Annotated in this window: 47 protein-coding genes and 1 pseudogene; 32 read left to right on the forward strand and 16 right to left on the reverse strand. The window is 68.5% G+C overall.

Going from position 1 to position 56140, the window contains the following annotated elements; translation table 11 throughout:
• Nucleotides 1–229 precede the first annotated feature (229 nt).
• Nucleotides 230–460, forward strand: a complete 231-nt coding sequence (locus AC0Z36_RS20840) for a WCX domain-containing protein (protein ID WP_485464492.1) — start codon at nucleotides 230–232, stop codon at nucleotides 458–460.
• 20 nt (nucleotides 461–480) lie between these two features.
• On the opposite strand, the gene AC0Z36_RS20845 is transcribed toward AC0Z36_RS20840, so the two are convergent.
• From AC0Z36_RS20845 to AC0Z36_RS20870, 6 genes are all read right to left on the reverse strand, one after another.
• Nucleotides 481–1422 carry a Uma2 family endonuclease gene (locus AC0Z36_RS20845; protein ID WP_485464493.1) on the reverse strand — a complete coding sequence of 314 codons (942 nt, stop codon included), beginning with the start codon at nucleotides 1420–1422 and terminating at the stop codon, nucleotides 481–483.
• A gap of 154 nt (nucleotides 1423–1576) precedes the next feature.
• Nucleotides 1577–2008 carry a VOC family protein gene (locus tag AC0Z36_RS20850; RefSeq protein WP_485464494.1) on the reverse strand — a complete coding sequence of 144 codons (432 nt, stop codon included), beginning with the start codon at nucleotides 2006–2008 and terminating at the stop codon, nucleotides 1577–1579.
• A gap of 243 nt (nucleotides 2009–2251) precedes the next feature.
• Nucleotides 2252–2800: a DUF2231 domain-containing protein gene (locus AC0Z36_RS20855; protein ID WP_485464495.1), complete on the reverse strand. Its 549-nt coding sequence runs from the start codon at nucleotides 2798–2800 to the stop codon at nucleotides 2252–2254.
• Between the two features lie 66 nt (nucleotides 2801–2866).
• On the reverse strand, nucleotides 2867–3157 hold the full coding sequence (locus AC0Z36_RS20860) for a tetratricopeptide repeat protein (RefSeq protein ID WP_485464496.1): 291 nt from the start codon (nucleotides 3155–3157) through the stop codon (nucleotides 2867–2869).
• Nucleotides 3158–3312: 155 nt separating this feature from the next.
• The gene (locus tag AC0Z36_RS20865) at nucleotides 3313–3759 is read right to left on the reverse strand and encodes a nitroreductase family deazaflavin-dependent oxidoreductase (protein WP_485464497.1); all 447 of its coding nucleotides are present in this window, start codon (nucleotides 3757–3759) and stop codon (nucleotides 3313–3315) included.
• Nucleotides 3760–4037: 278 nt separating this feature from the next.
• Nucleotides 4038–4340 (reverse strand): DUF6247 family protein, encoded by a 303-nt coding sequence (locus AC0Z36_RS20870; protein ID WP_485464498.1) that lies wholly within the window; start codon nucleotides 4338–4340, stop codon nucleotides 4038–4040.
• 213 nt (nucleotides 4341–4553) lie between these two features.
• Here AC0Z36_RS20870 and AC0Z36_RS20875 point away from each other — a divergent pair, with 213 nt between their 5' ends.
• Genes AC0Z36_RS20875 through AC0Z36_RS20890 form a run of 4 tightly spaced genes read left to right on the forward strand, consistent with a single transcriptional unit; the run spans nucleotide 4554 to nucleotide 7271 of the window.
• Nucleotides 4554–5357 (forward strand): alpha/beta fold hydrolase, encoded by an 804-nt coding sequence (locus AC0Z36_RS20875; protein ID WP_485464499.1) that lies wholly within the window; start codon nucleotides 4554–4556, stop codon nucleotides 5355–5357.
• Nucleotides 5357–6571, forward strand: a complete 1215-nt coding sequence (locus tag AC0Z36_RS20880; RefSeq protein WP_485464500.1) for a PP2C family protein-serine/threonine phosphatase — start codon at nucleotides 5357–5359, stop codon at nucleotides 6569–6571. The genes AC0Z36_RS20875 and AC0Z36_RS20880 overlap by 1 nt, the downstream gene beginning before the upstream one ends.
• Nucleotides 6571–6900: an STAS domain-containing protein gene (locus tag AC0Z36_RS20885; protein WP_485464501.1), complete on the forward strand. Its 330-nt coding sequence runs from the start codon at nucleotides 6571–6573 to the stop codon at nucleotides 6898–6900. The genes AC0Z36_RS20880 and AC0Z36_RS20885 overlap by 1 nt, the downstream gene beginning before the upstream one ends.
• 50 nt (nucleotides 6901–6950) lie before the next feature.
• Entirely contained in the window at nucleotides 6951–7271 is a 321-nt protein-coding gene (locus tag AC0Z36_RS20890) for a hypothetical protein (protein ID WP_485464502.1), read from the forward strand.
• 327 nt (nucleotides 7272–7598) lie between these two features.
• Here AC0Z36_RS20890 and AC0Z36_RS20895 read toward each other — a convergent pair whose 3' ends face one another.
• Together AC0Z36_RS20895 and AC0Z36_RS20900 are read right to left on the reverse strand one after the other, a co-directional pair.
• On the reverse strand, nucleotides 7599–8561 hold the full coding sequence (locus AC0Z36_RS20895) for a hypothetical protein (RefSeq protein ID WP_485464503.1): 963 nt from the start codon (nucleotides 8559–8561) through the stop codon (nucleotides 7599–7601).
• Nucleotides 8558–9157 (reverse strand): PadR family transcriptional regulator, encoded by a 600-nt coding sequence (locus AC0Z36_RS20900; protein ID WP_485464504.1) that lies wholly within the window; start codon nucleotides 9155–9157, stop codon nucleotides 8558–8560. The genes AC0Z36_RS20895 and AC0Z36_RS20900 overlap by 4 nt, the downstream gene beginning before the upstream one ends.
• 67 nt (nucleotides 9158–9224) lie before the next feature.
• On the opposite strand from AC0Z36_RS20900, the gene AC0Z36_RS20905 reads away from it, so the two are divergent.
• The gene (locus tag AC0Z36_RS20905) at nucleotides 9225–9482 is read left to right on the forward strand and encodes a LysR substrate-binding domain-containing protein (protein WP_485464505.1); all 258 of its coding nucleotides are present in this window, start codon (nucleotides 9225–9227) and stop codon (nucleotides 9480–9482) included.
• 457 nt (nucleotides 9483–9939) lie between these two features.
• A complete protein-coding gene (locus tag AC0Z36_RS20910) occupies nucleotides 9940–12651 on the forward strand; it encodes a hypothetical protein (protein ID WP_485464506.1) in 2712 nt (903 codons plus the stop codon).
• Between the two features lie 169 nt (nucleotides 12652–12820).
• Here the strand turns inward: AC0Z36_RS20910 and AC0Z36_RS20915 are convergent, their stop codons facing one another.
• Nucleotides 12821–13447 (reverse strand): hypothetical protein, encoded by a 627-nt coding sequence (locus tag AC0Z36_RS20915; RefSeq protein ID WP_485464507.1) that lies wholly within the window; start codon nucleotides 13445–13447, stop codon nucleotides 12821–12823.
• A gap of 276 nt (nucleotides 13448–13723) precedes the next feature.
• Between AC0Z36_RS20915 and AC0Z36_RS20920 the strand changes: the two genes are divergently transcribed.
• A complete protein-coding gene (locus tag AC0Z36_RS20920; protein WP_485464508.1) occupies nucleotides 13724–13909 on the forward strand; it encodes a YegP family protein in 186 nt (61 codons plus the stop codon).
• A 133-nt stretch (nucleotides 13910–14042) separates the two neighbouring features.
• On the opposite strand, the gene AC0Z36_RS20925 is transcribed toward AC0Z36_RS20920, so the two are convergent.
• Nucleotides 14043–16310 (reverse strand): MMPL family transporter, encoded by a 2268-nt coding sequence (locus AC0Z36_RS20925; RefSeq protein ID WP_485464509.1) that lies wholly within the window; start codon nucleotides 16308–16310, stop codon nucleotides 14043–14045.
• Between the two features lie 478 nt (nucleotides 16311–16788).
• Between AC0Z36_RS20925 and AC0Z36_RS20930 the strand changes: the two genes are divergently transcribed.
• Together AC0Z36_RS20930 and AC0Z36_RS20935 are read left to right on the forward strand one after the other, a co-directional pair.
• Nucleotides 16789–17760, forward strand: a complete 972-nt coding sequence (locus AC0Z36_RS20930) for an ATP-binding cassette domain-containing protein (RefSeq protein WP_485464510.1) — start codon at nucleotides 16789–16791, stop codon at nucleotides 17758–17760.
• Nucleotides 17757–18590 (forward strand): ABC transporter permease, encoded by an 834-nt coding sequence (locus AC0Z36_RS20935; RefSeq protein ID WP_485464511.1) that lies wholly within the window; start codon nucleotides 17757–17759, stop codon nucleotides 18588–18590. The genes AC0Z36_RS20930 and AC0Z36_RS20935 overlap by 4 nt, the downstream gene beginning before the upstream one ends.
• Before the next feature lie 103 nt (nucleotides 18591–18693).
• On the opposite strand, the gene AC0Z36_RS20940 is transcribed toward AC0Z36_RS20935, so the two are convergent.
• On the reverse strand, nucleotides 18694–19665 hold the full coding sequence (locus AC0Z36_RS20940; RefSeq protein ID WP_485464512.1) for a LuxR C-terminal-related transcriptional regulator: 972 nt from the start codon (nucleotides 19663–19665) through the stop codon (nucleotides 18694–18696).
• A gap of 298 nt (nucleotides 19666–19963) precedes the next feature.
• Here AC0Z36_RS20940 and AC0Z36_RS20945 point away from each other — a divergent pair, with 298 nt between their 5' ends.
• The 19 genes and pseudogenes from AC0Z36_RS20945 (at nucleotide 19964) to AC0Z36_RS21035 (ending at nucleotide 50935) form a co-directional block, all read left to right on the forward strand.
• The gene (locus AC0Z36_RS20945; RefSeq protein WP_485464513.1) at nucleotides 19964–20326 is read left to right on the forward strand and encodes a hypothetical protein; all 363 of its coding nucleotides are present in this window, start codon (nucleotides 19964–19966) and stop codon (nucleotides 20324–20326) included.
• Between the two features lie 215 nt (nucleotides 20327–20541).
• Nucleotides 20542–20736, forward strand: a complete 195-nt coding sequence (locus AC0Z36_RS20950) for a hypothetical protein (RefSeq protein ID WP_485464514.1) — start codon at nucleotides 20542–20544, stop codon at nucleotides 20734–20736.
• Nucleotides 20737–20772: 36 nt separating this feature from the next.
• On the forward strand, nucleotides 20773–21837 hold the full coding sequence (gene sbnB, locus AC0Z36_RS20955; protein WP_485464515.1) for a 2,3-diaminopropionate biosynthesis protein SbnB: 1065 nt from the start codon (nucleotides 20773–20775) through the stop codon (nucleotides 21835–21837).
• Nucleotides 21838–21877: 40 nt separating this feature from the next.
• Nucleotides 21878–23050, forward strand: a complete 1173-nt coding sequence (gene sbnA / locus AC0Z36_RS20960; RefSeq protein WP_485464516.1) for a 2,3-diaminopropionate biosynthesis protein SbnA — start codon at nucleotides 21878–21880, stop codon at nucleotides 23048–23050.
• A 94-nt stretch (nucleotides 23051–23144) separates the two neighbouring features.
• Nucleotides 23145–38537 (forward strand): non-ribosomal peptide synthetase, encoded by a 15393-nt coding sequence (locus tag AC0Z36_RS20965; protein ID WP_485464517.1) that lies wholly within the window; start codon nucleotides 23145–23147, stop codon nucleotides 38535–38537.
• A 35-nt stretch (nucleotides 38538–38572) separates the two neighbouring features.
• Complete coding sequence (locus AC0Z36_RS20970; RefSeq protein ID WP_485464518.1) at nucleotides 38573–38767, forward strand: MbtH family protein; 195 nt, start codon at nucleotides 38573–38575, stop codon at nucleotides 38765–38767.
• A 303-nt stretch (nucleotides 38768–39070) separates the two neighbouring features.
• Entirely contained in the window at nucleotides 39071–39328 is a 258-nt protein-coding gene (locus tag AC0Z36_RS20975) for an acyl carrier protein (protein ID WP_485464519.1), read from the forward strand.
• A 148-nt stretch (nucleotides 39329–39476) separates the two neighbouring features.
• Nucleotides 39477–40802: a beta-ketoacyl-[acyl-carrier-protein] synthase family protein gene (locus AC0Z36_RS20980; RefSeq protein ID WP_485464520.1), complete on the forward strand. Its 1326-nt coding sequence runs from the start codon at nucleotides 39477–39479 to the stop codon at nucleotides 40800–40802.
• 76 nt (nucleotides 40803–40878) lie between these two features.
• Complete coding sequence (locus tag AC0Z36_RS20985; RefSeq protein WP_485464521.1) at nucleotides 40879–41988, forward strand: beta-ketoacyl synthase N-terminal-like domain-containing protein; 1110 nt, start codon at nucleotides 40879–40881, stop codon at nucleotides 41986–41988.
• A complete protein-coding gene (fabG, locus tag AC0Z36_RS20990) occupies nucleotides 41978–42745 on the forward strand; it encodes a 3-oxoacyl-[acyl-carrier-protein] reductase (protein ID WP_485464522.1) in 768 nt (255 codons plus the stop codon). The genes AC0Z36_RS20985 and fabG overlap by 11 nt, the downstream gene beginning before the upstream one ends.
• A 147-nt stretch (nucleotides 42746–42892) precedes the next feature.
• Entirely contained in the window at nucleotides 42893–44098 is a 1206-nt protein-coding gene (locus AC0Z36_RS20995; protein ID WP_485464523.1) for a methyltransferase, read from the forward strand.
• Nucleotides 44099–44326: 228 nt separating this feature from the next.
• Complete coding sequence (locus AC0Z36_RS21000) at nucleotides 44327–45145, forward strand: 4'-phosphopantetheinyl transferase family protein (protein WP_485464524.1); 819 nt, start codon at nucleotides 44327–44329, stop codon at nucleotides 45143–45145.
• 119 nt (nucleotides 45146–45264) lie between these two features.
• Complete coding sequence (locus AC0Z36_RS21005; RefSeq protein WP_485464535.1) at nucleotides 45265–46797, forward strand: acyl-CoA carboxylase subunit beta; 1533 nt, start codon at nucleotides 45265–45267, stop codon at nucleotides 46795–46797.
• Nucleotides 46794–46982 (forward strand): acyl-CoA carboxylase epsilon subunit, encoded by a 189-nt coding sequence (locus AC0Z36_RS21010; protein WP_485464525.1) that lies wholly within the window; start codon nucleotides 46794–46796, stop codon nucleotides 46980–46982. Before AC0Z36_RS21005 ends, AC0Z36_RS21010 begins: the two co-directional genes overlap by 4 nt.
• A gap of 93 nt (nucleotides 46983–47075) precedes the next feature.
• Nucleotides 47076–48023, forward strand: a pseudogene (locus AC0Z36_RS21015) (hydroxyacid dehydrogenase); the annotation flags it as partial.
• Nucleotides 48024–48166: 143 nt separating this feature from the next.
• The gene (locus AC0Z36_RS21020; RefSeq protein WP_485464526.1) at nucleotides 48167–48364 is read left to right on the forward strand and encodes a hypothetical protein; all 198 of its coding nucleotides are present in this window, start codon (nucleotides 48167–48169) and stop codon (nucleotides 48362–48364) included.
• Nucleotides 48365–48481: 117 nt separating this feature from the next.
• Nucleotides 48482–48658: a hypothetical protein gene (locus AC0Z36_RS21025; RefSeq protein ID WP_485464527.1), complete on the forward strand. Its 177-nt coding sequence runs from the start codon at nucleotides 48482–48484 to the stop codon at nucleotides 48656–48658.
• A 23-nt stretch (nucleotides 48659–48681) separates the two neighbouring features.
• Complete coding sequence (locus tag AC0Z36_RS21030) at nucleotides 48682–49917, forward strand: NADH:flavin oxidoreductase (protein ID WP_485464536.1); 1236 nt, start codon at nucleotides 48682–48684, stop codon at nucleotides 49915–49917.
• A 136-nt stretch (nucleotides 49918–50053) separates the two neighbouring features.
• Nucleotides 50054–50935 (forward strand): YwqG family protein, encoded by an 882-nt coding sequence (locus tag AC0Z36_RS21035; RefSeq protein WP_485464528.1) that lies wholly within the window; start codon nucleotides 50054–50056, stop codon nucleotides 50933–50935.
• Nucleotides 50936–51190: 255 nt separating this feature from the next.
• Here the strand turns inward: AC0Z36_RS21035 and AC0Z36_RS21040 are convergent, their stop codons facing one another.
• Nucleotides 51191–51769: a YceI family protein gene (locus AC0Z36_RS21040; protein WP_485464529.1), complete on the reverse strand. Its 579-nt coding sequence runs from the start codon at nucleotides 51767–51769 to the stop codon at nucleotides 51191–51193.
• 101 nt (nucleotides 51770–51870) lie between these two features.
• On the opposite strand from AC0Z36_RS21040, the gene AC0Z36_RS21045 reads away from it, so the two are divergent.
• Nucleotides 51871–52362: a MarR family winged helix-turn-helix transcriptional regulator gene (locus AC0Z36_RS21045; RefSeq protein ID WP_485464530.1), complete on the forward strand. Its 492-nt coding sequence runs from the start codon at nucleotides 51871–51873 to the stop codon at nucleotides 52360–52362.
• Between the two features lie 187 nt (nucleotides 52363–52549).
• Here the strand turns inward: AC0Z36_RS21045 and AC0Z36_RS21050 are convergent, their stop codons facing one another.
• Complete coding sequence (locus AC0Z36_RS21050; protein WP_485464531.1) at nucleotides 52550–52900, reverse strand: PRC-barrel domain containing protein; 351 nt, start codon at nucleotides 52898–52900, stop codon at nucleotides 52550–52552.
• A gap of 458 nt (nucleotides 52901–53358) precedes the next feature.
• Between AC0Z36_RS21050 and AC0Z36_RS21055 the strand changes: the two genes are divergently transcribed.
• Nucleotides 53359–53670 (forward strand): transposase, encoded by a 312-nt coding sequence (locus tag AC0Z36_RS21055; protein WP_485464537.1) that lies wholly within the window; start codon nucleotides 53359–53361, stop codon nucleotides 53668–53670.
• 5 nt (nucleotides 53671–53675) lie between these two features.
• Nucleotides 53676–53831, forward strand: coding sequence for a helix-turn-helix domain-containing protein (locus AC0Z36_RS21060; protein ID WP_485464538.1), 156 nt, complete (start codon nucleotides 53676–53678; stop codon nucleotides 53829–53831).
• Nucleotides 53832–54419: 588 nt separating this feature from the next.
• On the opposite strand, the gene AC0Z36_RS21065 is transcribed toward AC0Z36_RS21060, so the two are convergent.
• The 3 genes from AC0Z36_RS21065 to AC0Z36_RS21075 form a co-directional block, all read right to left on the reverse strand.
• A complete protein-coding gene (locus tag AC0Z36_RS21065; RefSeq protein WP_485464532.1) occupies nucleotides 54420–54701 on the reverse strand; it encodes a hypothetical protein in 282 nt (93 codons plus the stop codon).
• A gap of 284 nt (nucleotides 54702–54985) precedes the next feature.
• The gene (locus AC0Z36_RS21070) at nucleotides 54986–55324 is read right to left on the reverse strand and encodes a hypothetical protein (protein ID WP_485464533.1); all 339 of its coding nucleotides are present in this window, start codon (nucleotides 55322–55324) and stop codon (nucleotides 54986–54988) included.
• Between the two features lie 388 nt (nucleotides 55325–55712).
• Nucleotides 55713–55877, reverse strand: coding sequence for a hypothetical protein (locus tag AC0Z36_RS21075; protein WP_485464534.1), 165 nt, complete (start codon nucleotides 55875–55877; stop codon nucleotides 55713–55715).
• Nucleotides 55878–56140: the final 263 nt, after the last annotated feature.

Here is a 56140-nt window from a genome sequence, read left to right on the forward strand (position 1 = left end):
TCGCCAAGCGCATAACGGACGAAACAACACCAACCTGGCGAGGGACTTACTAGTGCATAAAGGTAAATTTGCCTACATTAAACGCCCTCTGAGAGTGCCACCGCTCAGGGCGTGCGGGCCCTTGGAGAATATTGGCACCAAATCCGGCGTTAGCGGCTGATCGCTGAGGTCAGGGGCTCTTTGCCGCGTCGAGACGGTCGATGAAGTCGGCGACGCCGTCGACCTGGCGGTGACGCTCCCCATCGAGTCGGTCGACCGTGCCCACGGGGTGTTCCTCGCCCTGGGCACGGACATCGAGGTCCTCGGACCACCGGAGTTGCGGGCCCGTATCGCCGAGACGTCCCGTGTGCTGGCGGCACGCTACACCTCCGGCAGGCGAACCCCAGCCCCCCACAGGGTCCGGCCCGCCGTCCGCTCCTTGGAGTCCCAGTCCGGCACTGTCAGCCAACCCGACCAGTAGTCGGGGGTGGCCGCCGGATGTCAGTGCGGACGCGTACCGTTTCTGATCATGGGATTCAGTGGATGCTTTGTGGTGGCCCGATGTGACGGTCCTTTAGAGGAACTCCCTGCGGTGCGGCAGGCCGGCCGGGAGCCGGACCGGGAAGCGGTCTCGGCAGCCCTCGTGGCCGAAAGCGACCCGTTCGCGGAATGGCTGGTGACGGATTTCCTGAAAGCACTGGGATTCCGTTTTGCCGCCGTTGCCAACGAGACGGGGTGACGCCCGTCAGACGTCGCGCGGCCAGGTCGCAGCGCGGTTCCGACGCGACGGCCGTACGGTGATCGAATGCAGGCAGGTGTGCGGGCCCGGACGTTGTCCGCCGTGTCGAGGCTGAACGCGAACGGCGGCGGCATCGCGATCACCTTGCCCAACGGCACCCGCGTGTCGGCGCGGTAGTCGCCCGCGCGTGGCTCGGAGAACGGGGTGACGGTCTGCTCGCCGCGGTCGACCAGCAGGTAGAGCGGGACCTCGGCTGCGGCGTAGGCGTGCCGCTTGGCTTCCCGGTCCCGGGCGGCGGCACTGGAGGTCACCTCTGCCACCAGTTCGATACCGACGGATGGCATCCAGGATTCCTGTCCGAAAAACAGTCCGACGGGCACCACGACGAGGTCAGGAATCACATGTCCGAATGGAGTGACGATGCCCTTGTTGCCACTGACGTGGTAATCCACTGCGGCTTTCCGGGCGATCTTCAGCGCGATGTCGGCCACGATGTGCTCATGGTGGCCGTTCGGCGGCGGACTCACAACGATCTCCCCCTCGATGAGCTCTCCCCGGTAGCCCTCGGGCAGATCCAAGTCCAGAAACGCCGTGAGTACGTCGTCGGGCACGACATCCGACGCAGGTCGCACCAGGGCAGTTGCCATCTCCTGCTCTCCGTCCTCCAGGTCGTTTCGATCCCGCTGACCGTATTCGCCTGCCATGGCCTGCTCCGCTCGTTCGCGCCGCGCTGACACTGTGCCTGGTTCCGGGGCCCGACATGATGGTCATCGTGACCAGGGGAAGGCGCGGTAGTCCTCCGTCGGGTGGGATCCCCGCAGTGACTTGCGAGAGACCCCACACCCACTCCGCGGAGCCCTACCGCTCACTGAGCGGCGAAGGTGCTTCCTGCACGGCCCAGCCGTTGCCGTCCGGGTCCTGGAAGAACATGAACGCGTTCCAGGTTCCGCCGCGTCCTTCGGCCCAGCCGTCAGCTCCGACATGCTGCACCGCACTGACGTCGACGCCCCGCTCCACGAGCTCCGCGTGGGCCGCGACGATGTCCACCACACACAACTGGAGCCCCTTCAGGGAGCCCGGAGCCGCCGCGGTCTGGCCGGGAGCGGCCGGCATTCCACTGCCGAGGGCGATCGAGCAGCGCGAACCGGGCGGAGTCAGCTGGACGACCCGCGCCTCTTCGCCGATGGCCGTGTCGACGTCGACTTTGAAACCGCACTTCTGCTCATAGAAGTCCTTCGACCGGTCCACGTCCGTGACGGGGATGTTGACGATCTCAAGGGTCCATTCCACGGTGTCTCTCCTACGCTCAGCGAATGTCCGGCGGACCGGTTGACGTTCCACTGCGAGCTGGGGACCGTGCTCCGGTCCCGATTCATTCTGGGCGGCAGACACCGCGGACACACCCCGATCACACCAGAGTGGACTACGGACTGGACGTTCGCCTCAACTGATCCCGGGCCCGCCGCTGTCCAGGAACCCGTTCACCAGCGCCCGGAACCGCTCCGGTGCTTCGGCGTGGGCCCCCACCAGTGCTCAAGTCATCGTCCCGTCCTCAACCGAGGCGACACCCGCGGTCTGCTGGGCGTCCTGCGCCCCGTCAGTTCCGGCCATCCGCTGGTAGGCGAGATGGCCGCCGAGGAACCCGCCGACTCCGACTGCGACCAGTCCGGCGAGTGCGTAGCCGCGCCCGCGCAATGGTTTTCCCCGCAGCCGCGAGAACAGCGACGCGCTGTACAACACGATCGCGATGTCGTTGCAGGCCACGTGTGCAACGCCAACCCGCTGCTGGGCCGGGGACATCGTCGCCAGGTCCACCGCGCCAGTCGCCGCGGCGGGGAGCGCGATGCCCAGGCCCAGTCCGATCAGGACACTGGCAGCCGGGCCGGTCCCGGGCACGAAGTCGAGCACGCTGGCCGATGTCCACGCCCCGATCGGTATGTGGACCAGTCCTGGGTGTACCGGGTGTCCCACCGGTTCGCCGCGCAGAGCGTCCCGTACGCCGCCCTGCGGCACTTGGTCCGACAGTGCGCGCAGCCAGGACGCGGGCCGGTCGAGCACGCGGGCGTCTTCCAGGCGCTTCATGGTTGTCAGAATCGTCATGCGGGGCGGCTGCCCGGGGCCGCGTGGGCTATGCGTGGGGTACACCCCCTATGCGAACTCGCCCGCCAGGTCCTTCCCGTAGTTCGTCATCGACCGGTTGTACCTCGGCAGGTACCTGGCCAGCGCGGTGACCGCCAGCCCGGCCGCCTCGCGCTCATGACCCGTGTCAGCGAGCGCCAGGGCCAGGGTCGCGATGACCGCATCGTCCAACTCGTCGGATCCAGCGGTCCGTTCGGCGGTCAGCGCGTCGATCTTCGCGCGGAAGTCGGCGGGGTCGAGGTCGTCCAGTGCGCCCCACAGCTCGGCGTTGCACCGGTCCCAACCTGCGTCAGTAGTCATGACGGGAGTCTGCCAGTCGACCGTACACATCATCATCTGGAATTCCGCTCGCTGCTCCCGACGGTGCAGAACGCACTCGACGCCGGGGCGTTCTGGGCCGTCGCACGGGTGGCCCCGCCATGAGGCGGGGCCACCGGGCTCACTGGACGGCCTGCTCAGTGCCCGCCGGGCACCGGCTCCAGGATGAAGAGCGGGATCACCCGGTCGGTCTTCAGCTTGTAGTCGGCGTAGCCCGGGAACGCCGCGACCGCGCGCTCCCACCACAGTTCGCGTTCGTCCCCGGTGATCTCACGGGCCGTCATATCCGTACGCACCGGACGGTCCTGGAGCTCGACGCGCGGGTCGGCGACGACGTTGTGGTACCAGACCGGGTGCTTTGGGGCACCGCCCAGCGACGCGACAACGACGTATGTCCCGTCGTGTTCCACCCGCATCAGCGGGCTCTTGCGAAGATTGCCGCTCTTCGCGCCGCGGGTGGTGAGGATAACGACCGACATGCCGCGCATCGTCGTTCCTTCGGTGCCTCCCGAGCTCTCGTACAGCGCGACTTGATCACGCGCCCACGATGTCGGGCTGGGCTCGTACTCACCGTTGAGCGGCATGTCATCCCTTTTCTTCAGCGCGACCACACGTCGTCCGCGAGTGCGATTCTCCGAACGACCTCAACTCGACCTAACCACTAATGCTCCGGGCGGACACGCCCCACGCCGCCGTGCCCGAACACTTGCGTAGGACGCCGACTCATGGAGTGCGCTTCAGTCGACCACCGCGACCCCGGTGAAACACAGGGGTGGACGGGGCCGCACCAGCGGACGTCGACAGCAGTCCTCTACCGCGAGCCTCTACCGCGGACGTCGACAGCAGCCCTCAACCGCGAACCTCAACAGCCGGCCGTCAAATCGTCGAGGCTCACACTGGCACCCGGTTCTCCAGCGCGCAGTCGCCGCACGGCGCTGTCGACCGCCGACCGCTCCGGCACGCACAACGCCCGCGCCAGCACCCGGAACCCGCTGACGACCTTGTCCAGTTCGTCGTACAGGCCGGCGAACCTGGCAGGAGTGCCGTCGTGGTGCTTCGCCAGGACTACACGCAGTGCCTCGTCGAACGCATTCCGGTGCAACTCCGGCAGGGCGGAGCGCACTTCGACCGCGCTGCCCGGGAGCGGCAGTGCCTCGGTGCTCACTGGATGACCCCTTCCGACTGAAGGACCGGTGTACCGGTGACAGCGTACGCAGAGACATCCGCGTCAGGGCAACTGCCGGACGGACGCGCTTTTTTGTCAGCCGTGGGGATTCTGCGATTCCTGCGCAACGAACAGGCAAATTCGCTCCGGGAATCCGTAGAATTCCCGCACCCAACACAACTTCCCGCTGGTCACAGTGAAATGATGGCCCCTATGGACGTACGCGCGAGGAACAACATATCGATGACAGGCCGCCAGAACGGCCCCGTCATGCTGCTCGCGCACGGCTTCGGCTGCGATCAGAACATGTGGCGACTGGTCGTCCCAGCACTGGCGGAACACTTCCGCGTGATCCTGTTCGACTATGTGGGAATGGGTGGTTCCGATCTGTCCGCGTGGCATCCCGAGCGCTACACGACGCTGGACGGCTACGCGGCGGACGTACTGGAGATCTGCCGGGACCTGGACCTGACCGAAGTCATCTTCGTCGGGCACTCGGTCAGCTCCATGATCGGAGTTCTGGCCGCGAACGCTGAGCCGGAGCGGTTCGCCAAGCTGGTCCTCGTCACCCCCTCGGCCCGCTACATCGACGACACGGACTACGTGGGCGGGTTCAGCCGCGACGACATAGACGAGCTGCTCGATTCCCTCAACAGCAACTACCTCGGCTGGTCGGCGACCATGGCCCCGGTCATCATGGGCAACCCGACGCGCCCGGAGCTCGGGGCTGACCTGACGAACAGCTTCTGCCGTACGGACCCGGCCATCGCCAGTGCCTTCGCACGCACGACATTCCTGTCGGACAACCGCGCCGACCTGCCGGAAGTCACCGTGCCGACACTTGTCATCGAGTGCACCAGCGATGTGATCGCTCCGCGCGGAGTCGGCGCGTACGTGAACACACACGTCCCCGACAGCCGACTGGTCACACTGACCGCCACCGGCCACTGCCCGCAGCTCAGCGCCCCGGAAGCGACAGCCGACGCGATACTCGCCTTCACGGCCGGGCTCCGATGATGTGCCCCACCACGCAGGGCCCGAGCGATTCCGATGACAGGATCGCGTTCGCCGCACTGTGGGAGGACAGCGCTGAGGACCTGTACGAGAACGCACCGTGCGGCTACCTCTCCACGCTCCTCGACGGGGAGATCGTCAAGGTCAACACAACCTTGCTCACCTGGCTGGGCTACACCCGCGCGGAGCTCGTGGGGCGGCGCTTCACCGATCTGCTCACGGTCGGCGGAAAGCTGTACCACGAGACGCACTTCGCGCCGCTGCTGCGCCTCCAGGGTGAGATCGGCGGAATCGCCCTGGAGCTGAAGGCCACCGACGGCACCCGGCTGCCGGTGCTGGTGACGTCCACGGTCAAATCCGGCTCCGGCGGCGAACCGCTGGTCATCCGTACGACCGTCTTCGATGCCCGGGACCGGCTGGCGTATGAACGTGAGCTGCTGCAGGCCCGGCAGGAAGCCGAACAGGAGCGCGAACGCCTCCAGCGGCTGGTGGGCACGCTGCAGCGCAGCCTGCTTCCGCCGTCACTGCCGCGCGTGCGTGGTCTTGAGTCCGCCGCCTACTATCACACGGCCTCCGCCGACCAGCTCGGCGGCGACTTCTACGATCTGTTCTCGCTCAGCGAGGGCACGTGGGGATTCTTCCTCGGCGACGTGTGCGGCAAGGGCGCGAGCGCGGCGGCGGTCACTTCACTGACGCGCTACACGTTGCGCGCCGCGGCGGCGTACGAGCCCGATCCGATCGCCGTCCTGGGCAATCTCAATACGGTGCTGCACCACGAGTACCAGCGCGATGATCCACGCTACTGCACCGTCATCTTCGGGCTGCTGATCCCGTACGACGACGGTTTCACCGTGACCCTCGCAAGCGGTGGCCACCCCAACGCACTCCTGATGCACGCCGACGGCACGGCCGAATACCTGCCGACGCCCGGCGGTCAGCTGGTCGGTGTCCTGCCCGACGCCAAGTTCGCCGGCACCACCGTGCGTCTGGGTCCCGGAGACACCCTGATGCTGTACACCGATGGGCTTACCGAGGCCCGTACGGCCCAAGGCCGCTACAGCCAGGAAGCCCTGCTCGCCTTCGCCGACGGACTCGCCCCGACCACCGCCGCGGCAGCCGTCGACGCGGTCACCGCCCTCCTGGCGACGTTCGGTGACGGCCTGGACGACGACACCGCGGTGCTGGCGCTCGGCGTCCCGACTGTAGGGGAGGCGTGATGCCTGGGCTAACTGTCACGGCCCGCGAGACCGGCCTCACGTTCTGCGACTCCAGCGGCATCACGGCGCTGGTCCGGGCCCGCAACCAGGTGCTGACGGCGAAGGGCCACATCGCGCTGGCCGCGCTCCCCGCCGAGCTCGCCCGGGTGTTCGAGGTGGTGGGGCTCGACCAGGTGTTCCCGACGCATCCGACGGTTGCTGCGGCGATGGACGACGGCGGGCATACACACATCGACTACTACGAGGGCCACCCCTACCTGCTGGAGGGGTCACTGGCGCTGGTCGTCAGCAGCCCGCACGGCGGTATGCCGCACCGTGGGCTCGCCTGACAGAGATCGCACAACAGGCGTTTCCGCCCCACTAATGGTGGGCTTGCCCTATGACACTGACGCAGGAGTACGCCGAGTACCTGGACGAGTTCCGTCGGCTCGCGGCAGAGGGCACGGAGGAAGGCCTGCACCGCCGGGGTTACGGCTCACTGGCCAATCTCGTCCTCGTGGAAGACGACACCGGGGTCCTGGCCGAGGTGACGGTGATGCTCACCGGGCGGGCGGAGCCGTGGGTGCAGCGCGGCGGGGTCCTGGGGGTCGGCGGTCCGGACCAGGACGCGTGGTTTGCGGCGATCACCTTCTCGACGGCGCTGATGGAGAAGTTGGAGGGGAATCCGGAGCTGCGCGGCGATGGGTATGAGGACTACTGAGCCTGCGGCAGCGGTGGCGGTGACTACGGTTATGTCGTACATGTGGAGCTGTGCTCGCACTCTGCGCCGTGCCGGGCTGGGAGCCGGTGCCTGGTGTGGTGGTCCTGGAGATCCCGGAAATCCCGCAGAAGATCAGCAGGCCGGAATCTCCCGGTCAACACCCTGTCGCGCCGACTCGCGCGAGCGTAGTCCGCAGGACAAACCAACCGATCACCTGGGCGTACGGATCACTCCTGCGCGGTCGCCTGCCCAGGCTGCGGCTTCAGCCCTTGGCCAGGCCCCCGGCTCAGCCAGTCCCTACGCTGGAACTAACCCGCCGGGCATCGACTACCGGCCGAGTTGGTCGATCAGTTTCCGGTAGGCGTCGAACGCGGGTTTCGGCGTGTAGTCGTCGTACGTCAGCCCGAACTGGTGGAACGGGCCGGCGTTGCCGCTGTCCGCGTCGCGGAGGGTGAAGTGGATGTACGCGCCGATGTTGAGCGGTGCCCGGCACTCCTCGACGGCGGTGACGACGGTCTCCAGGACCTGGGCCTGCTGGGCGGCGCCGCGCTGCGGGCCGGTGGGCCAGCCGTTCTCCGTGATGTGGAGGGGCGTGCTCGGCCCGATGCCGGTGGGCGTCAGGCAGTCGTTTCGGTGGTAGGTCAGCAATCCGCTTACCGCGTCGTGGAGTTCGTCTACGGGAATAGGCCGGAAGACGTCCGGGAAGAAGTCGAGGCCGACGTAGTCGAGGGCATCGAGGAAGGGCTGTCCACCACGGTGGACGAGGTCTGCGATGAAGTCCACGGCCGGGCCGAACAGTGGGGTGGTGTTGAAGCCGACCCGGAGATAGGGCAGGTTCAGCCGTACGGCCTCGTCTTTTGCGGCGAGGACTCCGTCAACCAGCGCTTCCTGGACTCCGGGGTAGTAACCGTCGAGGGTCGGGTTTCCTTCGACGTTGGGCTCCTCGGTCACCTGGAGGGTGGTGATGAGCGGGCCGTACCGGCGGACTGCCTGCCGGACGAAGTCCGTGTATCCGGCGACGTCTCCGCTTCGGGACTGGTACTGGAGGACGAGGTCGAGGGTGCGCCCCTCGGCGGCGTACTGGGCGACGCGGTCCGGGGTGGACGTGCGTGTGTCGCCCGGGTCGGTGAAGGCCAGGTAGCCCCGGACCAGGAACGGGCGGCGGCCCGCCTGGAGGGTGCGCAGGCAGGCGGTGATCGAGGCGGGGTCGTCGGCCGGGCCGACGGCCAGGCCGCCGGTGTCGTCGCCGGTCGCCCCGCCGGGGTAGACGCCGAAAAGCAGGGCGTTCATCGCTGGTCTCCTTCAATAACATGCGGTGCCGGCCACGCGAGCGTGCCGGACCGGACCTGCTCGGTGGTCTCGCGCACCCAGGCGAGTTCGCTGCGCGCCATATGCAGTCCGTACTCGGCCTCGATCACGAACAGGCGCGGAACCTGACCTGACGTCAGGAGCTGGTCCAGGGCTTGTTGTTCCTCAGTGACTGCGGTGTCCAGTCGACGGGCGCGCTCCTGTAGCGCCTCGATCGCCGCGTCCTGTCCGAGTGCGCCGAGGTAGGAGACCGCAGTGAGGAAGTGCGGGTACTCGCGCCGGGGATTGCGCAGTTGTTCGTCGAGTCTGTTGACGAATTCGGTGCGGCCGGGAGCAGTCAGCGCGTAAACCGTGCGCGCGGGACGGGGGCCGTCCTGGACGGTGGCTTGGGCGTGGATCCAGCCTTCGCGTTCGAGGGCGGCGACGACGTCGTAGAGCGAGCCCCGGTTGATCCGCACGGTGGTGGCCTTGCCGCGGTCACGCAGTACGGAGGACATCTCGTAGGGGTGCATCGGACGTTCGGTCAGCAGGCCCATGAGAGTGAGGGCCAGGGGGTTGTCCACACTGCGGCGTGCCATAGTCGCCTCCTGATAGCAGGAATCGACTATAACGTGGGGAACTGCTCACCAGGGGTCGCACGGGCAGGTGGCTGTCGCGTGTGCGTTAGACGGGCGGCGATGCACCCTGGCGCAGCTGGCCGGACGGGGGTTGGGGGTGGCGGTCCTGCCGGAGTCCCTGGCGCAGCACTACTCCGAGCTGCTGCATGTCGTCACGGTCAGCCGTCCCAAGTTGCGTGGGCGGCTCGCGCTGGCGTGGCGGTCGGCGGGGCCGGTGAGTCCGGCGGCGCGGGCGCTGGTCGAGCGGGCGCGGGCGGCGCTGCCGGATCGGGAGCCTGAGAAGTGAGGCGTGACGTAAGGCGCGAAGTGAGGCGCGAAGTGAGGCGTGACGTAAGGCGCGAAGTGAGGCGCGAAGTGAGGCGTCGAAATGAGGCGTCGAAATGAGATGGAGAAATGAGGCGTGTCTTCGCACGCTGAATGACCGGTTTTTGCTCCGAAAACCACCGTCTCCCAATTGGGAGACATGGCTCAACTGTCCAAATTTTCCAGTTTCGGCCTGATCCGTCGTCCTCCTGAGGCCACCCAGCCGGGCAAGCGCCGCTGGAGTGGGGCTGCGGGCGATCTCCCGCCTGCCCAGCGATTCACACCGGTCAGCCGGCGCTTTCCCGCCATCGATGGGCTTCTTTCCGCCAGTTCCGCTCCGGCCCCTCCCCACCTCTCCTCCCCCGCAGAACACTGCGCTCAGAGCACCCACTTCCGAGCGCTCAAAACGTGTGCGACCCCCGCAGAGGGGAGGCCCCTCGATGGCCTTCATGCGTCTCAAGACCACCGGTTACGCCGCGATCATCCCCACCCTGCGCAAGCCGTGGGAAGCGATGTTCCTGCGCGGCGACCGGGTCGCGAAAATCAACCGGACTTCGCTCGCCTACGAAGGCCCGCTGTCCGAGGCCTACGGGAACCGGCCGGCCGTTCCGTGCCCCTTCGCCGCGACCGCCGACGGCGCGATGCAGTTGCTGCCCGCCGACGGGTCGCACCAGACGGTGTTCTTCGCGGGTGACCAGTACCTGTGGTGGGACTGGGACCGCGGCGCGGTGCACCAGGGTGTCGTCACCGGGCTGCCGGAGTTCGGCCCGCTGCTGCCGGTCGCGTACCGTACCGACGTCGACTGCGCGCTCCAGCTGCGCAACTCGCCCACCGGTTCGTGGCGCACGCTCCTGTTCAAGGGTGACCGTGCCCTGCTGCTCGACTGGGATGCGGGAATCACGTACGAAGGCCTGATCAGTGGCCTGCCGGAAGCCGGGTGGCGGAAGCTCCCGGCCGACTTCGACCGGAACTTCGACCATGCGGTCATGATCGACCCGGACCCGTCCGCGCAGCGCACCCTGTTCATCCGCGGGCAGTCGGCGATGTCGTTCCAGTGGACCAACGGACCGGAGACGACCGGTCTGCTCACGGACGTCTCCCCTGGTCTGGCGGCGGTACCCGCCCCGTACACGACGCCTTACCGGCCGGTCAGCGGTCGCTACACCGGCATTTCGGGCGACACCCAGGTCGAGTTGCGGCTCGACCTCGACGGTGCGCGGTCACTGGGCACCGTCAGCGCGGACCTGTTCGGCATCGCCGGTGGGACGACGGTGTACAGCAACTCGTTCATCCTCAAGACCCCGTCCACCACCTCGGGGGTGGAGCGGGTCACCGCGAGCGGCGTCGGGGTGTTCGCGAACGAGTTCGCCACGCCGTACGTGACGGTGTCCGTCGACCGGCTCTCCGCGGGCCTCCCTGGCGGCACGGCGACGTTGACGCTGGCGAACGCGGACGGGACCGTGCAGCAGGACTTCGCGTGTGACTATGACTCCCCGTACCTCCGTACGGTCGACTGGGAAGTCGACACGATGGAAGGCACCGTTCCCTTCGGGCACTACGACACCGGCTCGAACCCCCGGCCGCCGGGTGTTCCCGTACGGGACCTGACGGTGGCCGGCGCCTACGCGGACGCGGGCATCGAACTGCGGACCTCCGGCACGGTCAACGTGGTGTCCGTCGCCGAAGCCGGAGCCGATCTGCGCTGGTCCGAGGCCGAACTGCACGCGGCGATGGTCGGAAACTTCAGCGGCTACCGCGACGCGCCGCAGTGGAAGGTGTGGACGTTCGTCAGCACCCGTTACGTCGAAGACGGCGTCCTGGGGGTCATGTTCGACCTGGAGGGACTCCAGCGGCAGGGAATGACGGTCTTCTACACCGAGCAGGTGCTCGGCGGCCGGGCCGGGACGCGTCGCGAACTGCGCACGTACGTCCACGAGTTGGGCCACGCCTTCAACCTGCTGCACTCGTGGGACAAGGGGCTCGCGGTCCCGCCCCAGCCCCTCGGGCCGAACAACGGGTTCGGCGACCTGTCGTGGATGAACTACGACTGGAAGTACGTCGGCCCCAACGGTAGGGGCGAGGCCGCCTACTGGGCTGACTTCACGTACCGCTTCACCGATGACGAGGTCCGCCACCTGCGGCACGGCTTCTACCGCGACATCATCATGGGCGGGCAGGACTTCATCAACGGCGCCGCCGACCGGACCCTCGACGCCCTGGCCGCACCGCTCGTCGACGAGTCGGGCCTGCGGTTGACGCTCACCGGGCGAAAGACCTTCGCGTACGGGGAACCCGTGGTCGCCGAACTTAAGTTGGCGCTCGACGGAACCCGGCCCGAAGTCGAGGTCATTCCCAATCTGAGCCCGAAGGGCGAGAACCTGCTGATCGCAATCACCGACCCGTCCGGTGACACGCGCATCTGGCGGCCCCTCACCCGGACCTGCTCCGACGCGGACCGGCGGGTGCGGCTGACCGCCGCCGACCCGGCGCTGTACGGGAGCGCCTACCTCGGGTACGGGGCGGACGGTCTGACCTTCGGGCAGCCCGGCGCGTACAAGCTGCGCGCCGTCTACCAGGCCCCCGACGGTTCGCGGGTGGTGTCCGCCGAGCAGCCGCTGCGGGTACGGCACCCGCTTGAGGCCGCCGACGAGGCGGTCGGCGAGTTGCTGATGGGCGATCAGCAGGGCACGCTCCTGGCGTTCCTCGGCTCGGACGCGCCGCAGCTCAACGAGGGGAACGACGCCCTCGACGCGGTGCTCGACGACTACGGCGCGCACCCGCTGGCGGTGTACGCCCACATGGTCAAGGGCACCAACGCCGGACGGAACTTCCTGACGCTGGGGCGCGGCGGCGTGCGGGTCAGGCCCGCCGACACCAAGCAGAGCATCGAGCAGTTGGACGCGGTGGTCAAGGCGTCGACCGCTGACGCCTCGGCCGGTCCGGGCCTGGTGGACGACATCACGCTGAACAAGACCATGCGGCGGCTGGCCCGCGCGCACGGCCAGGAGGGTGACCTCGCGCAGGCGGACGCGGTGCTCGACAAGATGGTGGAGACGTTCCGCGACAAGGATGTGCCGCCGTCGGTGCTGGCCACGGTGCAGGAGCAGGCGGAGACGGCGCGGGCGGAGATCCACGAGGAGGCTGCGGGCTGAGTCGTGCGGTTTTGTGATCCACGGCTGCTGGACGGCCGTTGGTTCACTGGAGTACACGCGGTCCACGGGTGGTGGGTGTCGGGTTCCGGCGTTCAGCATCCGTGGATCACGTGCGTGCGGCTGGGGAGTTTCACGAAGCGCTGGATGAACAGCGGAGTCGACCTTGGTCTCAGTTCACCAGCGTGAAGTACACCGCAGCCGTAGCCGCGCCGAGTAGTGCTCCGGCGATGGTCTGGGCCGGCGTGTGGTCCCGGAGGACCACCCGGGACCAGGCGGTCAGACCCACGATGAAGACGGCGACCAGGAGAAATCCGTACGTCAGAATCACGATTGTGGCCACGCCCGAGACCACGGCGGTGTGCACGGAGACCTTCCACCATTTGGTCACGGCGAGCGTCACGGCCAGGCCGCCGAGCATCGTGACCACCAGGATCAGCAACTGCCGGGGAGCCCCCGGGAGGATCACCAGCAGAACGATGCCGACGGTGGCGCTGGCCAGGGTGACCAGCAGGGGGAACTTCCGCTGGCTGCGGACCTTGATGTGCCGGTCGGTCCAGTGGCCTTGCCGGACGCCCCAGAGGACGAAGGCGTACGGGAGGACGCTGCAGAAGAAGGTGGCGAACAGACCCCAGCCGACTCCGGTCAGGCTCCCGGTGGCGTGCCAGCCCACGGCGAGCGGGACGACCATCACCAACTGGCCCGGGGCGAGGACCTCAGTGACCAGGCGGGCCGCGCGCAGCAGTGTGGTGCCGGGGGCCGGGCGGAGCAGGAAGTCGACGGCGGTCTGGTTGGTCATAGGCGGTCCTCCACGACGTACCGGCAGGGTCGGTGTCCCGGCGCTCTGATGCGTCCCCGGTCAGCGAGCATCGCAACGCACCGGCTGACAATCAGGCAACGGCACACTAAACGGTATAAAACCACCCGGCTGACCAGCACGGTTCCACCGCTTGCCTGCCCCGGCCCCTCCCGGGACCGCCCTGGACGGACGCGTGACGCGCGGTCCGGGATGCCGACTCCCAAGGGAGCGCATAACGTGCTAATAGGTCTGAATCTACTGATTGAGGTGGGCTCCATGGCAGCAGCGTTCGAGGTCTACACCGACAAGGCCGGGAAGTACCGGTTCCGCCTCAAGGCCGGGAACGGCCAGATCATCGCGGTCGGCGAAGCGTACGAATCGAAGTCCGCCTGCATGAACGGGATCGAGTCCATCAAGAAGAACGCGGCCACGGCCGCGGTCAAGGAACTCGCGGCCGCCTGATCCAGAACTACGGCACAAGGCCCGGTGCGGGAAGAATTCTCTTCCCGCACCGGGCCTTGTGTCGTAAACCGTGGGCCGTAAACCGTGGGTCGTGGGCCGTGGGTTGTAAAAGGTGAGCGGTGAGCCGTAAAGATCAGCCCGTGTGCACGTTCTCCTGGTAGACCGGCGCGGCCGGCGGCGCGGGCACCGGCTCCTCGCCGTGGGACATCTTCGGCAGCCAGCCCAGCCAGCGCGGCAGGTACCAGTTGCGCTCGCCGAGCAGTGCCATCACCGAGGGCAGCAGCACCGCGCGGACGATGGTGGCGTCGAGCAGGACGGCCACGGCCAGGCCGACGCCGAGCTGCTTGAAGTCCTGCATGGACAGGGTGCCGAAGACCGCGAACACGGCGACCATGATGACGGCGGCGCTGGTGACGACCCCGGCGGTCGAGCGGATGCCGTGGGCGACGGCGTCCTTGGTGGTCAGGCCCCGGTCGCGGGCTTCGGCGATCCGGGAGACGACGAACACGTGGTAGTCCATCGACAGGCCGAACAGCACGGTGAAGATGAACAGCGGCATCCACGATTCGATGGCGCCGGGTGCGGTGGTGCCGACGAGTCCGGCCCCCCAGCCGTGCTGGAAGACAGCGGTCATGACGCCGTACGTGGCGGCGACGGACAGCAGGTTGAGCAGGATCGACGTTCCGGCGATCGTCAGGGAGCGGAAGCTGACCAGCATCAGCAGGAACGTGACCACCGTGACAAAGGCGAACACCGGGATGATGCTGTCGCTGAGCTGCTTGTTGTAGTCGACCGACGTGGCCAGGTCTCCGCGTACGGCGACCTTGCTGTCGGGCAGTGCGTCGAGCGTCTGCGGGATGACCTTGCTGCGGAGGGTGTCCAGCGCGTTGCGGGATTCCTTGTTCGAGCCGTCGCCGTTCAGCGGGACGCTGATCCGGACGATGTTCTTCTCCGGGATCGCGGTCACTTCGATCGCGCCGACCTGGCCGGTCTTCAGGGCCGCGTCCTTGAACGCGGCCACAGCCTGCTGGACCTGCGGGGAAGAGACGTTGGGGGTGCGCAGGACGACCTCGGCCGGCCCGGGGGTTCCCGGGAACGCCTTGGCGATCTGCTGGGACGTCTTCACCAGCGCGGTGTCGGCGGGCAGCAGTTTGTCCAGCGGCAGCTTCTCGGTGTGCATGCCGAGCGCGGGAGCCGCCAGGAGCAGCAACACTCCGGCGGAGATCACCGCGGACAGGGCGGGGCGGGCCAGCACCTTACCGACGACCGCTCCCCAGGCGCGGGACTCGCCGCCCTGGCGGCGGGCCAGGAACGGGATGCGTCCGGCGTGCGCCTTGTCGCCGAGCTTCGACATCACGGCGGGCAGGACGGTCATGGACCCGGCGGCGGCGATCAGGACCACCAGGATGGTGGCGATCGCGAACCCGGCGAAGATGGTCATGCCGGACAGGAACATGCCGGCCATCGACACGACGACGGTCAGGGCGGAGACGAGTACGGAGCGCCCCGAGGTCGCGGCGGCGATCTCCAGTGCGGTCGCGGCGTCGTGTCCCTTGGCACGCTCCTCGCGCTCACGCTTGAGGTAGAAGAGGCAGTAGTCGACGCCGACGGCCAGGCCCATGAGCATCATGACGGACATCGTCATGGTGTCCGCGTGGACAACGTGGCTGGTCAGAGCGAGCAGACCCATGCCCGCGAGGCACGCGGTAAGAGCGAGTGCGACGGGGAGGACCGCGGCGACGAGCGCGCCGAACGCGACGAGCAGGATGCCCAGGGCCAGGGGGACGGCGGTCCACTCCGCGCGGGCGAAGTCCGTACCGAGGCTGTCGTCGATGCCCTTGCCCGCGCTGGCCTGGCCGTACTGGCCGAGCGTCACCTGCGGGTTGGCCTTTCCGGCTTCCTTGACGGCCTTCTGGACCTTTTCGACCCGGTCTGACGCTGTGTCAGGGTCGCCGGTGATCTGGAAGCGGACGAGCACGTCGTGCTTGTCGGTGGAGATGAGGTTCTCGGCGTACGGGTCGTTGACGTTCTGGGCGTTGCCCGAACCGTTGACGGCCGTACGGACGGCCTCGACGGCGGCCTTGAACTCGGCCGCGTCAGCGGTGAGTTCGCCACTGTGGACGAGGACCAGTTCGTCGGCCGGGGCCTTGATGCCAGCGTCGATGAGGAGTTGTTCGGCCCGGGCGGACTCGCCGGTGCCGTACTCCGCGTCGGTCATGGACACCTGGCCGGCCATGCCGCCGATCACCGAGGCGAGGACGACAAAGAGCAGCCAGCCGATGATCGCGGTCTTGCGGTGGCGGGTGCTCCAGCCGCCGATGGCGGCGGCGAGGCCGTTGCGGCGGGGCTTGTGGCGGGTGTTGGCGGCGGGGACGCGTGGGTTGGACGGACGCTGTGACATGTGCGGGGCTCCCGAAGGTCGGAGGGAGCCTGAGAAGTGAACTCTGCTGTAGGTGGCACTTGAACCCGCCCTGCGGTGCGGGAATCTGACCGGAGTGTTGGGACTTCCCGGTCCCGGCCACTCCACCATGAAGTCCGTACGGAATGCAAGACGGTTGGCCGATTCCTCTGATATTGCTTTCCCGCAGGCGCAAACCGTCGGGGCGGGCACCCGTGTCACCTTCCTGCCATGGCCTCCTGTTGACAGTCAAAGCAGTGTTCTTGCAGGTCACAGGCCGCTAACGTGACTGTTGCCTGAGAAGCGACCGGCCGGCCAGAGGTGGCGGCCACGGAGAACTTCTGTTTCCCTGCGGGAAATTCCCAGAACACTCCCAACATATCCCCCTGCCCGGTATCAGGTTTTGTTCGAACAAAATCTTTGGACAAAACCGGCCCGACGGCAGAAAGCCAACGGAAGAGAAAACGAAAGGAGGGAAGTCATGGAACAGGCGATACAGGTCGAGGGCCTGACGAAACGCTACGGAAAGCACGAGGCGCTGCGCGGCATCGACCTTGAGGTCCCGTACGGAAGTGTTCTGGGCGTCCTCGGCCCCAACGGGGCGGGCAAGACCACCACGGTGCGCATCCTCACAACGCTTCTTGAACCGTCCGGCGGTCTGGTGAAAGTGGCGGGCATCGATATCGCCCGCGATCCCCGCGAAGTGCGGCGGCGAATCGGGCTGACGGGCCAGTACGCGGCGGTCGACGAACTGCTGACAGGCCGGGAGAACCTGGTCCTGCTCGGCCGGTTGCTGCACCTGGGCCGCAAGCGGGCGAAGGCGCGGGCCGCCGAACTGCTTGACCTGTTCGACCTGTCGGATGCCGCCGACCGCACGGTCGGCACCTATTCCGGTGGCATGCGCCGCCGTCTCGACCTGGCCAGCAGCATCATCGGTGAGCCGCGGGTGCTGTTCCTGGACGAACCGACGACCGGGCTCGACCCGACCAGCCGGCAACTCCTGTGGCAGGTCGTCCGGGAGCAGGTCGCCGCCGGGGTGACGGTTCTGCTGACGACGCAGTACCTCGAGGAAGCCGACGTCCTGGCCGACCGGGTGGTCGTCATCGACAAAGGCCAGGTCATCGCGGAGGGCACGTCGGACGAGCTGAAGCGCAAGGTCGGCCAGGAGTGGCTCCAGGTGACGGTCGACCGGGCGGAGCAGACGGCAGCGGCCGTCGCCGCGCTCGGGCGGGTCTGCGCGGACCCGCCGACCGTCGACCCCGACGGGCGCGGTGTCCGTATTCCACTGCCCGCGGGACTCGGCACGGTCACCGCCGCCTCGGGTGCTCTGGAGGCGGCGGGAATCGATGTGGTCGAGTTCGCCGTACGCCGTCCTTCTCTTGACGATGTCTTCTTCCACCTGACCGGGCAGCCGACCGGACAGCCCGCAGCGCAGTTGGAGGAGGCCGCATGAGCGCGGTTGTCGGTGCGGAGCGGGCTCCCGGAGCGTTGCTCGGTTTCCTGAGCGATGTGAACGTCCTGATCGGGCGGCATGTCCTCCATCTGAAGCGCACCCCCGAAAAGATCATCGGTGTCACCCTCACCCCGGTGACGATGGTGGTGGTGCTCGGCTATCTGTTCGCCAGCGCGATCACTATCGAAGGCGGCGCGGACTACCGCGAATACGTCATGGCCGGCGTGTTCGTCCAGGTCGGGCTGTCGTGCGTGGGCATCACCGCCCTCGGGGTGTCGTCCGATCTCAGCAAAGGACTGACCGACCGGTTCCGGTCACTGCCCATGGCCCGGCCGGCCATCCTCGTCGGACACACCATCGCGGACCTGGCCACCGCCGCGATCGGCATGGCCGCAGTCGGATCCATCGGCGTCCTCGTCGGCTGGCGGATCCACGGCGGTTTCCTGTCGGCACTCGCCGGTTTCGCCCTGATGCTCGCGTTCTCGTACGTGATGATGTGGATCGGCGTGCTTGTCGGTCTGACGATGCGCAATCCGGAGGCGATCAACGGTGTCGCGTCCCTCGCGCTGGTGCTGTTCTCATTCGTCTCCAGCGCGTTCCTGCCGCTCCAAGGTCTTCCCACCTGGCTGCGGACGGTCGCCGAATGGAACCCCGCCAGTTCGGTCTCGGCCAGTTGCCGCTCGCTGTGGGGCAATGGCGGAACTGTCAGCGCGGACGCCGGGTTTGCCGTCCGGCACGCCGACGCGGTCGCGTGGTCGAGCCTGGCCGTGCTGCTGGTGATCATCGTGCCGCTGTGCACCCGTGCCTACCGCAAGGCGCAGGTCGGCTAGGACCATGGGCTCCCGCCGGTACACGACGAAGCCGGTACGGTCCGCTAGGACCGTACCGGCTGGTTCTTTCTCATCTTCAGTTTCCCCCGCAGCAGGCGGGGCTTCACATCCAGCCGAGTTCGTTGGCCCGGATGCCCGCTTGGAATCTGCTCTTCGCGTCGAGTCGCGTCATCAGCGTGGCGATGACCCGTCGGACGGTCCGGATGGACACGCTCATCTTGCGTGCCAGGACTTCGTCGGTGTGCCCTTCGGCCAGCAGCCGCAGAACCGTTCGCTCGTGGCCGGTCAGTCCCGAGTCGTCACGTTTTCGCTCGGCGCCGAGCAGGGCCGAGTTCTCCCAAGTCTGTTCGAAGAGCGCGCAGAGGGCCGAGATGAGGCCGGACCCGCGCAGGACCAGGGCGCCGGCTCCGCTGTGTTCGGTGTCGGTCGGCACAATCGCGATCTTCCGGTCGAAGATGAGCATCCGCAACGGCAGCGTGGGCGCGCTGCGGATCTGTGCTCCGCAGTCGACCAGCCAGCGCACGTAGGACAGGGTGGGACTGTCGTTGACGACACTGTCCAGATAGATAGTGCGCATCCGGACCCCGCGGTTCAACAGGTATTCGTCCAGCGGACGGCTGGACTGCCGTGCTTCAGGCGACTGCGCCGCGTCCGGCACAAAAGCCATCAGCTCGGTTTCGCAGTTGTACGAGATATCACTGATCCGAGCCCGGCAGGCGTCAAGGCCGATGGTCTCTTCAACATCCGGGTAACGCTGGGCCTGGTAGATGTCGTCGTGCGCCGCGACCATGTGGGCCATGGCCAGGCGGGCCGTCGCCATTTCCTCCTGGCGTTTGAGCATCTGTGATTCCAGATTCGCCATGGCGACCTGGGGATTGATCAACCGGACTCCGGTGGAACCTGCCACGGACGCCTGGACCAGGGACAGCACGGCGAGCTCGTCCAGTACTTGCCGGACACGTGCCGCAGGCCAGTCGAGGAGCCCGGCCAGCTGATCCGTGTCCGCCTGCGGGTTCTGGAGAATCCGTTGGTACAGAGCTTCGGAGTCCTGACTCAGGCCAAGGGCTTGCAGCATGGAACGTCCTTTGGGAGATGCGCACCTGTAACCGGGTGCTCACTGATCTTAGGTGGCATTTCCAAAAGTTGTCACTAGGGCTTCAGAGCACGCCTCGTCACGTGGACGGGTGGCGGCCAGCCGGACTAATCACTACAAATCGTTGTTCCAGAATCCTTTTCTCACAATCGGACCATGCTTATGCATATGGTCCAGACGGCCAAAAACAATCCTTTACACACGCCATGGTTGTCCCTATTTACCCGGCAATGTCCCGCACAAATCCCACGCAGATCCCGCCAACCAGTGAGGACAGCGCATGTACCTCGTCAAGGCGCGGCTGACGCCAGGCCCCCGCTCCGTTGATGGCAGCTTCCTGCACCGTCGCGTCCTCGACTGCGCCGAATCGCCTGACGGGCTCGAACACACCTATGTCCACATTGCTGAAGACCGGGCTGATCTGGTCTTCTTCGCCAGCCAGCCGACTCTGGACGCCGCCGAGACTGCGATGTACCGACTGTGCCGGCGGGTACTGGCCGCCACAATCGAACTGACCGGCTGGTCGGTGGACTTCTGCGGGGCCGGCCTGGTCCCAGTGCTCGCCGACCGGTTCCTCCTGGGTTACGGGCATGAAGGTGACAAGCTGCTGCCAGGGCAAGAGGCTGACACTCCGGATTGCTGACACGGGTCCACCGGCACGGCCAGAATCATATTCACCAGGCCACGCCGGTTGGATTAAACGAAATTCACCGGGCGAAGCGACTGGGGATCATTCCGGTTTTCGATGAAGTTTCATTAAGTTCCATGAACTTCCACGAGATTCCGTGAACTTGCGTGCACCTCCGCGCACTTCAGTGCACTTCCGTTAGTTTCCATGACCCGAAGGGTTTCCTTGCCATGTCGCAGAACACCGGAATTCTCCGCACCGCCGCCCTTTCCATCGCCGCTGTTTCGCTCGGCTTTGCGGGCATAGTCGCGCTCGCCCCGTCCGCTTCGGCGGAGGGCAGCACCCCCGGCGCACCGGCCTCCGCGCCCAGCACGCCCTCGACTGCCCCGCCGACCGTCGCACCGAACAACGCCACGTGGTCCTGACCGTCTCCCCGTTCCCTCCAGGCAGAGGACCTCTCCATGCCACATCCCCACAACACCACCTTCGCCGTCATCCCCGGCCACCAGGTCGACCAGGCCCTGGCCGGCCGCGAGAAGCAGCTCGCCGACCTCGTCCAGACGGCCTACCGGCTGCACGGCGAGGAGCGCACGGTCAACCCGCCGTCGTACTTCCTGCGCTTCCCCGACCGGCCCGACTCGCGGATCATCGCGCTGCCGGCCTCCCTCGGGGGGCCGGCGGACGGCGGCCTGCGGGTCGACGGACTGAAGTGGATCTCCAGTTTTCCGGGGAACGTGGCCTCCGGGCTGCCCCGCGCGTCAGCGGTGCTGATCCTGAACAACCCGGACACCGGTTATCCGTACGCCTGCCTGGAATCGTCCATCATCAGTGCGACCCGCACGGCATCGTCGGCGGCACTGGCCGCCGACGTGCTGACCCGGGACCGCGGGCGGCCCACCCGGATCGGTTTCATCGGCACCGGCCTGATCGCCCGTTACATCCATACCCACCTGGTCGGCACGGGGTGGTCCTTCGACGAGGTCGGCGTGCACGACCTGTCGACGCAGCACATGGCGGGCTTCGGCTCCTATCTGGAACGGTCCGGAGCCGACGGCTCCGGTGAGCCCGGCACCATCACGGTGCATGACAGCGCCGAGTCGCTGATCCGCTCGTCGGACCTGATCGTCTTCGCCACCGTCGCGGGCGAACCGCATGTCACGGACCCGGCCTGGTTCGCCCACAACCCGGTGGTGCTGCACGTGTCCCTGCGCGACCTCGCGCCGGAGATCCTGCTCGACGCGGTCAACATCGTGGACGATGTCGAGCACTGTCTGAAGGCGCAGACCTCCCCGCACCTGGCCGAACAGCTCACCGGGAACCGGGACTTCATCGCCGGAACGCTGTACGACGTGCTGACCGGAGCGGTCAGCGTCCCGCCGGACAAGCCGGTGGTCTTCTCACCGTTCGGCCTGGGCGTGCTCGACCTGGCCGTCGGGCAGTTCGTGTACGACCGGGTGCGGGCGGACGGCGGGCTCGCGGTCGTCGACGGGTTCTTCCACGATCTGCACCGCTACGGTCAGCGGTAGGCCCCGTGCACACCCGAACGGAGCGGGAGGTGCGCGGCGGATGCCGGTGATCTCCAGACCCCACGAATTCAACGTCGAAGATCTGTACATCGACCTGCGGCCGGTGTTCGGGGAGCGGCTCTTCCTCAAATGTGAGGGGTTCAACTTCGCCGGCTCCATCAAGATCAAGGCCGCCACCGAAATGGTGGAGGCCGCCGAACGCGGCGGACTGCTCTCCCCCGACTCCATCCTGATCGAATCCTCGTCCGGCAACCTGGGCGTCGCACTGAGCGTGATCGCGGCGAACAAGGGCTACCGGTTCCTGTGCGTGACCGACTCCCGCTGCAATCTGGCGACCCGTCAGCTCATGGAGACCTTCGGCAGCCAGGTGCACGTGGTCACCGAACCCGACGCCGAGGGCGGACTGCTCGGCGCCCGGCTCAACTTCCTGCGCGACATGTGCGCGCTGGACGACCGGCACGTGTGGCTCAACCAGTACAGCAACCCGAACAATTGGATGGCCCACTACCGGACCACCGGTCCGGCCATCGCCAAGCAGTTCCCCGACCTCGACATCCTGTTCGTCGGCGCCGGAACCACCGGAACGCTGATGGGCTGTGCCCGGTACTTCCGGGACACCCGGCCCGACGTGAAGATCGTGGCGGTCGACAGCATCGGCTCGGTCAGCTTCGGCGGCCCCGCCGGCACCCGGATGATCCCGGGCCTGGGCAGCGGCGTAAGGCCCGCACAACTGGACGAGACCTACGTGGACGAGGTCATGCACATCTCCGAGGCCGAAGCCGTGCGCACCTGCCACCGGCTGGCCAACCGGGGCTTCCTGTTCGGCGGCTCGACCGGGACTGTCGTCGCCGGCGCGCTGTCCTGGCTCACCGACCACCCCGTGCCGACGCGGCGGACGGCGGTCACCATCTCCCCCGACCTCGGGGAGCGGTACCTCGACACGATCTACCAGGAGAACTGGGTCAGGGACATCTACGGGGCCGGGGTGCTCGGCGAGGGCCCCGTACCGGGTCCGACGGCGACCCCGGTGCTGCCGATCCCGGCACAGGGGCTGAACCGTACGGCGTCGGTCGGTTCAGCGGCCGGACCGGCTGTGGGCCCTGCCGGGGCGCAGCCGGTCGGGCCGAGCCCGGTTTCGTCCGGTGCGTCGCCTTCAGGCTCGGTTGCGGCGGCTGACGCAGCGCAGATCCTCGTCGGACGTATCCGGCTCTGAGGCTTCCCCCAACCCCTCGTAAACCATTCGTCCGACCAGTCGGCTGAACGCCCCGCGGGTGCGTCGCCGCAATTGTTGTGGAGGTGCGTTCACTATGGGTGATTCACCCGGAACCAAGCGGTCGAGAACCGGCCGCCTTGAGACAGTTCTGCCGTTGACCGCCGCGCAGGCGCGGATGTGGGTCGGCGGGAAGATGGACCCGGACAATCCGGTGTTCAACATGGCCGACTACTTCGACATCCGCGGCCCGCTGGACCTTGACCGGCTTGAGACCGCGCTGCGGCGCACGGTCGACGAGATGGAATGCTTCCGCGTCAGCTTTCCCGAGTTCACCGCGACCGACGACGCGGAGGACCCCCGCCAGGTCATCGAGCTGTGCCTCGACTGGCCGCTGGCCCGGCATGACTTCCGCGGTACGCAGCACCCCGAGGACAGCGCCGGGGCCTGGATGCGGGAGCAACTCAGCAGGCCGTTCGACCTGTCCCGGGCACCGCTGTTCGAGTTCAACCTGCTCGAACTGGCGGACGGGCACTGGTTCTTGTCCCTGCGCGCGCACCACATCGTGCTCGACGGGTTCAGCCGGACGATCTTCCACCGCCGGTTGTCGGAGCTGTACGCCGTGCACGGCGCGGGCCCGTCGGCGGCGGAGGTCGACGGTGACCGGCTGCCGCCGCTGCGGGACCTGATCGACGACGAAGAGGCGCGGTACGACACCCAGGCGCAGGAGAAGAGCCGGGAGTTCTGGATCGAGCGCTTCGCCGGGCGGTCCGGTGGGGCCGCGGAGCCTTCGACGCTGTCGGACCGGCCCTTCGCGCCGGCGCGTGGGCTGCTGCGCAGCAGCGCGACCGTCCCCCCGGCGTTGCAGCAGCGGTTGCAGTCCGCGGCGTGGGAGGCGCGGACGACCTGGCCGATGCTGTTCATCGGGGCGGTGGCCGCGTACACCCACCGGCTGACGGGGACGCGGGATGTCCTGCTGACGCTTCCGGTGCCGGCCCGCCGGGGCCCGGTGGGCCGCACGGTGCCGGGGATGCGGGCGGACTTCCTGCCGCTGCCGCTGCACATCGCGCCCGGGACGACACGCCCTGAGCTGCTGCGGCAGGTGGGGCGGGAGGTCGGGCTGACGTTGAAGCACCAGGAGTACCGCGGGGAGAAGGTGCGCAAGGACATCGGTCTGAGCGGTGACCCGCGGCCGTTCGGTCCTTCGGTGAACGTGCTGACGACAAACCCGGTGCTGGAGCTGGGCCCGTGCACGGCGACGTTGCACAACCTGTCGACCGGCCCGGTCGACGATCTGCAGATCATCGTGTTCGCGGCGGAGGACAGCGGGCTGGGGGTGCACTTCGACGCGAACCCGGAATTGTACGACCAGGACGTCCTTGATGCGCACCGGGTGCGTTTCCTGGCGTTCCTCGACGCGTTTTCGGCGTTGGACCCGGAGGTCCCGCTGGCCCGGCTGGGTGTGCTGACGGCCGGTGAGAACGGTCAGCTGGCGCAGTGGAACGACACTGCCGCGCCGGAGGTGCTGACCGGTGTCGTCGAGCGTGTGCGGGCGACGGCGCTGGCCGATCCGGGCAGGTGTGCGGTCACTGACGACCACGGGTCGCTGGGCTATCTGCGGCTCGCCTCGCGTGCGGCGGCGCTCTCCCGGCGCCTCGTGCTCGCAGGCACGGGTCCGGATGATCTGGTGGGGGTCCACGCGCACCCGGGCACCGGTTTTGTCACCGCCGTGCTCGGTGTGCTCGGCTCGGGAGCGGCCTGGCTGCCGCTGGACACCCGTGCGCCGCACAGTCGTTCGGCCGGTCTGCTGGCCGACTCCGGGGCGCGGGTGCTCATCACCGACGCCGAGCACTACGAGGACGCTGTCGAACTGGCGGCCGGCACGGACGTGCGCATTGTTGTCCTGGACGAGGACGAGGACGGGCCCGGCAGTTGGAACTCCGTACCAGGTCATGATCTTGATCTGGCCTATGTCATCTTCACGTCGGGCTCGACCGGAAAGCCCAAGGGCGCGATGGTGCACCGGCGGGGTATGCACAACCACCTCCAGGCGAAGATCGACGACCTGAAGGTCACGGACGCCGACACCATCGTCCACAACGCACCCGTCACGTTCGACATCTCCGTCTGGCAGATGCTCACCGCGCTGGTCGCGGGCGGGCACACGCGCGTGGTCGGGCACGAAACGGCCGCCGACCCGGACATCCTGTTCGGCACCACGCAGGATGAGAACGTCACCGTGCTCGAGGTCGTCCCGTCGCTGCTGCGCGCGACCCTCGACGCCTGGGACACCATCGACGGCGGGCCCCACGCCGACACTCCGGGGCTGCGCACGGTGCTCTCCGCGTCCGTGCCGGCGCTCACCCGGCTGCGGCACCTGGTGGTGACCGGCGAGGCCGTCGCGCCCGACCTGGTGACACGTTGGCTCGCCCGCCACCCGGGCATCCCGATGATCAACGCGTACGGGCCCACTGAATGCTCCGACGATGTGACGCACGCGCTGCTCGACCAACCGCTCACCGGGAACGCCGTGGTGCCGATCGGCACCGCTGTGCGCAACACCCGGTTGTACGTCCTGGACGACACCCTCAACCCAGTCCCCGTCGGGACCACCGGTGAGCTGTACGTCGCCGGTACCGGCGTCGGACGCGGCTACCTGCGCGACCCCGCGCGCACGGCAACCACGTTCACCGCCGACCCGTTCGGCCCGCCCGGCACGCTCCTGTACCGCACGGGCGACCTCGTGCGCCTGCACCCGGACGGGCAGCTGGAGTTCCTCCAGCGCCGCGACCACCAGGTCAAGATCCGCGGGCACCGCATCGAACTCGGCGAGATCGAGGCCGTGCTGCGCACGCTGCCCGGCGTTGAGGACGCGGTCGTCACCGCGGACAGCGACGGGACGGGGCAACGGCGGCTGATCGCGTACGTGAGCGGTGGTGTCGAAGGTCCGTACGTCCGGGCGCAGACCATGACGCTGCTGCCCGAGTACATGGTCCCCGCGGTGGTCGTCATCCTCGACACCCTGCCGCTGACCTCCAACGGAAAGGTGGACCGCAAGGCGCTGCCCGCACCGGCGCCGTCCGCCGCGCCGACCCCCGGGCTCGCCCCGCGCACGCCCGCCGAGCAGACGCTGGCCACCTTGTTCGCGCAGTCCCTGGGGCTGCCTTCGGTCGGCGTCGACAAATCTTTCTTCGGCCTCGGCGGGGACAGCATCGTCGCGATCGGGCTGGCGAGCCGGGCCCGGCAGGCGGGGCTGCTGTTCACTCCGCAGGACGTGTTCAAGTACAAGACCGTGGCCGCGCTGGCGGCGATGGCCGGTGTGCCCACGGCCGAGAGCGTTGTGGTGGATGCGCCGGACGCCGGGATCGGCGAGGTCGGGCTCATCCCGATCACGCACTGGCTCAAGGACAACGGCGGGCCTGTCGCCGGGTTCAACCAGTCGATGCTGCTCCAGGTTCCGGCGGCGGTCGAGCGCGACGGACTCGCGGCGGCGCTGCGGGCGGTCGTCAACCACCACGACATGCTGCGGATGCGGCTGACGGTGGAGGAGGACGGAGCTTGGCGGCTCGTCACCGGGGCGCGGTCGCAGGGTGGTGCCGAATCCCTTCTCCAGGTTGTCGACGTCCGCGATCTCGACGACGAGAGCCTGCTGGTCGCGGTCACCGAGCAGACCGCCGCCGCGAAGGCGCGACTCGACCCGGAGTCGGGCACCGTCCTCCAGGCGGTGTGGTTCGACGCCGGTGAGCTGCCGGGCCGGCTCCTGCTGATGGTGCATCACCTGGCGGCCGACGGAGTCTCCTGGCGCATCCTCGTGCCCGATCTCCAGGACGCGTGGGAGGCCGTGCGTGCCGGCCGGAGCCCCGCGCTGCCACCGGTCGGCACACCCTTCCGCATCTGGGCCGACCTGCTCGCGCAGGACTCCCGCACGGAAGCCCGGGTCGCCGAGGCCGCGCTGTGGACCGGCATTCTCGACCACGCCGAAGCACCCGTCGGGCACCGGCCGCTGGACCCGGCCCTGGACGTACGGGGCACCGCCGGATCGCTGACCCTCACCCTCCCCCCGGAGGCCACCCGGGCACTGCTGACCACCGCTCCGGCCGCGTTCCACGCCGGGGTCAACGACGCGATGCTGACCGCGCTCACACTCGCCGTCGGCGACTGGCGCAGGCGGCGCGGCCAGGACCCCCTCGGCGGCGTGCGGCTCGGCCTCGAAGGCCACGGCCGCGAGCAGTTGGCCGCGCACTTGGACCTTTCGCGTACGGTCGGCTGGTTCACCTCGGTGTTCCCCGTCCGGCTCGACCCGGGCCCGGTGGCCTGGGACGAGGTCTGCGCCGGTGGTCCTGTCGTCGGACGGGCGTTCAAGCAGGTCAAGGAGCAGTTGCGGCTGCCCGACCACGGACTCGGGTTCGGGCTGCTCAGCGCGCTCAACCCGGACACCAGGGACGGCCTGGCCGCGCTCGGCCGCCCGGAGATCGGCTTCAACTACCTGGGCCGGTTCAGCACCCCCGAAGCGGTCGACTGGTCGATCGCCGTGGAGGCCGAAGCGCTGGGCGAGTCGGGCGACGCGGGCATGCCGATGCCCTACCTCATCGAGGTCAACGCCCTGACAGAGGACCGCGCGGACGGGCCGCACCTGGTCGCCACGTGGTCGTGGGCCGGGCTCGCGGTGTCCGGGACGGACGCCGCGGACCTCGCCGAGACGTGGTTCCGGGCCCTTGAGGCGGTCGTCGCGCACCTGGACGCCCCGGGCGCCGGCGGGCACACCCCGTCGGACCTGTCCCTCGTAAAGCTGACCCAGGCTGAGATCGACGTGCTTGAGCAGGAGGTGCCGGGCCTGGTCGACGTGCTTCCACTGACGCCGATGCAGGAGGGCATGCTCTTCCACGCGTTGTACGACACGGACCGGCCGGATGTGTACGCGGTGCAGGTGGCCGTGGACTTCGAGGGTGACCTGGACCGGTCCGCGCTGCGCGCGGCGGCCGAAGGCATGCTCACGCTGCACCCCAACCTGGCCGCCGCGTTCCGGTACAGCGCGGCGGGTCAGCCGCTACAGGTGCTGCCCGGGGCGGTGGAGCTGCCTTGGCGGGAGTTCGACCTGTCCGGTCTGGCCGACGAATCGCGTACGGAGGAACTCCTGCGCATCCTCGACGAGGACCGGGTGCGGCGTTTCGACCCGGCGCGGCCGCCGCTGATGCGGGCGACGCTGGTGCGGCTCGGCCTCGGGCACCACCGACTGGTGCTGACGAACCATCACATCGTGTCCGACGGCTGGTCGACACCGCTGGCGGTGCGGGACCTGTTCGCGCTGTACGCGGCGCGGGTGGTGGGCGGCCCCGCTCAGGTGCCGCCGGTGGCCCCGTACCGGAACTATCTGGTCTGGCGTGCCGGGCTCGACGTTGCGGGTGCGTCGGCCGCGTGGCAGGAGTCGCTGGCCGGGCTGAGCGAGCCGACGCTGGTGGCGGCCGGTACGACGGTCGATATGTTGACTGTTCCGGAGCAGTGCGTCACTTCGCTGACCGAGGCGGAGACGACCGCGCTGGCCGGGTGGGCCCGGAGCCGCGGCGTGACTCTCAATTCCGTGGTGCAGGGTGCGTGGGCGGTGCTGCTCGGCACGCTGACCGGGCAGCGGGACGTTGTGTTCGGGGCGACGGTCGCCGGGCGTCCGGCGGAGCTGCCGGGCGCGGAGGAGATGGTCGGCTCGTTCATCGACACGGTGCCGGTACGGGTGGACCTGGACCCCGCACTGACGCTGGGCGAGGTGTGCGCCCGGATCCAGGAACAGCAGGCGGCGTTGCTGCCGCACCAGCACCTGGGTCTGGCCGGCATCCAGAACGCGGCCGGACTCGGTGAACTGTTCGACACCGTCATGGTGTTCGAGAACTACCGCCTTGACGGCGACGGACTGCCGGAGACCGGCACGGGCCTGCGGGTCACCGGGATGACGGTGGCGGACACAACGCACTATCCGCTGAGCCTGCTGGCGACGCCGGGGCCGCGGTTGCGGCTGCGGCTCGACCACCGGACGGAGGTGTTCGACGCCGATGAGGCGGCGGTGCTGGCGGACCGGCTGGTGCGGATTCTGCGCACCGCACTCCGGCAGGACGAGCCCCGGCTCGCCGCGCTCGACGTGCTGTCCGCCGACGAACTGCACCGCATCGTCGAGGAGTGGAACGGGGCCGTCCGGGACCTCCCGTCGCGGACGCTCGCTCAAGGCTTCGAAGCGCGTGCGGCGGGCAGTCCGACGGCGGTCGCGGTGGTCCTGGGCGAGGAAGAGGTCACGTACGCCGAACTCAACGCCCGCGCCAACCAGCTCGCCCGGCACCTGGTCGCGCGCGGGGTGGGCCCGGACCACTTTGTGGCGCTGGTGCTGCCCCGGACGGTCGACATGATCGTGTCGGTGCTCGCCGTGCTGAAGGCCGGCGGGGCGTACCTGCCCGTCGACCCGGACTACCCCGCCGACCGCATCGCCTACATGCTCACGGACGCGCCGCCGACCGCGGTGCTCACGATGAGCGGTCTCGGTGTGCGGCTGACCGTGCCGCCGGCGGACGTACTCTGCCTGGACGAGTACGACCTGAGCGCACTGCCCGCGCACGACCTGACGGACGCCGACCGGATCTGCCCGCTGTCGCCGCAGGACGCCGCGTACATCATCTACACCTCAGGATCGACCGGCCGCCCCAAGGGCGTTGTCGTGCCGCAGTCCGGGGTGCTGGCGCTCGCCGCCGACCACAGCGACCGACTGTTCTCGGTGGACACACGGCTGCTGCAGTTCGCGTCGCTGAGCTTCGACGCCGCAGCGTGGGAGATCCACGGTGTCCTGCTCGCCGGCGGCACCCTGGTGCTCGCCGACGCCGCGGACCGGGCCCCGGGCCGACCGCTCGCCGCCTTGATCGAGCGGCAGCGCGTCACGATGGTGTGCCTCACGCCCGCCGCCGTGGCCGCGTTCCCCGACGACATGGTGTTCCCCACCGGCTTCACATTGATCGTGGCGGGCGAAGCCTGCCCGCCGGAGCTCGTGGAGCGCTGGTCCGGGCAGGTGACGCTGCTCAACGCGTACGGCCCCACCGAGACGACGGTCTGCGCGACGATCAGCGATCCGCTGCTGCCAGGCGGTGCCGCGCCGATCGGCGGGCCGCTCGCGAACACCCGCGTCTACGTGCTCGACCATGCGCTGCGCCCGGTGTCCGCCGGGGTGACCGGTGAGCTGTACATCGGCGGCGCGGGCCTGGCCCGGGGCTACTGGATGCGCCCCGGGCTGACCGCGACACGCTTCCTGCCCGACCCGTACGGTCCCGACGGCGCACGGATGTACCGCACCGGCGACCTCGTCCGGTGGGACGCCGAAGGCCGGCTCCACTACGCGGGGCGCGTCGACCAGCAGGTCAAGATCCGCGGGTTCCGCGTCGAGCTCGGCGAGATCGAGTCGGCGCTGCTGTCACACCCCTCGGTGGTGCAGGCCGCCGCCTCGGTCCGCGAGGACAGGCCGGGGGACAAACGCCTGGTGGGATATGTCGTCATCGCGTCGGGTGCCGATGGCAACGGTGCTCCCGTCGCCGTGTCGGGTGCTGACGAGAACATCGATATGCGTACGGAAATCCGGACGCACGTCGCCGACCTGCTGCCGCAGTACATGGTCCCGTCGGCGGTCGTGGTGCTCGACGCGCTCCCGCTGACCCCGAACAAGAAGCTGGACCGGGCGGCGCTGCCCGCACCGTCTTTGACCGGTGTCGCAGCGGGCCGGGCCCCGCGCACCGCGCAGGAAGAGGTCCTGTGCGCACTGTTCGCCGAAGTCCTCGGCCTGGACGCGGTCGGTCCCGACGATTCGTTCTTCGACCTGGGCGGGCACTCACTCCTGGCCACGCGTCTGGTGTCGCGCATCCGCACGGCGCTGGATGCCGAACTGCCCATCCGTACGCTGTTCGAAGCCCCCACTCCGGCAACTCTGGCCCGGGAACTCCCCAGTGCCGCGCACGCCCGGCCGGCGCTCCGGCCGTACGACCGGCCCGAACTCGTCCCCCTCTCCTCGGCGCAGCAGCGGCTGTGGTTCCTCAACCGCATGGAGGACGGCGGGACGTACAATATCCCGCTTGTCCTCCACGTGAACGGCAATCTCGACGTCGCCGCACTGACGTCGGCCGTCGCTGATGTGACGGCCCGGCACGAGGCCCTGCGGACGGTCTTCCCGGAGACCGACGGGCAGCCGCGGCAGGTTGTCCTGCCGGTTGCTGAGGCTCCCGGGCTGATCCAGGTGGAGGTGGGCGCGGGGCTGGCGCAGGTGGCCGCTGAGGTGGAGGCCACTCTCGGTTTCGATCTGACGACGGAAGCGCCTTTGCGGGTGCGGTTGTTCAGTGAGTCCGGCGGGGCTGGTGGCCCTGCTGCCTCTGGTGGCGGCAGTGCCGCCGGTGCCGCCGCTGCCTCTGGTGGCCCTGGCGGTGCCGCCGGTGCGCACGGTGAGTACCTTGCGCACGTACTGACGCTGACGGTGCATCACATCGCCGCCGACGGCTGGTCGCTGGCGCCGCTGTGCAGCGATCTGGCGATCGCGTACACGGCCCGGCAGTCAGGCGCTGAGCCCGAGTGGACGCCGCTCCCGGTCCAGTACGCCGACTACACCCTGTGGCAACACGAACTCCTCGGCGACGAGGAGGACCCGCTGAGCCCCGCGTCCCAGCAGACCGACTACTGGCGGACGGCCCTGGCGGGCGTGCCCGAGCAGTTGGACCTGCCGACGGACCGACCGCGGCCTGCGGTGTCGACGTACCGCGGCGGGGTTGTGCCCTTCACCGTGCCCGCCGGGCTGCACGCCCGGATCGAGGCGCTGGCCCGGGACGCCGGGGTGAGCGTGTTCATGGTGCTTCAGGCGGCACTTGCCGCTCTGCTCACCCGGCACGGGGCCGGTACGGACATCCCCTTGGGTACCCCGGTGGCCGGTCGGACCGACGAGTCGCTCGACAACCTCGTCGGTGTCTTCATCAACACGCTGGTGCTGCGCACCGACACGTCGGGCGACCCGGAGTTCGGGGAGCTCCTGAACCGGGTCAGGGCGGTGGACCTGGCCGCGTTCGAGAACCAGGACATTCCGTTCGAACGCCTGGTGGAGGTTCTCAACCCGGCCAGGTCGCTGGCCCGGCAGCCGCTGTTCCAGGTCATGCTGACGCTGCACAACAACGTCGGGATGCTCCTGGAGCTGCCGGGTGTCGAGGTTCAGCCCGTCCCGTACTCCACCGGAACAGCCAAGTTCGACCTCACGGTCGAACTGACGGAGCTCACCAGCGGGGGATTGCAAGGCCTGGTGGTGCACAGCATCGATCTGTTCGACGCGGCCACGGCCACCGTGCTCGCGGAACGCTTCGTGCGCCTCCTCGACGCCGCGACCGCCGCCCCGGGCAGCCGGATCTCCCGGCTTGAGGTCCTGGGGGCCGACGAGCGCGAACGCATCCTGGAGGGGTGGAACGCCACCGGCCACAAACTGCCGTCCACCGATCTGCCCGCACTGCTCGAACAGGTCGCCGAGCGCGCCCCGGACACCGTCGCCGTGCGCTGCGGGAACGTCACCCTGACCTACGGGGAGTTGCACAGCAGGGCGAACCGGCTGGCCCGACGCCTGCTCGCGGCCGGCGCCGGCCCCGAACGGATCGTCGCGATCGCGCTGCCCCGCTCGGCCGACCTGGTCGTAGCGGCGCTGGCCGTCGGCAAGACCGGCGCGGCCTACCTGCCGATCGACCCGGACTACCCGGCGGACCGCATCGCCTACATGGTCGAGGACGCGGCCCCGGTGCTCGTGCTGACGACGGGGGACGTCGCAGCGTCGCTCGACCTCGCGGACTTCGCCCCGTGTCTGCTGCTCGACGGAGTCAAAGACTGGGCTGACATAGCCGCGGAATTCCCCGACACCCCGCTGACCGACGCGGACCGCACCGCCGCCCTCTCCCCCGACAACATCGCCTATGTCATCTACACCTCAGGATCCACCGGAAAGCCCAAGGGCGTCGCCGTTCCGTACGGCAGCCTCGTGAACCTGCTCGACGACATGGTGCGGCGGTTCGCCGTCGACTACGACGACCTGTTCCTCGCCGTGACGACATTCGGGTTCGACATCGCCAACCTGGAGTTGTTCGTCCCCCTCCTCACCGGGGCCGAACTGGTGGTCGCCGAGCGGGACACCGTGCGCGACCCGGCGGCACTGGCGCAGCTCATCGAGCGGCACTACGCCACGATCATGCAGGCCACGCCCACCCTGTGGCAGGCGCTGGTCGCCGAACACCCCGGCAGTCTGCGCGGCTTGCAGGTGCTGGTCGGCGGCGAAGCCGTCAGCGAGCCCCTGTCGGCGGCACTGTGCGCGGTGGCCCGCAGCGTCACCAATGTGTACGGGCCGACCGAGACCACCATCTGGTCCACGTCGGCCGAGCTGGACGGCCGGTCAGGAACGCCGATCGGCGGACCGCTGGCGAACACCCGGGTTTACGTGCTCGACCAGACGCTGTGCCCGGTGCCGGCCGGAGTCACCGGGGAGTTGTACATCGGCGGTTCCGGTGTCGCCCGGGGCTACTGGCGGCGGCCCGACCTGACGGCCACCCGCTTCCTGCCCGACCCGTACGGCCCGGCCGGGTCGCGGATGTACCGCACCGGCGACCTCGTCACCTGGGATTCCGAAGGGCGGTTGCACTACACGGGCCGGGTGGACCACCAGGTCAAGATCCGCGGGTTCCGCATCGAACTGGGCGAGATCGAAGCCGCGTTGCTCACGCACCCGTCGGTGGTGCAGGCGGCGGCGACGGTCCGCGAGGACCGGCCGGGCGACAAGCGGCTGACCGGGTACATCGTCGGCAGGAGCAGTGCGCGTGAAGACAGCGTGGACACCGCAGCCGTACGGGCCTGGCTGCGCGACTCGCTCCCCGACTACATGGTCCCGGCGGTCCTGGTCGTCCTCGACGCCCTGCCGCTGACCGCCAACGGGAAGATCGACCGCAAGCTGCTCCCCGCGCCGACCGGTGCGGGCACCACCGCCGACAGCGCGGCCAAGGCCCCGCGCACCCATCAGGAGCAGGTCCTGTGCGAGCTGTTCGGACAGGTGCTCGGCCTGGACCGGGTCGGTCCCGAGGATTCGTTCTTCGACCTGGGCGGGCACTCACTTCTGGCCACCCGGCTGATCTCCCGGATCCGCACGGCGCTGGACGTCGAACTGCCGATCCGTACGCTGTTCGAAGCCCCCACCGCGGCGGCCCTCGCCCGGAAACTCACCGACGCCGCACAGGCCCGGCCGGCCCTGCGGACCTACAACCGGGCTGACGACATCCCGTTGTCGTTCGCCCAGCAGCGGCTGTGGTTCCTCAACCGCATGGAGGACGGTGGAACGTACAACATCCCGCTTGTCCTCCGGCTGACCGGGGAGGTCGACACCGCCGCGCTGGCTGCCGCCGTCACCGATGTAACGACCCGTCACGAGGCCTTGCGCACGGTGTTCGCGGAGACCGACGACCAGCCCCGCCAAGTGATCCTGCCGTCCGGGGAAGGCCCCACACTGAGGACCTTCACGGTGTCGGCGGGCGATGTGGAGGACGCCGTACGGCGGGACGCCGCGGCTGGTTTCGACCTCGCGGTGGAGCCGCCGCTGCGGGCGACACTGTTCACGGTCGCCCCGCAGACCGGTGACGTCCCGAACACCGACAACAAAACCCTCGCCGGCCAGACCACTGTGGACCAGACCACCGCTGACCAGACCACCGCTGACCAGACCACCCCTGACCCGACCACCCCTGACCCGACCACCCCTGACCCGACCACCCCTGACCCGACCACCCCTGACCCGACCACCCCTGGCCGAACCGCCGAATCCCGAACGCACGTGCTCGCGCTGGTCCTGCACCACATCGCCGCCGACGGCTGGTCCCTCGCCCCGCTGTGCCGGGACCTGGCCGAGGCCTACGCCGCCCGGTGCGCCCAGGAGGCCCCGGCCTGGGAGCCCCTGCCGGTCCAGTACGCCGACTACACCCGCTGGCAGCACGAACTCCTCGGCGACCGGGCGGACTCCAGCAGCCCGCTGGCTCTCCAGAGCCACTTCTGGAAGCTCGCCCTCAACGGCCTGCCCGAAGAGCTGGACCTCCCCACCGACCGGCCGCGCCCGGCTGTGGCCTCGTACCGGGGCGGCGTTGTCCCCGGCGCGGTGCCCGCCGACGTGCACCGCGCGGTAGCGGCCCTGGCCAAGGAGACCGGGGCGAGCGTCTTCATGGTGCTCCAGGCCGCAGTCGCCACGCTGCTCACCAAGCTCGGCGCCGGCAACGACATCCCCCTGGGCACCCCGGTGGCCGGGCGCACCGACGAAGCGCTGGACGACCTGGTCGGCGTGTTCGTGAACACCCTCGTCCTGCGTACGGACACCTCCGGCGCCCCGGCGTTCCGGGAGTTGGTGGACAGGGTCCGCAGCACGGACCTGGCCGCGTACGCCCACCAGGACCTGCCGTTCGAGCAACTGGTGGAGACCCTCAACCCGGCGCGGTCGCTGTCCCGGCACCCGCTGTTCCAAGTCATGATGACGCTGCACAACACAGCCCCCGTCGAGCCGGTGCTGGCCGGGCTCGGCGTCTCCTTCGCAGAGGGACACGTGGGGGCCGCGAAGGTCGACCTGGCCTTCGAACTGACCGAGCTGTACGACGCCGACGGGGCGGCGGACGGGATCGCCCTCCACCTCGAATACGCGAGCGACCTGTTCGACGCGGCCTCGGTGGAGCTGGTGGTCGAACGCTTCATCCGGCTCCTGGAGGCCGTCACCGCCGACCCGGATGTGTCGCTGGCCGGGATCGACGTCCTGACCGGCACGGAGCAGGCGCAGCTGGCGGCTTGGAACGACACCGCCGAGCCGGAGGTCCTGTCCGGGGTGGTCGAGCGCATCCGGACGACCGCGCAGTGTGCGCCCGACCGGGTGGCCGTCACCGATGACCAAGGGTCGCTGACGTATCTCCAGCTGGCCTCCCGGGCGGCGGCGCTGTCGCGACGCCTCGTAGCCGCAGGCACGGGGCCGGACCGGATCGTCGGAATCCTCGCCCATCCCGGCACCGGTTTTGTGACCGCGGTGCTGGGTGTGCTCGGGGCCGGGGCGGCCTGGCTGCCGCTGGACATCCGGGCGCCGCACGGTCGTTCGGCCGGGCTGCTGGCCGACGCCGGAGCGCACATCGTCATCACCGACGAGGAACACCGTACGGTCGAACTGGCGTCCAGGCCGCTCGTTCTGGACGACGTGGAAGACCGCCCGGGCAGCTGGACACCCGTACCCGGGCAGGAACTTTACCTTGCTTACGTCATCTACACGTCAGGGTCCACCGGAAAGCCCAAGGGCGCGATGGTGCACCGGCGGGGTATGCACAACCACCTCCAGGCGAAGATCGACGACCTGAAGGTCACGGACGCCGACACCATCGTCCACAACGCCCCGGTCACGTTCGACATCTCCGTCTGGCAGATGCTGACCGCACTGGTCACCGGCGGACACACCCGGGTGGTCGGCAACGACACCGCCGCCGACCCCGACGCGCTGTTCGGCGTCACCGAGGACGAACAGGTGACCGTCCTCGAGGTGGTCCCGTCGCTGCTCCGCGCCACCCTCGACACCTGGGACGGCGGCGGGGAGGCACCGCCGCTGCGTGGGCTGCGCCGCCTAGTGGTCACCGGTGAGGCGGTGGCCCCCGACCTGGTGTCGCGCTGGCTCCTACGGCACCCGGGGGTGCCGATGGTCAACGCGTACGGGCCCACTGAATGCTCCGACGATGTGACCCACGCGCAGTTGTCCCCGCCGGCACCGGGCACGGTGGTCCCGATCGGCAGTGCGGTGCGCAACATCCGGTTGTACGTCCTGGACGACACCCTCAAACCCGTCCCCGTGGGGACGAGCGGCGAGTTGTACATCGCCGGTACGGGCGTCGGGCGCGGCTACCTGCGCGACCCCGCGCGTACGGCGGCCACCTTCGTCGCCGACCCGTACGGCCAGGCCGGGGGCCTGCTCTACCGCACCGGCGACCACGTCCGGCGCCGCGCCGACGGGCAGCTCGAATTCCTCGAACGCCGGGACCACCAGGTCAAGATCCGCGGGCACCGCATCGAACTCGGCGAGGTCGACGCGACCCTGCGCGGCCTGCCCGGGATCACCGACGCGGTGAGCGTGCCGGACATCGACCCCGCCGGGCACAAACGACTGATCTCGTACGTGACCGGAGCCGTCGAAGGCCGGCACGTCCGGGCGCAGGTGGCCGAAGTGCTGCCCGCGTACATGGTCCCCGCGGTGGTCGTCGTCCTCGACGCCCTACCGCTGACGTCCAACGGAAAGGTGGACCGCAAGGCACTGCCCGCACCCGATCTGGCGGTGACGTCCTCAGGCCGACCCGCGCAGACGGCACTCGAACAGACCCTGTGCGACCTGTTCGCCGAATCCCTGGGGCTCGCGGAAGTCGGGGTCGACGACTCGTTCTTCGACCTCGGCGGGCACTCTCTGCTCGCGATGCGGCTGGTCCGGGCCGTGCACATCGAACTCGGGGCGAAACTGCGGATCCGGGCGCTTTTCCAGACGCCGACCCCGGCTGGACTGGCCGAACTGCTCCTGAACCAGAGTGACGGTTCGAACGCGGACTCCGGCGATGAGTACGCCACGCTCATGCCGCTGCGCACCGAAGGCGACCGGCCGCCGGTCTTCTGCCTGCACCCGGGCGGCGGGGTGAGCTGGTTCTACGTCGGCCTGTCACCGCATCTGGGGCCGCAGTACCCGATGTACGGGCTTCAGGCACGGGGCATCGCCGAGCCGGCCACCCTGCCGGGGAGCGTCGAGGAGATGGCGGCCGACTACGTGGGCCACATCCGGTCCGTGCAGGCGCACGGCCCGTACCACCTGCTCGGCTGGTCCTTCGGCGGCGTGGTGGCCCACGAGGTCGCCGTGCAGTTGGAGGAGGCCGGGGAACCCGTCGCGCTGCTCGCCAGTCTGGACAGCTATCCGTCGGCCACGACGGACGAGCTTCCCGACGAGCAGAGCCTGCTGCGGGACATGCTCGACTACCTCGGGCGGCCCCGTGCCGCGGGGCACGGGGCACGGGTGGAGCTCGCGGAGGTCGTCGCGGCGTTCCAGGACGACGACCAGGTCCGCGGCCCCGTGGACGAAGCGATGGTCGCCCGGATCCTCGATGTGGCCCGCAACAACTCCAAGCTCCAGCAGTCGTTCGTGCCGCGCCGGTTCGGCGGGAAGCTGCTGCACCTCACGGCGACGCGGGGCCGGGACACGGACGCCCCCACGGGGGTCGCCTGGTCGCCGTACGTGGACGGCCCGCTGGAAGAACACGAGATCGACGTCGACCACAACATGATGATGCAGCCGGGGCCGCTCGCTTCGATCGGCCGGATTATCGCGGCCGAACTGCGCGGGCTCGCGGAAATCAGCCTTGCCGATATCAGCACCGTCGGAATCAAAACCGCCGGGATCAACACCACGCACGACAAATCCGTACGCTGAATCTAAAATTCGGCACCCTGAAAAGGAGCGAAACAATGAACCCTTTCGATGACGAGAACGGCACGTTCCTGGTGCTGGTCAACAAGGAGAACCAGCACTGCATCTGGCCGACCTTCGCCGAGGTCCCCAAGGGTTGGGACGCCGCGCTCCCGGCCGGCGGCCGGCAGGACGCCTTGGACTACATCGAGGCGAACTGGCTGGACATGCGGCCGAAGAGCCTGGTGGGCTGACGTCGCAGTCAGCTGAACCCGTATCGACCGGGCCGCTCTCAGCCGAACCGTTCCCACGTGTGGGTGCCTGACCGCAAACGCGGTCCGGCACCCTCTTCGGGACGCGTTTTTACCGTGCTGGAAACCCGCACCTCAGCAAAGAAAATAGATTCGAACAAACACTTGAAAGAAAGTCGCTGGAGCGGCTAGCTTTCACATCACAAACTGCCGGCCCGGAAAACTCGACCTGAAGAGTTCCGTCCGAAGAATCCAGAAATTCCCAGCACGACCCCTCGCCGAAAACAATTCCGAAGGTGGCCCCCCATGTCCGTCAACATCATCGACCGCGAGTCCGTCATCAAGGAGATCGTCCTCGACGTCCTGGAGCTGGAGGCCGACGAAGTCACCGAGACCGGCCTCTTCATCGAGGACTACGACGCCGACTCGCTCATGACCATCGAGATCCTCGGCCAGTTGGAGAAGCGCTTCGAGATCGCGATCGACCAGGACGAGCTGGCGAAAATGACCAACCTCGTGGCCGTGTACGCGGTCGTCGCGCAGGCCGTCACCGCATCCTCCTGACCGGGCTGTACAGCCGCCCGCCCGCCGGCGGTCCGGAGCCCGCCGCCCGGACCGCCGGCCCGCGGCAAGAACAAGAGCCCGAAACAGCAGTACAGCGACACGAAGACAAAGCCACAAAGCGTCACCCGATTCTCATCCTGGGGGATTGATGTCCACGAGTTCCGCCCACACCGCACCCGCTTCGGGTGCCCGTCCGGGGCCCCGCCGTGTGGTTCTCACCGGGTTCGGGGTGTTCTCCAGCATCGGCGTCGGTGCCGCGGAGTTCACCGAAGGGCTCCGCGAGGGGCGCAGCGGCACCCGGCCCATCTCGGTGTTCGACACCACCGGGTTCGAACACACCAACGGTCATGAGGTCCCGGACTTCGTCCCGGAGCAGTGGATCAGGAAGGCGCCCGTCGCCGAGCTGGGCCGGGCGAGCCGGTTCTCGGTCGCGGCGGCGCGGATGGCCGTGGAGGACGCCGGCATCGACGAGGAGACCCTGCGCGGACTGCGTGGTCTCCTGTCGGTCGGCACGACTGACGGCGAAGCGTACGAACTGGACCGGTTGGTGGCCCAGGACGTCGACGCGGGTCCCCAGTCGATGGAGCCACGCCTGGCCCGTCGGGTGTCCGCAGGGCGTCTTTCGTCCACGATCGCCCAGGAGCTGGGGCTGACGAACGTCGAGGCGACGACGGTGGCGACCGCGTGTGCGGCGGGGAACTACGCGATCGGCTACAGCTTCGACGCCGTACGGTCCGGTGACGTGGACTTCGCCCTGTGCGGTGGTGCGGACGCGATGTGCCGCAAGACGTTCGCCGGGTTCTACCGCCTGGGTGCGATCGCGCCGGACTTCTGCCGGCCGTTCGACAAGGACCGGGAGGGCATCCTCACCGGCGAGGGCGCCGGGGTGCTGTTCCTGGAGAGCCTGGATTCGGCGCTGGCCCGGGGCGCGCGGATCTACGCGGAGGTGCTCGGCTACGGGCTCAACTGCGATGCGTACCACCAAGTGGCGCCGAACCAGGAGTCCATCGCCCGGTGCATCCGGCTGGCGCTGGACGACGCGGGGATCGAGCCCGGCGATGTGGACCTGGTGTCCGCGCACGGCACGGGCACCCGGGCCAACGACACCACCGAGACGCGGGCGATCCGTGAGGTGTACACCGACGGGCCGCCGCGCACGGTGTCGCTGAAGTCGATGCTCGGCCACACGATGGGCGCCGCGAGCGCCCTGGCCGCGATCGCCTGCGCGCTGGCCGTGAAGAACGGTTTCATCCCGCCCACCATCAACCACCGTGAGACCGACCCGGAGTGCGCGGTGGACTGTGTACCGAACCACTCCGTCGAGGCCGATCTGCGCATCGTGCAGAACAACGGCATGGCGTTCGGCGGGAACAACGCGGTCTTGATCATCGGCCGCTACGACGGCGCTCCTGACGCCACTGGCGGCGACAACGCCAACCAGACCACCAACAACGCCAGCACCCCCGCCGGATGAACCCGATGACGATCCGTCAGCCCGATCAGCCCGATCAGCCCGATCAGCCCGATCAGCCCGAAAGGAGAACACAACCATGACCAACTCTCATCTGGTCATCTCCGCGTGGTCGGCCGTGTCGCCGTACGGCGTCGGCGGTGACGCCTTCGACGCCGGTGTACGCGACAGCCGCAAGACCGTGGCCGCACTCGACGTGGACCAATGGACCGACGTCCCGGATACCGAGGCCTGCCTCGTACCGGACTTCAGCGCCCGGGGCGAGCTGGGCCGCAAGGGCACCCGTGCGATGGACCGGGTGACCGCGCTCGCGGTGACCACCGTCGGCCGGCTGCTCGACGCAGCTGGGGACGGCGCGGAAAAACTCACGACCGGCACGGACACCGGGCTGGTGCTCGGCACCACGACGGGGAGCGTCCAGTCGCTGATGGACTTCACCCGGGCCTCGATCACCGGTGCCAAGCCCTATCACGTGGACCCGTCGCTGATGCCCAACGCGGTGATGAACTGCAGCGCGGCGCAGTGCGCGATCTGGCACCAGACGCAGGGACCGAACGCAACGATCGCCGCAGGCGACGCGGCGGGACTGCACGCCCTGGGCTACGCCCGGCGCCTCCTGCGCGCCGGGCGGGCGACCCGGGTGGTCGTCGGCGCGGCCGAGGAGTATTCGTCCGCGCGTTCGTGGCTGCGCCACCACACCCAGGACGAACCTGGCGGTCCCCTCGGCGAGGGCTGCGCGATGTTCCTCCTGGAACACGCCGAAACCGCCGGTCCCGGGCGCCGCCTGGCAGACGTCCTCGCGGTCGAATTCCGGATGAACCTCGACGGTGACCCGGCCGCGACTCTGGACGAGTGCGTACGGTCCGCCCTGGGCGACATACCGCTCCAAGAGGTCTGGACTGCGACCGCGGGGCCGACCGCAAGCGCGTCCGAACGAGCAGTCCTCGCGCGATTGTTCGACCCCGAAGCGCTCGCCCGGGTCCCGGACACCGCGCTCATCGGTGACACGGGTGCCGCGTCGTCCGCCTTCCAGATCGCCGCGGTGCTGAGCACTGCGGGCCGTACGGCCGACTCCGCCGGAAAGTACGCCGTAGTCACCGCCAGCGACCGGGACGGCAGCGTCGGCTGTGTCGTCCTGCGCCTGGCCGGTCCCGCCACGACTTCACTGGAGCCCGCTGATGACCACTGAACAGACCCGCCCAGGTGAACAGGCACGCCCTGTCGCACTGGTCAGCGGTGGCTCACGCGGGATAGGCAGGGCCGTCGTCGTCCGCCTCGCGCAGGACGGCTACGCCGTGAGCTTCTGCTACCGCTCCGACGAGACCGCTGCCAAGGAGGTCGCCGAGGAGGCCCGGAGCCACGGTGTCCCGGTGCTCGCCGCCAAGGTCGACGTGTGCGACGCGGACTCCGTCCGGGCCTGGGTCGCACAGACCGAGACGGAACTCGGCTTCGTCGACGTCGCGGTCACGTCCGCCGGCATCACCCGCGACAAACCCCTGGCCACCATGTCCGACGACGAATGGCACCAGGTCCTGGACACCAACCTCGACGGCGTCTACCACGTGTGCCGGTCGGTCGTGTTCGGCATGGTCAAGCGCCACTCCGGAAGCATCGTCAACCTGTCCTCCGTCACCGGGGTTTACGGACACGCGGGCCAGACCAACTACGCCGCGTCCAAGGCCGGGATCATCGGGTTCTCCCGGTCCCTGGCCAAGGAGGTCGGCCGGGCGGGCATCCGGGTGAACGTGGTCGCGCCCGGGTTCATCGAGACCGACATGACCGACGTGCTCGGCGACCCGGCCCGCAAGCGCGCGCTCCAGGCGATCCCGCTCAAGCGCATGGGGCGGCCCGACGAGGTCGCGGACCTCGTGTCCTATCTGGCCTCCGAACGAGCCGCGTACATCACCGGCACAGTCGTGGAGATCCACGGCGGAATCTCTGTCTAAAAGCGGCTCCAAGCGCGGGCGCCCGCCGAGCTTCGCCGGTTCCTTCGTGGTCCTCCCTCGCTCCGCCCGGTCGCCCCATGGGTGGCCCGCATCACCTCTCATGCCTCAACTCCCTTACGTCATAACGACTTTCAAGGAGCTCCTGACATGACCATCGACATCCAGACCATCGACATCCAGACCATCGACATCCAGACCCCGCTCGACACCGAAGCAGCCATAATCGCCCGCCTCGACGCCGACGTGTCCGCGCCCCGCACCGACAACCTGCCGCCGCTTGTCGACACCTCGCTGCTGCCGACCGCCGACGACGGGCAGCGCCAGGTCCGGGCCGCGCACCGGATCTACGAACACCTGGTCGGCCTGTGGGCGCCCGGTGCGATCGAGGCCGCCCACGACCTGGGGGTTTTCGCGGCGCTCAACGAGCAGTCGGCGACCAGCCTCGAACTGGCCGAGCGGCTGGACACCGACCCCCGGTCCACCCGGGTCCTGCTGGAGGGTCTGCACGCCTACGACGTCGTCGACCGTACGGTGCGGACCGACGGATCATGGGAGTACCAACTGCCGCCGGAGATGGCCGCGTGCCTGTTGCCGGGCGGGCTGTACAGCCTGACCGGAAAAATGGAGTACGACCGCCGGCTGGCCTGGAACTCATGGCGGAACCTGGCCCAGAACGTGCGTACCGGTGCCCGGGACACCACCGGCGACACCACGCACAACCAGATCTCCGAGTCGCACTACGAGGACCTGGCGCGCGGCATCAACTTCTGGGCTCCGCCGATCGTGGACACGCTGTCCCGGACGCTGGCGTACGACGGCTGGGACACCGGTGCGGGCAAGTCGGTGCTCGACATCGGCTGCGGCACCGGCATCTACAGCCAGTTGCTCCTCCAGGACTTCCCCGAGGCGACCGCGACCGGCCTGGAGGCTCCGCGGATCGCCAAGATCGCCAACGAGCAGGCCGACCAGCTGGGTGTGGCCGCGCGTTTCACCGCGACGGTGAACAACTTCTGGGAGGACGACTGGGGCACCGGCTACGACCTGCTCCTCTTCGTCAACATCTTCCACCTGCAGACGCCGGAGGCGGCCCGCGACCTGGCGTTGAAGTCGGCGAAGGCGCTGGCCCCCGGCGGCCGGATCGCGATCATCGACCAGATCATCGACGAGGGCCAAGGCGTGAAGTCGCCGCAGAACCGCTTCTTCCGCCTGTTCGCCGCATCGATGCTCGCGACCGGCGGCGGCGACACCTACACCGTCGACGAGTACGACCAGTGGCTCGCGTCGGCGGGGCTGCACCGGGTGTCGCTCCTGGACACCCCGATGCACCGGATCCTGCTGGCCGAGCGGGCCTGAAGCACTGCGGCACTTCGGCGCTACGGCACTTCGGCGCTACGGCGCTACGGCGCTACGGCGCTACGGCGCTACGGCGCTACGGCGCTACGGCGCTACGGCACCGCGGTATCCGAGACGCAGTCCGGTCCGCACGGGTCGACACCCGCACCGGGCGGCACTTCCGCCACAAGCTCCCGCAGCTGCGGAAGCGCCGCCCGGTAGCCCCGATCTCTTGTGGAAGGCACACACATGGACAACCTCCGCACCCCGGGGGAGGCACCCCAACCCGGATCGCAGCACAACCCAGGCGACCTCTTCCCCACTCTCCCCCCGGGCGAATGCCACGTCTGGTGGGGCGGCACCGACAGCGGCAACGCCGGACTCCTCAACCTCCTCGACCCCGGTGAGCTCGACCGCTGGGAGCGGTACCGCAAGCCCGGGGCCCGTTCCCGCTACCTCACCGCGCACGCGCTGACCCGCCTCGTACTGTCCGGCTACACCGGGCTCGCCCCGCGCGACCTCCGGTTCGCCGCGACCTGCAAGCACTGCGCGGGGCCGCACGGCAAACCCCAGCTCTGCGACGTGGCCGACCCGCCCCAGCTGTCGATCTCCCACTCCGGCGGGCTTGTTGTGGTCGCCGTGTCCCGCCGCACCGCGCTAGGCGTGGACGTCGAACTGATCCGCGAACCCGACGACGAAATGATCACCAGCGTCCTGGGTTCCGCCGAGCAGGTCGCACTCGCCCGACTCCGGGAACCGGACCGGGCCGCCGGGTTCATCCGCTACTGGACCCGCAAGGAAGCGGTGCTGAAATCCAGCGCCGACGGCCTCATGGTCGCCCCGCCCCTGCTGCACATCAGCGCCCCCGACGAGCCGGCCGCGCTCCTGGACTGGACGGGCGGAGACCGCCCCGCCGACAACCTGTACCTGACCGACCTGACACCACGACCCGGCTACCGCTCGGCGCTGGCGATGCTCGGCTCCCGGCTCGACGTAGTCGAACGCGACGCCACCTCCCTGCTCACCACCCCCGACCACGTCCCGACGAAGACTCCGGCCTGGAGGTAAGCGTGACCATCCTGGATGACACACCCGTACGGATCACCACTCCACTACCCGGGCCCCGGCACCCCGCCGACCAGACACCGCACGGCCGCCCCACAGCCCGGTGGGACCAGCGGACCCGGGTGACGGACCTGGACCGGGTCCACGAGCAGGCCCGGCAGGGCCCCGACCCGGCGGCGACCGCCCGGCAGCACGCCAAAGGCAAACTGACCGTCCACGAACGCCTCGAACTCCTGCTAGACGAAGGGTCGTTCACCGAGATCGAAGCGCTGCGCCGGCATCGGGCGACCGGGTTCGGCCTGGAGACGAAGAAGCCGTACACCGACGGCGTGGTCACCGGCTGGGGCACCGTGCACGGCCGCACGGTGTTCGTGTACGGGCACGACTTCCGCATCTTCGGCGGAGCTCTCGGCGAAGCGCACGCCGAGAAGATCCACAAGTTGATGGACCTGGCGCTGAGCGCGGGGGCCCCGCTCGTGGGCCTGAGCGACGGAGCCGGTGCCCGGATCCAGGAAGGCGTCACCGCACTCGCCGGGTACGGCGGGATCTTCCAGCGCAACGCCCGCGCCTCCGGAGTCATCCCGCAGATCAGCGTGATGCTCGGCCCGTGCGCGGGAGGTGCCGCGTACTCCCCCGCGCTCACCGACTTCGTGTTCATGGTGCGCGGCATCTCGCAGATGTTCATCACCGGGCCCGACGTGGTGCAGGCCGTCACCGGCGAACACGTCACCCTGGAGCAGTTGGGTGGCGCCGACACCCACGCGAGCCAGTCCGGCGCGGCGGGGTTCGCGTACGACGACGAAGCAAGCTGCCTCGCCGACGTGCGGCACCTGCTGTCGATGCTGCCCGCGAACAACAGGGAACTCCCGCCACCCGCCCGGGCGGACGACCCCGCCGACCGGCGCAACGACGCGCTGCTCGACCTGGTGCCCGCCGATCCGAAGCAGTCGTACGACATGCGTACGGTCATCGCCGAGATCATCGACGACGGCGACTTCTTCGAGGTGCACGCCACCTGGGCCACCAACATCCTGTGCGGCCTGGCCCGGCTCGACGGGCAGGTCGTCGGCATCGTCGCGAACCAGCCGTCGGTGCTCGCGGGCGCGCTGGACATCCACGCCTCCCAGAAGGCCGCCCGCTTCGTGCAGATGTGCGACGCGTTCAACATCCCCCTGGTCACCCTGGTCGACGTCCCCGGCTTCCTGCCCGGGCGCGACCAGGAGCAGGACGGCATCATCCGGCACGGGGCGCAGCTCCTGTACGCGTATTGCAACGCCACCGTGCCGCGCATCCAGCTGATCGTCCGCAAGGCGTACGGCGGCGCGTACATCGTCATGGACTCCCGCTCCGTAGGCGCGGACCTGTCGTTCGCCTGGCCCACCAACGAGATCGCCGTCATGGGCGCCGAGGGCGCTGCCAACGTCGTCTTCCGCCGGGAGATCGCCGCCGCCGCCGACCCCGAAGCGCTCCGCGCACAGCGGGTCGAGGAGTACCGCGAAGCGCTGATGCACCCGTACTACGCCGCCGAACGGGGCCTCGTGGACGACGTCATCGACCCGGCGGAGACCCGCTCCGTGCTGATCCGCGCACTGCGGATGCTGCGCGACAAACACACGCCGCTGCCGGTCCGCAAACACGGGAACCCGCCGCTATGACCACTGACCTTCTTGTCACGCGTGGCCGGCCAACCGACGAAGAACTGGCCGCCATCGCCGCGGCGGTGGCCGTCCTACTCGCCGCCCGCGCGCCAACTGCTCCGCCCCGGGCCGCCTGGCCACGGCGCGATCCGTACGCACCGGCGACGTCCTGGAGCGCGGCGCGGCTGCCGGGGAGTTTCTGAAGCCACCCGCGACGCGACTGCCCGGCAGTTGCTGAAAACCGTACGACAGCACGTCCCGTCACCCTTCCCGACATCCCTTGGAGACGAGACGTCATGGAAAAATCGGAAAGATCCGTTGTCCTGCTCGCCGAAGAACTCTCCCCCGCCACCATCGACGCGCTCGGTCCAGACGTAGAAGTCCGACACTGTGACGGCACTGACCGCGTCGCGTTACTGGCTGCGGTGGCCGACGCGGACGCCCTCCTGGTCCGCAGTGCAACCCGTGTCGACGCCGAAGTCCTCGCCCACGGACGCCGGTTGCGCGTGGTCGGCCGCGCGGGAGTAGGCGTGGACAACATCGATCTGAAGGCCGCCACCACGGCCGGCGTGCTGGTCGTCAACGCACCCACCTCGAACATCACCAGCGTCGCCGAGCTGACGGTGGGTCTGCTGATCGCCGTCGCCCGGCACATCCCGCAGGCCGACAGCGCGCTGAAGGGCGGCGCGTGGCAGCGCGGCCGGTTCACCGGCACGGAGCTGGCGGGGAAGACACTCGGCGTGGTCGGTCTGGGCCGGGTGGGCACGCTGGTGGCCCGCCGGGCCGCCGCCTTAGACATGGAGACCGTCGCGTACGACCCCTATCAGTCACCAGAACGCGCCGCCGAACTCGGCGTCGAACTGCTATCCCTGGACCAGCTCCTGCGCCGGTCCGACTTCCTCACCGTGCATCTGCCGCGCACTCCCGAAACCGCCGGCCTGCTCGGTTTCGAGGCGTTCGCCTTGATGAAACCGGGCGTACGGATCGTCAACACGGCACGTGGCGGCATCGTCGACGAAACCGAGCTGTACGCGGCACTCAAGGAGGGCCGGGTCGCAGGCGCGGGCGTCGACGTGTTCGCCACCGAACCTTGTACGGATTCCCCGCTGTTCACACTCGACAACGTCGTTGTCACCCCCCACCTCGGAGCAGGCACCGCGGAGGCGCAGGAGAAGGCCGGGACGATGGTCGCCGAATCGGTACGGCTCGCGCTGGCAGGGCTACCGGTGGTGGACTCGGTGAACAGTCCAGCGCCCCGGGCCCGGGCACTCGGGGCCGTAGCACCCAGCCCCGCAACGCACACGACCGCCAACCCCGCGCCGGGCCCCGCACCCAACCCCGCACCCAACCCCGCTTCCAGCCCCGTTCCTGCCGTTCTCGAACCGGCATGACCGACAGCGTCTGCCTCATCGACCTGGGCCCGCGCGGCCTCGGCGTCCTGGAACGGATCATCACCCTCGCCGACCGCCCCCTACGCCTTGACGACCGACTGCACCGTACCCGCCGACCACGTCTTCCTGACCACGGGTCACACTCCGCCGCAGACACCCGCGGCGCAGCCCGGGGAGCACCGGCGGATCTGTAATCCGTTTCCCCTGCCCGACTGACTCGACGCCGTCCAGCCCGGCGAGACCGTCGCGCTGCCAGGCACGGGGCCGAGCACGATGGACGTCCTGGCCGCCCTGATCTGGCCGCGGCCGAAGTGCGGGACAGATGGCGACTCGCGTTCGCCCTGCTGCTCCAGCTGTACGGCGAACCCGCGGCCGAAGTCGCGGCCGAAGTCGCGGGCGAATTCGCCACAACAACTCCCCCACCGACCGCCACGGTCACCGCCTTTGTAACGGCCGGACTCAACGCCCCATCCCTGCAAGGAGGTTGACCCCGATGACCCAGCCGACCCCGATGACCCAGCCGACCCCCGCCTCCCAGCCCACCCGGTTCTCCTTGACGCCCCGTGAGATACCCGACGTCCTCTCCCCGGGGAGACTCGGCCCGCTGACTCTGCGCAACCGGATCATCAAGGCCGCGACGTTCGAAGGCGCAACACCCGACGCGCTTGTCACCGACCAGCTCATCGAATACCACCGGAAGCCCGCCGCCGGCGGCCTCGGCATGACCACCGTCGCCTACTTGGCGGTCTCCCCCGAAGGTCGCACCGAACGCCGCCAGATCTGGATGCGCCCCGAAGCGGTCCCTGGTCTGCGCCGGCTGACCGACGCCGTGCACGCCGAAGGCGCAGCGGTCTCGGCCCAGATCGGGCACGCGGGCCCAGTCGCCGATGCGAAGTCCAACGGGCGTCCCGCGTTGTCCGCAGGACGCATGTTCAATCCGATCAGCATGAAGGTGACAAAAGCCGCAACCAAAGAGGACATCGTACGGATTACCCAAGCCCACGCCGACGCCGCGCGGACAGCGGTGGAGTCGGGGTTCGACGCGGTGGAGATCCACTTCGGGCACAACTACTTCGCGAGTGCGTTCCTGAGCCCGAAGCTCAACAAGCGCAAGGACGCCTACGGCGGCAGCCTCACCAACCGGGCGAAGGTCACGCTCGGCGTGGCCCGCGCGGTGCGCGACGCGGTCGGTGACCGGATCGCCATCACGGCCAAACTGAACATGGAGGACGGCGTCCCTGGCGGTATCTGGCTGGACGAAAGCCTCCAGGTCGCCAGGTGGCTGGAGGCGGACGGCACGCTCGACGCCCTCGAACTCACCGCGGGCAGTTCACTGTTGAACCCGATGTACCTGTTCCGCGGCGACGCCCCGATCCCCGAGTTCGCCGCGACCTTCCCGCAGCCCCAGCAGCTCGGAGTGAAGCTGATCGGGAAGAAGTTCCTGCACGTGTACCCGTACGAGGAAGCGTTCCTGCTCGACTCGGCCCGGCAGTTCCGCGCCGCGGTGGACCTGCCGCTGATCCTGCTCGGCGGCATCACCAACCGCGACACCATGGACCTGGCGATGGCCGAGGGCTTTGAGTTCGTCGCGATGGGCCGGGCCCTGCTGCGCGAACCGGATCTGATCCGTCGCATCGAGGCCGACCGTACGGTCAAATCGTTGTGCGTCCACTGCAACCGCTGCATGCCGACGATCTACTCGGGCACCCGGTGTGTGCTGGTGGACGCGGAACCACCGGTGCGCTGAGCGCAACGCTGTCGCAGTCAGGGGTATCGCAACACTGAACAACGCTGTCGCAGTCAGGGATGGCACGGCACCGACCACCGCTGTCGTACGCCGTGGTTAACCTGCGGTTCCACCCGACTGTCAGGAAGGCCCCCCGATGACCCGCACCACCCCGCCGCGCCCGTTGGACGTGGAGGCACTGTTTCCTGAGGTCGCGCCGTATCGCCGGGAGGCCGTACGGCTCCACCCCCGGCGCGGGGCACCCACGGCGCGGGACAGTTCGGTCGGCGGACCGGTGCTCTGGCCGGCTGCGGAACCGTGGCCGTACTGCGACCGGCCGCACCCCGTCACAGCTCTCTCGCCGGTCAAGCCTGGAGCCCAGGCACTCGTGCCGGTCATCCAGCTCTTCGCCGCCGATGTCCCCGAACTCCCGTTCCCCAGCGGTACGGACGTCCTGCAGATGCTGTGGTGTCCTTTCGACCACGAGTTGGGATACGCCCCGTGGCCACAGCTCTACTGGCGGACCGCCGACGCGTGCCCCCCACAACTCACCGACACACCGCGGCCCGTCGGCGCGCCGGACGACTACGTCCCAACTCCGTGTGTCGTGCACCCAGAACGGGTCATCGACTACCCGACCTGGGATCTCCCGGATGATCTCTACGACTCGCTGGAGGAACGGTTCGACAGCGTGGAGGAGGAAACCGGCTGGTCGTACTGGTCCCACCTGTCGGACGTCCCCGGCATCAAGGTGGGCGGCTACCCCGGCTGGACACAGGATCCCGCCTGGCCCGACTGCGCGGAGTGCGGCACCCGGATGGAGCACCTGCTCACTGTGAAGAGCGCGGAGTTCGACGGCGCGTCCTGGCGCACGTGGATTCCGGCAGAGGATGCCGGCACGTGGGAGCGTCCCCGCAAAGAGCGGATGGAGGTCCAGTGCGCACCGGAGCTGACTCTCGGCGACATGGGCGGTGTATACGTGTTCGTCTGCCCGACGTGCCCGGGGCTTCCGTACGCCCATCGGGCGGATTGTTCCTGACGGACCGGCGTGGTCATCGACCTGGGCCAGGAGGCCGCAACAGGCCGGGTTCCTCGCATCCTGAGCCAGAAAACACCAGAAGGCCCGGAGCAGGTGGAGTGAACCACCCGCCCCGGGCTCCCGACGCCCAAGACTCCGGGCCCGCAGCGCTCAGGCCTTTCAGCCCGCACCGCTAAAGGCCCCTGAGGTTGCTTCGGTTTGACGGACATCCGAGCCCGCACCGCCCAGGCACGTCAGCCGCAATGCTGAATACGCTCAGCCCTCGGCGCGTACAGCCTCGCCCTCGATCTCGATCTTGATCTTCTTCGACACCAGGACGCCGCCACTCTCCAGCGCCTGGTTCCAGGTCATCCCGAAGTCCTCGCGGTTGATCTCGGTCTTCGCGCTGAACGCGAGGACTTCCTGCCCCCACGGGCTCGTCGCCAGACCGTCGAGCTCGACCTCAAGCTCGACCTCCCGCGTTACGTCCTTGATGGTCAGCTCGCCGAGCAGGGTGAACTCGCTGCCCTGGTGACCGGTCAGGCGCACCGTACGGAAGGTCATCGTCGGGAACTTCTCGAGCTCCATGAAGTCACCACTGAGCAGGTGACCGTCGCGGTCCTTGACGCCGGTGGTCAGGCTGCCGGTCTGGATCACGACGTCGACGCGCGAGTCCATCGGCTCGTCCGTGACGGTGATCTCACCGGAGAACTCGGTGAACTGCCCGCGCACCTTGCTGACCATGAGGTGCCTGGCCATAAAGCCGACCCGGGTGTGCGCGACGTCGAGCGTGTACGTTCCGGCGGTCGGGATGGTGAGGCCGTCCCAGGTGCGGCGAAGGGTCTCAGCAGTCATGGCGGGCTCCTCGAAGATTTTTTGTTGAGTGTTAAACAATGAACTGAGCAACAGAATGCATCGCAAAACTCCTCTTGTCAACTACTTGTTACACTGAAGGCATGAGCACCAAGGCCACACCCAGTTTGAGCACCCTCACCAGCGACCCCCGCCTCACCGCGATCGGCCTGCTCGCTGAGGCCTTCACCGGCCTCCAGGAACGATTCTCCGCCCAAATGCATGCATTCGGCCTGTCGGAAGTGGACTTCACGGTCCTGCTCCGGCTGGCCCGCTCCCCCGACTGTCGCCTGCGCATGAGCGACCTCGCCGCGCAGACCTCGCTGTCCTCGTCCGGGATCACCCGGATAGTGGACCGTCTGGAGAAGGACGGCCTTGTGGCCCGCGAGCAGTACCCGACAGACCGGCGCGCGCTGTACGCGGCCCTGACCCCGACCGGTGTCGCCCGCCTGGACGCGGCACTCCCCGGCCATGTCGAACTACTCCAGACCTGGCTGGTCGACCCACTCAGCACGGAGCAGTTCACCGCCCTGCTCGACGCACTGCGGATCCTGCGGGACACCGCGAACCCGGAGGCACGCGCTGGAACGGAGTGACCGGCCGGGCCTGTGCGAATCCACGCGAATCCACGGACAGAGCCGGAGAATCGGTCGCTTCAGTCGCTTCAGTCGCTTCAGCCCCTTCAACCCGCCTCCGGACACTCCCCCGATCCGGGCGCGGACACGGCGGTGGCCGACCGGGAGGAGATTCCGGTCGGCCACCGCCGAAACGTTGCGCGCGGTATTACCCGCGCGGGTTGTTGTAGTAGCCGCCGACCTGGTCGTGATACCCGGCGTCACCCAGGTGCTTGTCCTTGTCGAACTCCGGGGAGTCCTTGATCTCATCCTTCGTCCGGGAGACGTGGATCTTCTTGGCCTCGTGGTCGACCCGGGTGATCGTGCCGGCGGGCAGCAGGACCTCCTTGCCGAAGATCCAGATGCCGGTGTCCACGACGATGTACGCCGCACCGACCTCGTCGGAGTGCTTGTCGACCTTGCCGATGTGCCCGTCGGTCGCTTCGACCTTGTAGCCGATCAGGTCCGCGCCCACCTGGTGACCGGACGTGGACTGGTAGTTCCACATGCCGTCGCTCATTGCGTTACGTCCCTTCATAGCCATCACGGAGAACCAAGATCGGCTGTCCGTCGGAGAGCGACCAGCGCTCCCCGAACAGACGGCTGCCCCAGCGAACGTGCCTCACACCTGAGTTCGACCCGAAGGAAACAGCAGCCACCGGGCGGCACTTGCCCCCGGTGTTCAACACCGGGGAAAACCATTGCCGTTGACGGACGACGAAGCACTACGGTGAACCCGTGCCCCGGTGCGCCGGGTCGGGTTACTTCTCTGAAGAAGTCAACACCCAACCCAATTTTCTTCCTCGGAGCACACATAAAACCTGTGGCCCACCGACTCTCCGTGAGTCGGCGGGCCACAGTCATGTCTGGTCCGGTCCGGTCTGGTCCGGTCCGGTCTGGTTCAGTCCGGACTGGTTCAGTCCGGTCTAGTTCAGTCCGGTCCGGTCTGGTTCAGTCCGGTCCGGTCCGACCGAGCAGATCACCGCACCGAGGAAGTACCCGCTGGAGTTGCGGGAACGCGCGATCACGATGTACCGCACCACCGAACCCAAGTCCGTCATCCGCCAGATGGCCGAGAAACTCGGCGTCCACCCCGAAGCCCTCCGCGGCTGGATCCGGCAGTCCGAAGCCGACGCCGGCGAACGCCACGACCGCCCCACCACCGAGGAAAAGGCCGACCTGGCCAAACTCCGCCAGGAGAACAGGGAACTGCGCCGCACCGTCGACAACCTCAAAGCCGCCTCGGCTTTTTTCGCACAGGAGCTCGACCCGAACCGGCGACGGTACTGAAACTCATCGAACTCACCGAACAGATCAGGCGCGTACACACCGAGTCCGGCCGCACCTACGGCTCCCCGCGCGTCCACGCCGTCCTCAAACGGCACGGCATCCGCGACGCCTTCTCCCGCCGCATCGTGGGGAAGGCCCCCGGAGGCCAGGCGACTGGCTGACAACACCCGGCCCCACCGTATCCTCGACCACCAGACACCCGCCGAGGTCTTCGCCGAGCTGCTGGCCGCCTCAATTGCTTCGACCAGTTGAGATCAAGGTCCTGGTTGCTGGGCCGCTGGAAGTCCATTGCTCCGGTGAGTTCTGGATTTGGGTCCTTTGGTCGCTACAGTCCAAGATTCGCGTGTATTTTCCAGCTCAAAAACGGGCAGCAAAATACACGCGAATCTTGGATGAACTGGACCGACTGCCTTGCTTCTACGGGCATTTCGGGGAATCCGCTTTGCAGAACACCGACACAAAACCCCACTGCACCGATCCTGCGCGGCACAGGGACTGAACGCCAGACGCTTCAGTCCCTGTGCTCCGTACCGGCCACCCAGCCCGGGGGCCGCGCTCGCTGCACAGGGCGGCACAAAACAACATCCGGAAAACGTCCGGTGAACTAGCGTCTTCGGTCCATCAGTCGCTCCAGTCCAGGCGCGCGACGCCAGTCACTCCCGGCGACGACCGCTTCGGTCACTCCCGAACAGGCCCCCGGTAGCGCCCCGCGGAACCGGCCAGTCCGCCGGTGGCAATCCTTACGGCATCTAGATCATCAGCTCCGGCCGCACTGTCGACCCGGAGTCCGCAGCCGCCACCCGCCCTGAACCGAGGATCCGCACCCGGCGGCCCTGGCAGAAGTCGCACGCGGGCGCGCTCAGCGGCGACGGGACCCGGCTGCCTTCGCAGTAGTACTCCACCCGGCGGCCCCGTGTGGGGTCGGCGACGTCTCTTATCGCGTACGCGCGCTCCCAGCCGTGTCCGCAGTTCATACAGACGAAGGAGTACGCCTCATGCGCGATGGAGTCGCCGACAGGTGCAGTGGTCATGGTGGACCTCCCACAGTTCTGCTTGTGCCTGCACTCCCAGGGAACACCCGCTCGGGGTCGTGCGCGACCCGGCGCCGTGTTCCTTCGCGGAAGAGTTACGCCGGCCCTGCAAGAGTCACACCGGCCCCAGAAGAGTCACACCACTCTCGGAGTAGTCCCACCGTGCCGCTGGCCCCGCACGATGTCGCTGCTGCGTGAAGACCGGCCGCATATCTCGATCTTCAGTCCTTCAGTCGCTTCAGTCCAACGACCGAAAGCAGACAGAGGACTTCGAAGGCGACTGTTCACTCCCAGACGATCGCCGATATATCGGCCGCACTCGACGAATCCACGACCCTGGTGACCTGGAGGAACCCGATGTGTTCACCTCGCTTGGTCCCGACGCAGAACCGATCACCCACATGCAGATCGTGGATGGCGAACGACGACACCGGGTGACTTCCCAGCCGGGTCTTGCAATCGGCGCCGGTCGGCGTCCCGGCGGCCTCCCAGGTCGCGATGGGAGAGCTGTAACTCACGCCCGCGAAGTTGTAACTCATCGCGTACGGACCGCAGGCGGTCGGCACACTGTCCAAGTCGACCTGGGAGGCGTTCGACACCCGGAACTGGTCATGCCAGCGCACCAATTCCAGGATGGAGGCCGGACTCGCAATAGCCGTTGAAGACTTGGACGCGGTCGCTGAAGGTTTGGACGCGCTTGCCGACGCAGTCGGGAAAGGATTGGTCTCCGCGGACGACCCCGAAACGGGCCCCACGGCTATCGGAGTGCTCGGTGGATTCCGAGTCGTCACAGCAGTGTTCGAGGGAGCGTCATCGAGCAGGTGCTGCACTACGGCGGTGGCCACTGCGCCGAGCACCGCAGTGGCCAGGGTTCCGGTGATGGCGACCGTACGCACGGACCATCCGCTCCGTCCCTGCGTCGACGCACCCACCGCCGGGTGGCTGCGCGGGCCGGGGCGGTTGCGAACTCCCGTTGGAATGTTGGTCGTAACTCACGCTGACGCCTCTGTGTTAGGTGACATCACCCGGCTCCGTCGGGACGATCGTGTACGGGAGTTCATCCAGGTCGCCGGGCGGCGCGTAGGTCCTGCCGTAGGTGCCCGCGAACACTTCCAGGCAACCGGTCTCCGGCGAGGAGCCGGTCAGCTGGATCCCGATGGCGACCGACGGGCACATGATGTGGTGGCCGCGTCGTCCGCCGCGCCCGTGTCGACTCGGAGCCGCTCGTGATTGTTGCGGTACGTCCACCCGCTGTCGCCGATGCGGAGGATAATTGGCGCGAGCCCGCCGACCCCGGCGGCGGCGAGCAGGCCGGGCACGACCTCGCGGTGGTAAGTCCCTGCGTCAGCCTCGCCTATTCAACGGAAGTTGACCAACCGTCAAGTTGAACTGAAAAGGTGCCCCTGACCTGCCAGGATGCGATTGTCGAGAAAGCATTC

The sequence above is a fragment of the Kitasatospora sp. UYEF31 genome (genome assembly GCF_057291755.1).

Bases quoted from the DNA above. Each gene is read 5' to 3' on its own strand.
- AC0Z36_RS20845 (WP_485464493.1), bottom strand. From the start codon at position 1,422: ATGGCAGGCGAATACGGTCAGCGGGATCGAAACGACCTGGAGGACGGA.
- AC0Z36_RS20855 (WP_485464495.1), bottom strand. From the start codon at position 2,800: ATGAAGCGCCTGGAAGACGCCCGCGTGCTCGACCGGCCCGCGTCCTGG.
- AC0Z36_RS20860 (WP_485464496.1), bottom strand. From the start codon at position 3,157: ATGACTACTGACGCAGGTTGGGACCGGTGCAACGCCGAGCTGTGGGGC.
- AC0Z36_RS20865 (WP_485464497.1), bottom strand. From the start codon at position 3,759: ATGCCGCTCAACGGTGAGTACGAGCCCAGCCCGACATCGTGGGCGCGT.
- AC0Z36_RS20875 (WP_485464499.1), top strand. From the start codon at position 4,554: ATGGACGTACGCGCGAGGAACAACATATCGATGACAGGCCGCCAGAAC.
- AC0Z36_RS20880 (WP_485464500.1), top strand. From the start codon at position 5,357: ATGTGCCCCACCACGCAGGGCCCGAGCGATTCCGATGACAGGATCGCG.
- AC0Z36_RS20885 (WP_485464501.1), top strand. From the start codon at position 6,571: ATGCCTGGGCTAACTGTCACGGCCCGCGAGACCGGCCTCACGTTCTGC.
- AC0Z36_RS20890 (WP_485464502.1), top strand. From the start codon at position 6,951: ATGACACTGACGCAGGAGTACGCCGAGTACCTGGACGAGTTCCGTCGG.
- AC0Z36_RS20895 (WP_485464503.1), bottom strand. From the start codon at position 8,561: ATGAACGCCCTGCTTTTCGGCGTCTACCCCGGCGGGGCGACCGGCGAC.
- AC0Z36_RS20900 (WP_485464504.1), bottom strand. From the start codon at position 9,157: ATGGCACGCCGCAGTGTGGACAACCCCCTGGCCCTCACTCTCATGGGC.
- AC0Z36_RS20910 (WP_485464506.1), top strand. From the start codon at position 9,940: ATGGCCTTCATGCGTCTCAAGACCACCGGTTACGCCGCGATCATCCCC.
- AC0Z36_RS20915 (WP_485464507.1), bottom strand. From the start codon at position 13,447: ATGACCAACCAGACCGCCGTCGACTTCCTGCTCCGCCCGGCCCCCGGC.
- AC0Z36_RS20920 (WP_485464508.1), top strand. From the start codon at position 13,724: ATGGCAGCAGCGTTCGAGGTCTACACCGACAAGGCCGGGAAGTACCGG.
- AC0Z36_RS20925 (WP_485464509.1), bottom strand. From the start codon at position 16,310: ATGTCACAGCGTCCGTCCAACCCACGCGTCCCCGCCGCCAACACCCGC.
- AC0Z36_RS20930 (WP_485464510.1), top strand. From the start codon at position 16,789: ATGGAACAGGCGATACAGGTCGAGGGCCTGACGAAACGCTACGGAAAG.
- AC0Z36_RS20935 (WP_485464511.1), top strand. From the start codon at position 17,757: ATGAGCGCGGTTGTCGGTGCGGAGCGGGCTCCCGGAGCGTTGCTCGGT.
- AC0Z36_RS20940 (WP_485464512.1), bottom strand. From the start codon at position 19,665: ATGCTGCAAGCCCTTGGCCTGAGTCAGGACTCCGAAGCTCTGTACCAA.
- AC0Z36_RS20945 (WP_485464513.1), top strand. From the start codon at position 19,964: ATGTACCTCGTCAAGGCGCGGCTGACGCCAGGCCCCCGCTCCGTTGAT.
- AC0Z36_RS20950 (WP_485464514.1), top strand. From the start codon at position 20,542: ATGTCGCAGAACACCGGAATTCTCCGCACCGCCGCCCTTTCCATCGCC.
- sbnB (WP_485464515.1), top strand. From the start codon at position 20,773: ATGCCACATCCCCACAACACCACCTTCGCCGTCATCCCCGGCCACCAG.
- sbnA (WP_485464516.1), top strand. From the start codon at position 21,878: ATGCCGGTGATCTCCAGACCCCACGAATTCAACGTCGAAGATCTGTAC.
- AC0Z36_RS20965 (WP_485464517.1), top strand. From the start codon at position 23,145: ATGGGTGATTCACCCGGAACCAAGCGGTCGAGAACCGGCCGCCTTGAG.
- AC0Z36_RS20970 (WP_485464518.1), top strand. From the start codon at position 38,573: ATGAACCCTTTCGATGACGAGAACGGCACGTTCCTGGTGCTGGTCAAC.
- AC0Z36_RS20975 (WP_485464519.1), top strand. From the start codon at position 39,071: ATGTCCGTCAACATCATCGACCGCGAGTCCGTCATCAAGGAGATCGTC.
- AC0Z36_RS20980 (WP_485464520.1), top strand. From the start codon at position 39,477: ATGTCCACGAGTTCCGCCCACACCGCACCCGCTTCGGGTGCCCGTCCG.
- AC0Z36_RS20985 (WP_485464521.1), top strand. From the start codon at position 40,879: ATGACCAACTCTCATCTGGTCATCTCCGCGTGGTCGGCCGTGTCGCCG.
- fabG (WP_485464522.1), top strand. From the start codon at position 41,978: ATGACCACTGAACAGACCCGCCCAGGTGAACAGGCACGCCCTGTCGCA.
- AC0Z36_RS20995 (WP_485464523.1), top strand. From the start codon at position 42,893: ATGACCATCGACATCCAGACCATCGACATCCAGACCATCGACATCCAG.
- AC0Z36_RS21000 (WP_485464524.1), top strand. From the start codon at position 44,327: ATGGACAACCTCCGCACCCCGGGGGAGGCACCCCAACCCGGATCGCAG.
- AC0Z36_RS21010 (WP_485464525.1), top strand. From the start codon at position 46,794: ATGACCACTGACCTTCTTGTCACGCGTGGCCGGCCAACCGACGAAGAA.
- AC0Z36_RS21020 (WP_485464526.1), top strand. From the start codon at position 48,167: ATGACCGACAGCGTCTGCCTCATCGACCTGGGCCCGCGCGGCCTCGGC.
- AC0Z36_RS21030 (WP_485464536.1), top strand. From the start codon at position 48,682: ATGACCCAGCCGACCCCCGCCTCCCAGCCCACCCGGTTCTCCTTGACG.
- AC0Z36_RS21035 (WP_485464528.1), top strand. From the start codon at position 50,054: ATGACCCGCACCACCCCGCCGCGCCCGTTGGACGTGGAGGCACTGTTT.
- AC0Z36_RS21040 (WP_485464529.1), bottom strand. From the start codon at position 51,769: ATGACTGCTGAGACCCTTCGCCGCACCTGGGACGGCCTCACCATCCCG.
- AC0Z36_RS21045 (WP_485464530.1), top strand. From the start codon at position 51,871: ATGAGCACCAAGGCCACACCCAGTTTGAGCACCCTCACCAGCGACCCC.
- AC0Z36_RS21050 (WP_485464531.1), bottom strand. From the start codon at position 52,900: ATGAGCGACGGCATGTGGAACTACCAGTCCACGTCCGGTCACCAGGTG.
- AC0Z36_RS21065 (WP_485464532.1), bottom strand. From the start codon at position 54,701: ATGACCACTGCACCTGTCGGCGACTCCATCGCGCATGAGGCGTACTCC.
- AC0Z36_RS21075 (WP_485464534.1), bottom strand. From the start codon at position 55,877: ATGTGCCCGTCGGTCGCCATCGGGATCCAGCTGACCGGCTCCTCGCCG.